This window comes from Nonomuraea sp. NPDC052129, assembly GCF_040680095.1.
Taxonomy (GTDB): domain Bacteria; phylum Actinomycetota; class Actinomycetes; order Streptosporangiales; family Streptosporangiaceae; genus Nonomuraea.
In genome coordinates, this window is record NZ_JBFAVX010000009.1 from 1 (window position 1) to 57,671 (window position 57,671).

Genomic DNA, 57,671 nt, shown 5'->3' on the forward strand with positions numbered 1-57,671 from the left:
GCCCTCCCCCGCGCGGCCGCGTCCGTCCGTCCCGAGCCCCCGCCACCCCCCGGGGGGGGGGGGCGCCGGGGGGGGGGGGGGGGGGCGCCCCCCCCCCCCCCCCCACCGCTCGGTGAATCCGCTGGTACTTCTGCTACCGAGCTGGATTACTCAGGCAGGAAGTAGGTGAACTGCCCGCCCGCGTGGTTACCGCCGCCGATCACGACATTGGTACGGAAGGCGGGGTCCGTTCCGGTGGCGTCGCCGGAATTGCCACCAGAGAACGGGTTGTCCCAGTGCGCATGGATCCTCTTGGTGTTGTTGCTCGAGGGATCGCAGTTCTCGGTGATGTAGTCGGCCTCTCCTTCGGTTCCGGTGCCGACCCCGTCCGACTCGGATTCCCAGCTGACGAGCCTGCCCGACTTGATCCGCTCCGGCGGCCGCCTGCTCCACTCGCCGTGGTCGAGCCGGGCCGTGACGATCTTCAGGTCGCAACCCGTGTTGTTGCTCAAGAAGACCTCGAAGCTGATGAACGCGCGAGCGGAGGCGGCGCTCGCACTCGCTCCGGCCGCGGACGCGATCAGGCCGGCCGACAACAGCCCCGTGGCGATGAGGGCACTGCCGAGCCTGCGCATCCCGCGCCTGGTGGTGACTTTACCGCGCATTTCTGTTCCCCTTTTTAGGGTGACGAGCTCCTGGCTCCTTAAAGTTAGGAGGGATTCGACCGAGCCCACATACCCAGGCTTAGGGATGGCCGCAAAATCACGCCTGACACTATGATTCCGGATGGCGCTGCATTGTGAGGCGTCGCGCAGAAGAGCAATGCAGTCATCAAGCGCTCTATGTCGCTGAAATCGCCCAAAGCCCTTTATCGGCCACCCGAACAATCCGGGACAGCGGCAGAAGCCTGGGGCATATCCTTGGATCGCCGCTTCGGCGAGGTTCGGCCGACAGAGCGATCAGTGGCCCGGGCTCATCGGGACGCGCACAACCTCCTCAGCGTGCCCTCTGAGCCGAGCGCCGACGCCCCGCCCGCCCGTCCGCTTTATAGCGTTAAAGGATGATATGTCAGTAAAGCGAGGGTTGACCGTAGATGACTGGTAGTAGATAACGGTATTCCGGCACGGGCACCAAACCCGGACCCTCGGAGACGCCGATGACGAGTGTCGCCAGTCCCGCGATGGTCGGACGCGAAGCGCCGTTGCGAGCTCTCCTCGGCGCGATCACCCGACCGCCCGCCGTGGCCTTGGTGGAGGGCGAGGCGGGGATCGGCAAGACTCGGCTGGCGCGGGCGGCCATCGACGTCCTGCGCGACGGCGGGCGCACCGTGCTGCTCGGCCACTGCCACCAGCTCAGGGAGCCCTTCCCGTACGGCCCGGTGTTCGACGCGCTGCGCCACGTCGCCGCCGCCCTGCCCGGGACCGAGGCGCTCAACCCGGTGACCGGGGCGCTGCGCGGCTACCTCCCCGAGCTGGCCGGGCACCTGCCGCCCTCGCTCCCGCCGGTCGACGACCCGCGAGCCGAGCGGCACCGCCTGTTCCGCGCGGTCCACGCGCTGCTGGACGCCGCGGCGCCGGTCGTCCTGGTGGTGGAGGACCTGCACTGGGCCGACGACGGCACCCGGGACCTGCTGCGGTTCCTCACCCAGCAACCGCCCGAGGGCCTGGCGCTGGTGGTGACCTTCCGGCGGGAGGACCTGCCCGTGACCGGACTGCCGCTGGGCCACGCCTACCGGCATCCGCCGGGCGCCAACAGCGTGGTGATCTCGCTCAAGCCGCTGGACGTCGAGGCCGTCAGGACCCTGACCAGCACGCTGCTCGGCCGCCCCCAGGTGACGGCCTGCTTCGCCGCCAGGCTGCGCGAACGGACCGCCGGCGTACCGTTCCTCATCGAGGAGGTCGTCCGCTCGCTGCTCGACGGCGACGGCCAGTTCCCCGGCGGTGTGGAGGAGCCGGAGGCGCTCGACCGCGTCGCGGTGCCGCTGCTGCTCCGCGAGGCGATGGCGGAGCGGCTCGCGGACCTGTCGCCGCCCGCGCTACGCGCGGTGCACGCCGCCGCCGTGCTCAAGCTCCCCGCCGACGAACAGCTGATAGCCGCCGTCTCAAGCACCGCCATCTCAAGCAGCGCTGTCTCAAGCAGCGCCGTCTCAAGCACCACCGACGAACCACTGATCGCCACCATCTCCGGCACCGCCGAAGAACCGACGATCGCCCCCGCCGGGGCCGCCCTGCGTGAGGCGCTCAAGGCCGGCGTCCTGCTGGAGCACCCCGACGGCCAGTACGGCTTCCGCCACGCGCTCGCCCAGCAGGCCGTCTACGACGCGATCCCCGGCCCCGACAGGCAGCTCACCCACAGACGGGCCATGGCGGCCCTCGCCGCCCTGGACCCGCCGCCGCTCGTACAGCTGGCCTACCACGCCAGGCGCGCGGGCGAGTACGAGGCGTGGCGCAGGCACGGCGTCGCCGCCGCGGACCAGGCGGCGGCGCTGGGCGACGTCCCGCTCGTGGTCGAGCTGCTGGAGGGCATGCTTGCCGACCCCAAGCTGCCGCGCGAGGCCCGCGGCCCGCTGGCCCTCCAGCTCAGCCGGCTCGCGACGATCGGGCTCTCCCATCGGCGCGCCGTGCGGATGCTCCGCCGCCTGCTGTCGGACGACTTTCTGACCGGGGACGTCCGCGGCGAGGCCAGGCTGAACCTGGGCGTACTGCTGGCCAATCAGGCGGGCGACATCGCGGCGGGACGCCAGGAGGTCCTCGCCGCGCTCCCTGACCTGACCGGCCGGCCCGGCATCGCCGCCAGAGGACTGGCCCTGCTGGCGATGCCCGCCTGGGGCGGCGAGCCGATCGCCACCCACAAGAAGTGGATGGACCAGGCCGAGAGCCTCCTCGTCGCCGTCGCCGACGAGGACCCCGAGCTGACGGCGACCGTGTACGTCAACAAGGTCACCTTCGCCATGCTCGTGGGCGCGCCCGACGCCTTCGCGCTGGCCGACACGCTGCCCGTGAGCGATCCGTCGGCGGCGATACGCAGGCAGGCCGCGCGCGGCTACTCCAACCTGTGCGACGCGGCGACCGCGCTCGGCCACTACGGCCCGGCCGGCCGGTTCGCGCGCGAGGGCAGGCGGATCGCCGGTGAGACCGGCGCCCTGTACCCCGCCTACCTGGTGGAGGTGTCGTCGATCAAGCTCGACTGGCTGACCGGGCGCTGGGACGGCCTGCGGGAGCGGGCGCTCGCGGCGGTCGAGATGACCCCCGAGACGCCGCTGCTCAGCGTGGACGCCCGGCTGGTCCTGGGCATGCTGGCGCTGGCCAGGGGCGAGTGGCAGGAGGCCGGAGAGCACCTGGAGGCGGCCGGCCCGCGCGAGCCGGACTCGGCCTTCCTCCCGGTCGCGGCGGCCGCCTCCGGCGGGCTGGTCGAGCTGCACCTGACCCGCGATTCGGTGGAGGACGCGCTGTCGGAGGCCGACAGCGCGGTGACCAGGCTGCGGCGCAAGGGCGTGTGGGTGTGGGGCGAGCAGGTGGTGCCGGCGACCGTCACCGCGCTGCTCAGGGCCGAACACTGCGCCCAGGCCGCCGACCTGGTGGCCGAGTTCGCGGCGGGCGTCGCGGGCACGACCGCGCCGGCGGCCGAGGCGGCGCTGGAGTCGGCGCGCGGCGCGCTGGCCGGAGCGGGCGGCCGGTTCGAGGAGGCCGCCCGCTACTACGGCCGGGCGCGGGCCGCCTACGAGGCGATGCCCAGGCCGTACGGGGCGGCTCGGGCGGCGGAGGCCGAGGCGGGCGCGCGGCTCGCGCTCGGCGACCGGGCGGCCGCCGCGGAGATCCTCACTCACGCGGACGAGCGCTACACCGCGCTCGGCGCCACCCACGACGCGGCACGCTGCCGCCATCTGCTGCGGGAGATCGGCGCGGGCGGCCGGCCGCGCCGGGGTCGGAAGCCGGCCGGCGGGGTGCTGTCACCCAGGGAGAGCGAGGTGGCAAGGCTGGTCGTGCTCGGCCGGACCAACAGGGAGATCGCCGAGGTGCTGTTCCTGTCACGTCGCACGGTCGACACCCATGTGGCGCGGGTGCTGCAGAAACTCGGCGTCCGCACTCGTAACGAAGTGGCTCTCCCTCCATGAGCCGAAGCCCTGGCCGGATGACCGGCCAGGGCTTTGGTGTCGTGTGTCAGAGGGTGATGCTCCAGGTGTCCAGGCGCCCGGTGTCAAGGAAGTAGTCGTCGGTGACTTCGAGCACCCAGGTGCCCGCCGCCTGCTGGCTCACCGGGACCGAGTACGTCCTGGTGCCGTACGAGGTGCAGCTGGTGCCGCCGGAGCTGTCGACCGAGTACCACGTACCGTTCGGCCCGCGGAGCCGGATGTCGAGATCCTCCGCGCAGGTGTGCGCGATGGTGACCGACAGCTTGACCGGCGAGACCGCCGTACCCGTCGCCGTGGAGGTGATCGGGCTCTGTATGGTGCTGAAGTCGTTGATGGTGTAGTCGGTGCCGTTGGTGAACGTCCTGCCGCCCGAGGTGCTCTGCACCGTGAGCGCGTAGGTCGTGGTGTGCGTCGCCGTCACGCCGGTGCCGGTCACGGTCACCGTGTACGAGCCGGCGGGCGTGGTCGGCGCGGTCGAGATCGTCAGGGTGGACGATCCGCCCGAGGTCACCGAGGCCGGGTTGAAGGCGGCGGTGGCACCCGTGGGCAGACCGCTGGTCGCGGCCAGGTTCACGGTCTGCGCGGTGCCGGCCGTCGTGGTGGTGCCGATGGTGGTGGTGGCCGCGGAGCCGGCCTGCACCGTGCCGGACGTCGGGTTGGCCGAGATCGAGAAGTCGCGGGTCGCGGTGCCGACCTGGAGGGTGTAGACGGCGGTGTGCGTGGCCGACCCCGCACCGGTGACGGTGATCGGGTAAGAGCCCTGGGCCACCGAGGAGCCGACGGACAGGGTCAGCGTCGAGGAGTTGCCGGAGGTGACCGACGACGGGCTGAAGCTCGCCGTGACACCGGTGGGCTGCCCGGACGCGGTCAGCGTGACCGTCTGGGCGCTGCCGGACGTGGTCTGGGTGTTGACCGTGGTGGTCACCTGCTGGCCGGGCTGCGCGCTACCGGTCGACGGGTTGAGCGAGAGCGAGAAGTCGTTGCCGGGGGTGCCGCAGGCGGGCTCGCCCGACGCCGCCGCCACGCTCACCGCGCTCCACGCCGCCTTGGTGGTGTTGCACTCGGCGCTGTTGGCGCCGAACAGCTCGATCGCGGCCGCGACGGAGGCCGCGCGGGCGTTGGTGTAGCGCCAGCTGGAGGTCTTGCGGTTCAGGGCGCCCAGGTAGATCTGACCGGCCTTCTGCACGCCGACGCCGGTCACCGACGACGGACCACCGGAGCAGATCGGGCTGGTCGGCTTGCCGCCGCCGGGGTTGTTGCCCTCGGCCAGCAGGTAGAACCAGTGGTTCAGCGGGCCGGCCGCCGCGTGCACCTCGGTGCTGGGGATCGAGGAGGAGTAGCAGTTCGGGTCGCCGAGCGCGCTCGGGTTGTACATGTTGCGGATCGGCCCGTCGCCGACGAGGTCCACCTCTTCGCCGACCAGGTAGTCCGGCGGGTCGTTGGGGTTGTTGGCGTAGTGCTCGGTCAGGGCGCCGAAGATGTCACCGGTGCCCTCGTTGATGCCGCCGTTCTCGTTTCCGGAACCGGCCCCGCCGGGCGTGGTCTGGAAGATGGCGTGCCCGAACTCGTGCGCCACCACGTCGATGTTGGTGGCCTGCCGGGCGTTGTCCTGGCTGTGGCCGAAGTTGGTGTAGCTGCCGTTCCAGTAGGCGTTGACGTCGGCCAGGCCGACGCGGGCGGGGAAGCCCCTGCCGCTGCCGTTGATGCCGTTGCGGCCGAGCCAGTCACGCAGCATGTCCCACTCGCGCTGGACGGAGTAGAGCGCGTCGACGCAGCCGGTCTCCAGGTTGGTGCCGCTGCCATTGCCCCACGCGTCGTCGGTGCCGGTGTAGGCGGTGCCGCCCTGCCCGCCGCACTGGATGCCGGGCCTGGTCGTGTCGGTCATCGAGTACGAGCTGCCGGAGCCGCTCGTGTTGATGGTGACCTGGCCGTAGTAGTAGCCGTTACCGCTGCCCTCACGTACGAGGTCGTAGGAGTCGGCGATCTTGCCGGTGCGGGCGTCCACGAACACGTGCTGGATGCTCGGCCGGCCCTTGACCAGGCCGCTGACGACGGCCTCCCAGCTCAACGTGGGCGTACCGCTCCAGGTGAGCACCACCAGGCGCGGGGCGGCGGAGTCGTCGACGCGCGAGAGCCGGGTCTTCGCCACCTCGGTGGCCCGCTCCGCGCTGATCGTGGCCGTGGTCCGCACATCCTGGGCGCTCGGCCCGGCCGCGACGGTGTCGCGGACGTGCCCCGCCGAGTCGGTGACGACGACCGCGTCCCCGCCGACCACCGGCAGCCCCTTGTAGGTGCGCTCGTAGCCGACGAAGTACATGTCGCTGGTGCCGCGGGTGACCGACACGCGGCTGTACGCCTCGTCCGGCCCCTTGGCCAGTTTGTCGAGCCCGCTGGAGACGGCCTTGTCGGCGACCGCCGCCGCGAGGGAGGCCGGGTCGGCCGCCGCTCGTGCCTGCGCGCCGGAGTCCTGCTTGCCGGCTCCGGGTGGGGCGGCGTACGCGGTGGGGACGGCGAGAGCCATCGACGCGGCAGTGGCGAGTCCCACAGCCGCGGCGGCTAAGGCAGTGCGTTTCACGCGTGGTGCTCCTTTCGGCGTTTCCCGGACGCCGCGGCGTGCGCGCGCACGCCGACCACGCCGCCTCAGGGATCGCCTGGGCCGCGGAACCGACCGGGAAAGGGGGGTGGGTGAGGGAGCGGTTTGAGCGCCGAACCGTTGACCTTGCTGCCGCCAGACGCTAAGCGCTGCGATCGGGTGTGCCAATACGTATGTTCATCGGTACCCATACCGATCTTTCGATCCGCCCTGGTCAGAGGTGCGGGAGCTTGCAGACTGAGGACGTCATCGAGACCTTCACGCCGATACAGCGGATCAGCACACCGAGGGGACAGGATGACCCCGTCCGTCCCGAGCGCGTCGGCACACCTGAAGATCGCGTGCCGCCGAATGCAAGCCTCCGCCCAGCTCCTATCGCAAAACCCGCCATCCGTGGCCGCTGTCCGCGCTATGAGCTCATGGGCGGCGATTAACCGCCCAGCAGCACCACCCCTGGACCCATTTCGCTATCTGACGGATCATGGTCGTCAAACGATCTTCATTGAACATGAGGAGGACCATGATGCCGAAGATCAGGTCGACGGGACGAGCCGTAGCGCTGGTAACAGCGAGCATGCTGGCCGGCGGCATGCTCACGGCCGGCGGAGCGGCCTTGGCCACCGCCATGAACGAGGAGCCGATCAACGCCTGAGCCACGACTGCGACCGGTGCCTTGCGCGTTGTACCACCGGGAACGGTGTGCGGCGAAGGCGAAACCTCGCTGGACTGGAACCGGCAGGGTCCCCCCGGACAACTCGGCGTATTCATGATCAAAGGACCGGGAACCAGGATCGAGCCTGGGCAGACGGCTCACCTGCGGGCCGATTGCGGAGACGGGAACTACGCGATCTCCGGTGGGTACTTAGGCGAGCGGCCAACGGCTCCGATAAGCGTGTTCGTCAACACGATCGACAGCAAGGACACCAGCACATGGCGAGTCGGCATTATGAACCATAGCGAGACGACCACCTACCTCTTCGTGACGTACGCGTCATGCGTGCCACTCCCAACTCCTCAATGAGAATGTCCACTACCAGCCGGTGAGCCCGCCCACCGACATGCGCAGAAGGCGGGCACGACGGTTGCGCCGTGGATGCTCATCGGGTGCCATTTCGCATGAGCCCATGGCAGGCGATGGCTGCGGCGGCCACCACATTCAGCGAGTCCACCCCCGCGGCCATCGCGGCCGCGCTCATCGGGATGCACACCGCCTCGTCGGCCTCCTTCAGCCACCGCGACGACAACCCGTCCCCCTCAGACCCCAGCAACAGCGCCACGCGATCCGACAGCTTGACCGTGTCGATCGGTACCGTCGCCTGATCCGGGGTCAGCGCAAGCGTCTGAAAGCCCGCCTCACGGATCTGATCGAGCCCCGTGAACCAGTTCTCCATCCGCGCATACGGAATCGAGAACACCGCCCCCATGGACACCTTCACAGCACGGCGGTACAGCGGATCAGCACACCGGGGCGACAGGATGATCCCGTCCACTCCCAACGCAGCAGCGCACCTGAAAATCGCACCAACGTTCGAGTGATCAACCAAATCCTCCAGGACCAGAATCCGCCGAGTGTGTTGTTCGGCGCGCTCGCCGTTCGAGTGGTCCACGAGGTCCTCCAGGACCACCGTGCGTGAGGTGCCCGCCAGCACTCGCTCCACCGACGGCAGCGGCACGCGCTCCATCGACGCCAGCGCTCCCCGGTGCACCTGGAACCCGGCGACGCCCAGCATGGTCTCATCGCTCACCACGTACACCGTCGCGTCCCCGAGCACGTCCGCCAGCGGTTCCAGCCAGCGCGCGGTCGTCAGGACAGATCTGATCGGGTAGCCGGCGCCGATCGCGCGTCTGATCACCTTCTCGCCCTCGGCCACGAACAGGCCGCGCTCCGCCTCCAGGCTCTTGCGCAGGTCCACGTCCCTGAGCCGGGTGTAGTCGGTCAGGCGTTGGTCGGCGGGGTCCGTTACGTAGTCAGGCACCTTCAGATACTGCCACGCGGCGCATGACCTGCCAGACCGCCGCATAGCAGCTGAGCACCAGGCAGAGGCCCACGAGCGTGCCCGCGCCCACCTTGGTGATGACGCTGGCCATGCCGAGCTGGGGGACGGGCTCGTCGACCAAGGGCCAGAGAAAGGCGCCCGCGACGGTGCCGGCCATGCACAGGGCCAGGACCGCCCGTCGTACCCCCGTGTGGAGCCGCAGCCGGTCGGGGACGGTCGCGGCGCCCATCCGGGTGAGGCCGCGCCAGGCCCACCACACGACGATGGCCAGGCCGACCACCGAGGAGGTGTACTGGAGCAGGCGGAACAGCCTGATCACCCCGAACACCGACACTCCCAGCCATGCGCCCCACTCGCCGGGACCGGTGGAGTGGGTGAAGGAGTCCCACAGGACGTGGGAGGCGGCGCCGATCAGGGCGCCGGCCAGGATGGCCGGCAGGTCGCGCAGGCGCGGCGGGAGCAGGGTCGCGGCGCGGCCCCCGAGGGCGGGTGGGAGCAGGGAGATCAGCGGCTCGCGGAAGAAGAGGTGGAACAGGGCCAGCAGGATGAGTACGGCGGCCAGGTCGATGGTGACGACGCCGCGCCAGGAGTGCCAGTCGGTGTAGTCGGGCAGGAACGGCAGGAAGATCGGCAGGTCGGGGACCATCGCGCCGATCGCCAGCGCCCACGGGTTGGCCAGCCTGCGGAACCGGGGCGACGACACCAGGGGAAGCACCGCCGCGATGTGACTGGGCGTGAACGGCACCGGCGCCAACCCCTCCCCCGTAGCTGATCTTCGAAGATTACCTCGCGAACCTTGAACAAGCTTTGCTCGTAGACCCTAAGGTCACCATTAGTAATGGGTAGCTTACTTATCGCTGTCGACGGCCGGAGTCGGGATTCGGGGGTTCAAGGTGCCTGAACAGCGAGTTCACGCTCATCCGGCCGCGTCAGCCGCCTGGCTGCGCGCTGCGCGCGTGGCTCGCTCCCTTTCGGTGCTCACCCTCGTGTGGCTGGCGGTGGAGAGCACGCTCGGGCTGGCCGCGGGCCTGGGGGCGCATTCGGTGGCGCTGATCGGCTGGGGGCTGTCGGCTCTCGTGGAGGCGGCGGCGAGCCTGATCGTGGTGTGGCGGTTCACCGGCTCGCGCACGCTGTCGCCGAGCGCGGAGCGCCGGGCGGGGCGGGCGGTCGCGGTGAGCTTCTGGTTGCTGGCGCCCTATCTGGTCATCCACGTCGTCCACGATCTCGACGCCGGCCATCGGGCCGTGCCGACCGTGCTCGGCATCGTGGTGACCGCGGTCAGCCTGGCCAGCATGCCGGTGCTGGGGTTGGTCAAGCGGCGGCTCGGCCGGCGGCTCGGGTCCCCCGCGACCTCGGGGGAAGGCACCCAGAACCTCATCTGCGCCGCGATGGCCGCGGGTGTTCTGACGGGATTGTGGCTGAACACGCTCGGCTGGTGGTGGGTCGATCCGGTGGCGGCGGTGGCTCTGGCGGCGGTCGCCACGAGGGAGGGAACTCGGGCCTGGCGCGGTCACTCATGCTGCCATTGACCGTCACACCAGGTAATCGTCGCACCAAACGGGCTGTTTTGCCACAGTAAGCGCACCGAGTATCGTTCCGGAAGTATTGCGGAGCATCTCCCGCTAGGGTCTCCGAAAGGTCCCGACACACCGAAGAGGACATCGTGGGGCGACACCGCACAGACGAGCTCGACGGCGGCTACCAAGCTCAGGAACCGACTCCCCGAAAGCGTGGGAACGGTGGTGGCCGCGGCAAGGTGTTCGTCCCACTCGCCGGGGCGGTCGCACTCGCTGTGCTGCTGGGCGTCGCGGCATTCGTCATCTTCAACCGCGACCACGACTGCTCGAACGGCAAGTTGCCGCTGCGTGTCGTCGCGAGCCCGGACATCCAGCCCGCGCTCAACAAGATCGCCGGCAACTACAACAAGGCCATGCACTCGATCGACAGCCGCTGCGTCGAGGTGACGGTGGCCAAGGAGGCCACGGCGCGGACCGCGAACGCGCTGGCCGCCGGCAAGATCAACGCCGATCTGTGGGTGGCCGACTCCAGCCTCGTCGTCTCCAGGCTCCGCGGCCAGGCCGCGGGCGCCGCCCTGCCGGAGTCCAGCGGCTCGGTCGCCACCTCGCCGGTCGTGCTGGTGGCCGCCAAGGCCGCGGCGGCCAAGCTGGCCAGCAGCCTCCAGCCGAGCTGGGCGGGCGTCATCGCGGCGGCGAACGTCGCCAATCCGGACGGACCCGGCAAGAAGGTCCGCGTGCTGGCCCTCGACCCGCAGAAGAACTCGGCCGGGATGGCCGCGCTGCTGGCCGCCGCCGGTTCGGCCCAGCAGGCCGGTCAGAGCAAGGCGCTGGTGGGCGCGCTCAAGGAGCTGTCGGGCCAGCTCGTCGCCGATCCCACCGCGCTGCTGGCCAGCCTGACCGTGAAGTCCGGGAGCAAGGTCCCGATCGGCGTCACGTCCGAGCAGACCATCTACCTCCACAACACGAAAAAGCCTGACACCCCGGTGGTGCCGCTCTACCCGGCCGAAGGCACGCTCAGCCTCGACTACCCGCTCGTGATCGTCACCAAGGACGCGGCGGCGCAGAAGGCGGCCGCGGCGTTCAAGCAGGAGCTCGGCACCGAGTCGGCCCACCGGACGCTGCGCGAGCAGGGCTTCCGTACGCCCGACGGCAAGGCCGGCGACGCGCTGTCCAAGGACAAGGGCTTCACCCCGGCCGCGCCCACAGCGCTGCCCGCCCCGGACGACAAGACCGTGGTGAGCATGGCGCAGACCTGGTCCCGGCTGAACCTCGGCACCCGCCTGCTCACCCTGCTCGACGTCTCGGGCACGATGGCGCTGCCCGTCCCCGGTACGAAGATGACCCGCATGCAGGCCATCGGCAAGATCGCCGTCGAGGGGCTCGGGCTGTTCCCCGCCGACGCGGAGATCGGGGTGTGGGCGTTCTCCACCCACCTCGACGGACAGGGCAAGGACTGGCGCGAGGTGGTCTCGGTCGGGCCGCTCAGCGAGAGCGTCAACGGCGTGCTCCGCAAGGACGCCTTGGGCCGGCAGCTGGGGACCGCCCAGGCCAAGGCCACGGGTGACACGGGGCTGAACGACACGCTCAAGGCCGCGTACGCGGAAATGACGAAGTCGTATCAGGAAGACAAGATCAACACGATCGTGATCCTCACCGACGGCGCCGGCAACGACGATCCGGACGGCGGGCTCAACAACAAGCAGATCCTGAACTACCTCAAGAAGACGTATAACCCCAAGCGCCCGGTCAGCATCCTCCTCATCGCCTTCGGCCCGGACGCTCCCAAGGGCAAGCAGCAGATGGACGCGCTCGCGCAGGCGACCGGTGGCGAGGCTTACATCGCCAAGAACGTGCTGCAGGTGCGCGACTTCTTCCTCCAGGGCATGCAGCGCCGCCTCTGCGCGCCGCGCTGCGATGGCTGACCCCATTAGTCACATCTGACACGGTTTTCCCAGCTCATGCCAGTTGGGCATGGACTGACACGCTGTGGTAACCCCGCTCGCGCGGGGAGGCGTCCTACCCGCCGTGAGGGCTTCCGCCCTCGACCAGCGGGGAGGAAACGTGTCTGGATGGCCGGCTGTTGACCGCGGTGACGATCAGCAGGTGGTCGACGCGCTTCGGATGGGTGCCGTCGAAGGCGCGGCCAAGCTCTATGACGCTTATGCCGAGCGGTTGCACGACTACGCGTGCTCTCTGACCGGGGAGCGCGACGCCGCGGCCGATTCCGTACATGACGCGCTCGTCACCGCGCACGGGTGCGTCTCGCGACTGCAGGAGACCGGCCGGCTGAGAGCCTGGTTGTACGCGCTGACCAGGTTCCAGGCTGTCGCCCGGCTGGCCCACAGAAGCGGCTCGGCCAAGACCGACAGCGTGCCGTTGCCGGTCTTCGACGAGCCGGAGGATCCCGAACTCGCCGCGCTGGTGCACGAGGCGCTCGGGGAGCTGAGCAGGAACGAGCGCGAAGTCCTGGAGCTGTCGCTGCGCCACGGGCTCACCCCGGCGGAGGTCGGCGCGGTGCTCGGGCTGACCTCTCGCCAGGCCACCGCCCGGCTCGGCCGGGCCCGCGATCATCTGGAGAACGCCGCCGCCGCCGTGATCCTGGCCAGAACCGGACGGGCGCACTGTCCTGACCTGTCGGCGATGCTGGACTCGTGGGAAGGGCCGCTCACCTCGTTGCTGCGGCGGCGGTTGTCGGGACACATCTCAGGGTGCGAGGTGTGTACGGAGGGGCGGCACCGGCAGGTGGCGGCCACCCGGCTGCTCGACATGGTGCCGGTGGCCTATCCCCCCATCTCGCTGCGCCGCAGGGTGGTCGACACCTGCGTCAACCCGGAGCGGGACCAGACCCGGACGCTGATCACCGACCGGGGCGACAACTTCGACCGCACGGGATTTCCGGTGGCGGTCGAGCGCCGCTCGCGCCGCCGCAGGCCGCGCCGCCTCGGGCCCGTGCTGCTGGCGGGCGCGGCGGTGCTCGCGGCGACCGGCGCCATGGTCGCGATGAACAGCGGCGACCCCACCAAGACCGCGCTGCGCGTGGCCCCCGCCCCCTCGGCCTCCCCCTCCGCACCTCCTGACGACCTGACCGGCTCTCCTGACGACCTGACCGGCACCACGCCGGAGCCCGAGTCGGAGGACGACAGCACGCCCACGCCCGATCCGTCCCCCACGTCGTCTCGCGGCGGCGTGCCGAGCACGAGACCCGCCACGACCACCAAGCCCGCGGCCGCCCCGACGGCCACCCGCCGGCAGACCGTGCGCGGCGCCCGGTTCGCCACCTCCTGCCCCGACGGTGTCGAGGACGCCGCGAAGATCGGGCTGACCGCGCGCAACGCCACCGTCGCCTGGCGCGCGAGCGCGTCCGCGGGGCTGCAGGTGTACCCCGCCAGCGGGTCGATCAAGGCGGGCGGCTCGATGGCGATCTGGGTCACGGTCGACGACCCCGCCACCGATGGCAGCGGCTCGGTGTCCTTCAGCTCCAACGGCGGCGGCGCCAAATGCTCGCTATCGTGGCACGGCGGCACGCAGCAGACCCCGGAGCCGCCCACGGACCAGCCGACGAGCGGTCCCGAGCCGAGCGAGACGCCAAACGGGCCGACACAGAGCACGTCCGTGGACAACTTCCAGGTGGACCCGCCCCACGACTCCTGATGATTACTCGGGATGACATTCCGCCTGATAAGGCAGGAAATTCTGACTCCCGGTCGTCAAATGGGCCTCCCCTCACGCCAGTGACCGCTGAGCCCGGAGTACACTTACGTGACAAGTGGGGATAAAACGGACCATAGCTCGAAGATCTTGCCGCAAGTAGGGCATCCTTGTGGTTTGGGGACCGCAACGGAGGCCGGAGTATGACCGTGTGTTCAAAAACACACGAAGAATATCTGCCTGCCGGTAAACCGGAGCGCGTCGCCAAGCGTCGGCATTGACGTGTCCACGGGTGCATTGGTCCCATGAAATGCGATCAATCGCGCCTTTACCCAGCTAGGCCCCAGGAGAGAAGACAAGTAGATGCTCAAGCACCGCAGAGCGCTGACGTGGCTCCTCGCGCTCGCCTGCATCGCGGGAGCGGTGATCGCGCTGTTCGACATCCAGACACCGCTGCGCCCGTTCCTCATCTCTCTTTTCCTTCTGGTGGTGCCAGGAGCCGCAGTCGTAGGACTGTTGCGTGATCGTGACCCGCTTGCCGCACTATCAGTAGGAGCTGCGGCAAGTCTCGTGCTTAACGTGCTTCTCGCCCAAGCCATGCTGCAGTTCAACGCATGGTCGCCTCGGGCCGGTGTGGCAACGGTCGCCGTGCTCGGAGGCTTCATGTACGTGCTTCGCGTGTTGTACCGGGGGAAGAACATGCAGACCGAACAGGGGGCCAGGCCAAGGTGAACATCACAGTGGTTCGCCCCGGAGACCTCGGCGAGTCCGAGCGGGCCAGGTGGCGGGCGCTTCAGAAGGCGGACCCGAGCCTGGACAATCCATTCCTCTCCGTCGAATTCGCCTTGGCGATGGACCGCCTGCGGGATCGGGTCCGGGTCGCGGTCATCCAGGACGAGACCGGCATCGCCGGCTTCTTCCCGTACGAGCGCCACAGCTTCGGCATCGGCAAGCCGCTCGGCGGCTTCCTCACCACCTGCCATGGCCTGATCTCCGAGCCGGACCTGAAGTTAGAGGCTCGCGCGCTGCTGAGGGCCTGCAAGCTCAGCGTCTTCGACTTCGACCACCTGGTCGCGGGGCAGCCGACATTCGCGCCTTACGAGAGCGACGTGCGCCCGGCGCCGGTCATGGACTTCACCCAGGGCTTCGACGCCTGGCTCCAGCAGGTGAAGACCAACTCCCCCAAGAACCTGAAGACCGTGCGCTACAAGGAGCGCAAGTTCGGCAGGGAGCACGGTGGGCTGCGCTTCGAATGGGCTTCGGCCGATCCGGAGGTGCTGCGCACCCTGCTCGCGTGGAAGTCCGACCAGTACAGACGGACGGGCCGGGTCGACCGGTTCGCCCAGCCCTGGATCGTCGAGCTGATCGACCTGATGTTCGCCGAGAAGTCGGCTGACTTCTCGGGTGTCCTTACCATGCTGTACGCGGGAGACGTGCCAGTCGCCGGCCATTTTGGACTGCGCACGGCCACCACGCTCGTCGGGTGGTTCCCCGCTTACGACACCGAGTTCGCCCGGTACTCACCGGGCATCGTGCACCATCTGCAAATGGCAGAGGCCGCCGCGGCGGCCGGGTTGCACATGGTGGACATGGGCAAGGGCGGCAAAGAATACAAGGACTGGCTCAAGAGTGGGGTGCTGTACGTCGCCGAGGGCCGGGTCTCCAGACCCTCCGCGTCGGCGGCGGTGCACTGGATGGGCAGAACTCCTTTCAACAAAGCCCGAACAATTGTCATGGACCGGCCGTCTCTCTATAGGGCAGCCGACAGAGTCCTGAAGGGTTTCGGTCGGGTGCGCAGCTCTTTGCAGCACCAGGAGTCATCCAACGCAGTCGTCAAGGAACCAACGGGAGCGCGCTAGCGCCCCCACCCGTACAGCCCTAGCAATCCCCGCGCAACCCTCGCTCCCAGTGGACCCTTCATGCACCGTTCGCAGCACCGCCATTCCTCCTGCACCCGGGAGTGGCTGCGTCCAACCAGCGTGCTGGGTCTCGGAAGGAATTCCCTCACCATGAGTCCCGACATCACCAAGCACAACGGCAAAGCGCAGATCGCGCCGCTGCGATCGATGCCACCTATTGAGCGTTTCACCCCGGTCACGCCTCACCTGGCCATCTCTCCCACGGTGAGCGTCGTGGTCCCGGCCATGAACGAGGCGGACAACCTGCCTCATGTCTTCGCCACGCTGCCCCAGTGGATCGATGAGATCATCCTGGTCGACGGCAACTCCGTCGACGACACCGTGGCGGTGGCCAGGCGCCTGCGGCCCAACCTGAAGGTGGTCACCCAGACCGGCAAGGGCAAGGGTGACGCCTTGGCCGCCGGCTTCGCCGCCGCCAGCGGCGACATCATCGTGATGATCGACGCCGACGGCTCCACCGACGGCCACGAGATCATCACGTTCGTCGGTGCGCTGGTGACCGGCGCCGACTTCGTCAAGGGCTCCCGCTACGCCGCCGGTGGCGGCAGCGACGACCTGACCGTCGGCCGCCGGTTGGGCAACAAAGTCCTCACCGGCATCGTCAATATGATGTACGGCACCCAGTACACCGACTTGTGCTACGGCTACAACGCCTTCTGGGCCCGCCACCTCGAGGTGCTCGACCTCGATTGCGACGGTTTCGAGGTGGAGACGCTGCTGAACGTCCGCGCCGCCAAGGCCGGACTGAAAGTGCACGAGGTGCCGAGCCACGAGCGCAACCGGATCCACGGCGAGAGCAACCTGCGCGTCGTGCGTGACGGCATGCGTGTGCTGAAGACCATCCTGCGAGAGTGGCGCCGCCAGCCCGCCCCTCCGCAGCCCAAGCCCGCCACTGCTCCGGCCGCGGACCGGGGTGTCGCGTAAGAAGGTCCGTTGTGAAGACGTCTGTTGTCATCTGCGTATACACCGACGAGCGGTGGGAGGACATCAGGCAAGCCGTCGAGTCGGTCGAGAATCAGCGGCGACGACCGTACGAGCTGATCCTGGTCGTCGACTACAACCCGGACCTGCACCTGAAACTCAAGCGTGCTTACCCACAGGCCATTGTGGTGGAGAACACGCACGAGAAAGGGCTGTCCGGCGGCAAGAACACCGGCGTGGCCATGGCCACCGGTGACATCGTCGCGTACCTCGACGACGACGCCGTCGCCGATCCCGGCTGGCTGGAGGCTTTGGAGGAGGGCTTCCAGGAACCGGGTGTCGTCGGCGTGGGCGGTCGCACCGAGCCGTTGTGGGCGTCCCAGCGCAGGCCGCGCTGGTTCCCCTACGAGTTCGACTGGACGGTCGGCTGCTCTTATCGCGGCATGCCCGCGGTAAGAGCGCCGATCCGCAACGTGATGGGCGGCAACGCCGCCTTCCTGCGCGAGGTCGTCTCCGAGGTGGGCGGTTTCCACAGCGGCATCGGGCGCAGCGTGCAGGGCCGCAAGAGCAGGCCGCTGGGCTGTGAGGAGACCGAGTTCTGCATCAGGCTGAGCCAGCGCAAGCCCGGCTCGGTCATGCTGTTCGAGCCGCGCGCGCTGATCGGGCACAAGGTGTCGCGCCAGCGCGAGCGGTTCGCCTACTTCAGATCCAGGTGCTACGCGGAGGGACTGTCCAAGGCCCTGGTCACGCAGGAGGTGGGCACCCAGGACGGACTGGCCAGCGAGCGGGCGCACGCGCTGAAGACGCTGCCGCTCGGCGCACTGCGGGGCGTCGGCGAGGCGTTCCGGGGCGACGTCGGCGGGCTCGGCCGGGCCGCCGCGATCGTGGTCGGCCTGGCCTGGACCACCTGGGGTTACCTGATCGGCTCGGCACGACTGAAGGCAGTGCGCTGATGATCCGCGTACCGATATTGATGTATCACTCCGTCGCCGACGACCCGAACGAGGAGACACTCCCTCACTCGGTACGGCCGTCGGACCTGGACGAACAGCTCGCCTACCTGTCGGAGAGCGGGTTCACCCCGCTCACGCTGGGCGATCTGGTGGCCTCACTGAACAAGAACAACGGCAGGTGCATGCCGGACAAACCCATCGTCCTGACCTTCGACGACGGCTACGCCGACTTCCACAGCCGCGCACTGCCGCTGCTCGACCGCTACAAGTTCCCGGCCACGGTCTTCCTGACCAGTGGCTGGGTGGCGGACGCCGGCGACGACGCCGCGGGCCGGCCGCTCGACGACATGCTGACCTGGGGCCAGGCCCGCGAGACCGCCCAGGCCGGCATGGAGATCGGCGGCCACAGCCACAGCCACCCGCAGCTCGACCAGCTCCACATCGACGAGCTGCGCCAGGAGCTGCGCAAGAACAAGGGCCTGCTGGAGGAGAAGATCGGCGCGCCGGTCGCCACCATGGCCTACCCCTACGGCTACTCCAGCGCCCGCGTGCGGCGCGAGGTGCGCAAGGCCGGCTACTTCGCCGCCTGCGCGGTCAACAACTCGATCGCCGCCGACCGTCACGACATGCTGGCCATCCCCCGGCTGACCGTGGCGCGGCACACCTCCATCAGCATGTTCAAGCGCGCCGTCGAGGGCACCGGTGTGCCCCTGATCTACCTGAAGGAGCGGGTCCTCACCAAGGGCTACGCGATCGTCAGGCGCACGAAGTACGGCCTGCAGCGGGTGCGTGGAAATGTCTAGCCTCTGGGGGAGGGTGCTGCGCGACCTTCGTAACCCCCTGTTCCGAAACGGCTACGCGCTGATGGCCAACACGGCGATCACCGCGACGCTCGGCATGGGTTACTGGCTGCTGGCCGCCCACTTCTACACGCCCGAGGAGTTCGGCCGGGGCCAGGCGATGATCACCGCGATGCGGCTGTTCGCGTCGCTGACCGCGCTGGGCCTGGTGGGCGCGCTCTCCCGCTTCCTCCCGCTGGCGGGCCGCCGCATCCCCGAGCTCATCCTGCGGGGGTACGGCCTGGCGGCGGCGACCGGCGGCGTGGCGGCACTCGGCTTCCTGCTGACCCTGCCGCTGTGGGGACGCACCTACTCGGTGCTCGGCGCGTTCGGGCCCGGCCTGTTCTTCCTCGGCTCGGTGCTGGTCTGGTCGGTGTTCACGTTGCAGGACGTGGTGCTGACCGGACTGCGCAACGCCACCTGGGTGCCGCTCAACAACCTGGTCTTCGGCCTGGCCAAGATGGGGTTGCTGATCGCGATGGCCGGCGCGCTGCCCGACGGCGGCATCTTCACCTCCTGGATGGTGCCGACGGCTCTCGCGCTGATCCCGGTCAACTGGCTGATCTTCGGCGTCATCGTGCCCCGGCACATGAAGCGGACCGAGACCGTCCAGGAGCCGCCGCGGCTGCGCCAGATCGGCCGGTTCCTGGCCGGCGACTTCCCCGGCACGCTGTCGATCCTGGCCATCGTCTACCTCGTGCCCACCGTCGTCGCGACCCGGGTGGACGAGGCCACGTTCGGACGCTTCTCGATGGCCCACACGCTGGCCAGCATGATCGAGCTGCTGGCCATGAACATGGCCGTGTCGCTGACCGTCGAGGGCTCCTTCGACCGGTCGCAACTGGCTGAGAACTGCCGCCGAGCGCTGCAGCGGGCCTTCATGATCATCGTCCCGATCATCGTCGTGGTGATCGCGGGAGCGCCGCTCATCCTGAGCGTCTTCGGCGAAGGCTTCGCGGCGGAGGGTACGACGCTGCTGCGGCTCATGGCGCTGGCCGTGCTGCCGCGGGTGCTGATCGAGGTCTATTTGAGCGTGCTGCGGGCGCGGAGTGACGCGCGGCAGCTGGCCATCGTGCAGATCGGGCTCGCGGTGCTCGTTCTCGTGTCGATCCTGGCGCTGTTCCCGTTCGCCGGGGTCAACGCCGTTGGGTACGGCTTGTTGCTCAGCGAGACTTTGATGGCACTTTTGATCTTCAAATCTCTTCGCAAAATACTCATTCTTGGCGATACTCGGCGGACTCCCGTCACTCAGGGGTCGTCCGGGGCCGCATGATGGTCAACGTGAGGCAACGCGACGGCGATGGCATGACAACGGGGATCACGGGCTCCTCCGAGCACGTGGGCGACTCCACGGACGGCACCGAGGCAGAGGGGGAAACGGGCGTACCCTTCGATCCGGACGCCACGGGCGTCATCCCCCGGCTGCCGGTCCTGGAGGGGCCGGCCGCCCCCGTGCCGGACGCCGCCGCGGACGTCGCCGACGGTGACGACGACGGCGATGACGAGGCGGAGACGGGCACCCTGCCCGCCATCCGCCTGCCCGCCACCCTCCACATCGGCACGCCACCAAAAGCCCCCGAGGACACCAAGGACCCGACGGAACTCAAGGCCACGCAAGAGCCCAAGGACCCGAAGGAGCCGAAGGGCACCAAGGACCCGGGCGCGGACAAGTCAGCGCCGACCGTGGATGACAGCGCCGCGGGGACCGTGCCGACGAAGGTGACGGCCGCCCCGGTCGCGAGTCTGGCCGTGGAAGCTCCCCCGGCTCCCGCGAAAGCGCCCGTCGAGCCCCCCGCCACAACCCCCGCCTCAACCGCCACCAAGACCCCGGCCAAGCCTCCGACCAAGGCACCCGCCACGGCCGAACCCGCCGCTAGCGAACCCGCCCCCGCCAAGGCGAAGGGCCTGGGCGAGCGGCTGCGGCAGTTGGGGCGCAGCGCGCCCATGTGGCTCCCCGCGCTGCTCACGGTCGAGGGCCTGATCATGTACGTCCTCGCCCTGCGCGTGGCCCCAGGCCCGCTGCGCGGCGTGAACCCGGCCGACATCAACGGTCTCGGCCTGATCGCCGCCCTCCCGGCCAGCGCGTTCGCCGCGATCCTGATCATGCTGGTGTCGTTCTTCGTCACCGTCGCCCAGAGCACCGACCGTAAGTTCCTCCTGTTGTTCCAGATCGCCGTCATCACCTTCGCCCTGCACGGCGCGGGTTCGCTGGTGGCGAGCGAGCCCCGGTTCCCCACGGCGTACATCCACGCGGGCTTCGTCGACTTCATCGGCCGGACCGGCGAGACCGCGATCAGCATCGACGCCCGCATGGGCTGGCCGGGCTACTTCGCGCTGTTCGCCTTCGTGACGAAGGCCGCCGGCATCAGCGACATGACCACGATCCTCCAGTGGACGCCCCTGCTGACGAACCTGCTCTATCTCCTGCCGTTCGTGCTGATCCTGCGCCAGGTGGTGGCCACCACGCGGGCGCGCTGGTACGCGGCGCTGCTGTTCGTGCTGGTGCAGTGGATCGGGCAGGACTACTTCTCGCCGCAGGGCTTTACCTTCGCGCTCTATCTGGCCTTTGTCGCGATCCTGTTGCGCTGGTTCGGGCGGGTGGAGCCGCGCACCAAGCCGATCGCACCGAAGGGGCTGCGCAAGCTGCTCGGCCGCCTCGACGCGATGACGCCGGGCGAGATCGCCAACACCGGTACGTTCCGGGCCGACCGGCTGCTGATGCTGCTGATGCTGCTCGCGCTGTTCTTCGCGGCGACGGCCTCGCACCAGATCACGCCGTTCATGATGCTCGGCGTGGTGACGGCCTTCCTCATCTTCAAGCGGACCAAGCTGACCTGGGCGTTGCCGTTCTTCCTCGGTCTGGCCGTGCTGGCCTGGATCAGCTACGAGACCGTGGGCTTCTGGGCGGGCCAGATCGACGCGATCTTCGGCGGCCTGGGCCGGATTCTGACGAACCTGCAGCGCAACACCGGCGACCGCATCGCGGGCAGCGACCCGGCGCACGCGCTGGTGCTGCAGGCGCGGCTGGGCATCCTGGTCGTGATCCTCGCCCTGGCGGCGACCGGCCTGTTCAGGCGGCTGCGGCGCGGGGTGGTCGACCGGGCGGCGCTGATCCTGCTCTGTGTGCCGGTGCTGGCGCTGGGGCTGCAGAGCTACGGCGGCGAGATCGGGCTGCGCATCTACATGTTCGCGCTGCCCGGCGCCTGCCTGCTGGCGGCGTACGCGTTCTTCCCGAACCTGCCCGCCGACAGCGCGGACGTGCGCGAAGAGACCGTGCCCATGCGCAAGCGGAACGTCCGCTTCAACCCCGAGCTGACCAGGAAGCTGTCGGTCGTGCTCGCGGCCTGCTTCGCGGTGGTGTTCGCGGGGGCGTTCCTGATCGCCCGCTACGGCAACGAGAAGTTCGAGCGGGTGACGACCGGCGAGGTCGCCGCGATGCACTACATCTACGCCCACGACAAGCCGAGCGCCAAGGTCCTCTACCTGACGGCCAAGGAGGGCCCCGAGGTCACGCCGACACTGCCGTGGGGCGAGAAGGACATCGAACTGGTCAACTTCAACGGCCAGGCGCTCGTCTACCAGGATCCGACGAACATCGCCAAGGCGGTCGCGACGCTCAAGGCCAGCCAGCGCAACACCTATCTCGCCGTCAGCACCGGTCAGATCGCCTACCTGCAGCTCAATGAGGGCTTCCCGGCAGACTGGGGTCCCAGGTTCAGGGCCGCGCTGGACGCCTCGCCGGATGTCAAGAGGGTCTACGCCAACAAAGACGCCGCTCTGTACACCTGGAAGAAGTTCGTCAAGGGCACCGAGATCCCGGAGCCCCGGTCATACTTGGGACCCGGGGACCCCACCTCGCCCTGGACGCCGGTCGGCCTCGCGGCACTGGCCCTGACCTGGGCAACTCTGTTCGGTTACGAGGTGATCCGGCTCAACGGGCCGAATCGGGCGGTCAAGGCGCGCCGGCGGTTGCTGTGGGTGGCCATCCCGGCATTCGCCGTGGCAGTAGGCGTGATCATCGAGCGATTTATCTATATCGCATCAAATACCTAGATTCACAGGAAACCCTCAGGTTTTGCGGAATGATGTTCGCTGATGAGGACACATCCCGCCATTTCACCTGGGCGATCCATGGCTACACGCATCACTTCGGTCGATGCCCTGCGCGGCTTCTCGCTGCTCGGCATCCTCGTCGTGAACATCGCCTTCTTGGCCTCCGGTTACCGGATGGCCGGGATGGCGGAGCCCGCGTTCACCTCACCGCTCGACTGGGCGGTGCGGTGGACCGTGACCCTGCTCATGGAGAACAAGTTCTACTTATTGTTCTCCTTCCTGTTCGGCTACAGCTTCACGCTGCAGGTCGACTCGGCCGTACGGCGGGGCAAGGCGTTCGTGCCGATGTTCCTGCGCCGCCTGGCCGGGCTGTTCCTGATCGGGCTGGCTCACGCGGTGCTGCTGTTCCCGGGTGACATCCTCACCACCTACGCCGCGGTCGGGCTGGCCCTGCTGCTGCTCCGCAAGATCTCGCCCAAGACCGCGGTCATGCTCGCGATCGCCTTGACCTCCATGCTCGCCCTGGGCTTCGTGCTGCTGGCCGTCCTCGCGATGGTGGGTCTGGACACGGCCGGGACGGTCTCGCACGGGGTGGCGGAGGCGGTGCACTCCGACACGGCGTTGCGCGGCTCGGGCTTCCAGATCATCGGCGAGCACCTGCGCAAGCTCTCCCTCATCGTCGTGCTGCGCGTACTCTTCCAGGGTCCGGCCGTACTGGCCGCCTGCCTGATCGGGCTGGCGGTCGGCAAGCTGGGCGTGCTGCGCGATGTGTCCGCGCACACGGCCACGCTCCGTCGGCTGCAGTGGCTCGGGTTCACCCTCGGGCTGGGCGGCGCGTTCGTCTACACGCTGTCGGCCTGGCACGGCAGCGTGAACAAGTTCCTCGGCGAGGCCGTGGACCTGGTCACGGCTCCCCTGCTCGCCGCCGCCTACGCGGCGACCTTCCTTCGACTGCTCCCGCACCTGCCGCGCATCGGACGAGCGCTGGCGGCGCCGGGCCGGATGGCGCTGTCCAACTATCTGGGGCAGTCGCTCATCTGCTCACTGATCTTCACGGGGTACGGCCTGGCGCTCGTGGACCGCGTCAGCCCACCGGTGGAGGTGGTGATCGCGCTGGTCGTCTTCGTCGGGCAGGTCTTCCTCAGCCATTGGTGGCTGCGTGGGCACCGGTACGGGCCGGTGGAATGGCTGCTGCGCGCCGTGACGTACTGGAGCCGGCCCGACCACCGGGGCGCTCATCAGAAGTCGGCGCGCGCCTGAGGCCCCCGATAGGGCAGCGTCCGGCTGTAGACCAGGTTGGTGGTGGTGCTGCCGAACTGGGCGAGCTCGTCCACGACCCGTTCGAGATGGGCCATGGAGGCCGCGGCCACCTTCAGCAGGTAGCAGTCGTCGCCGGTGGTGCGCAGGCATTCGAGGATCTCGGAGCGCTCACCGAGCAGCCGATGCAGCGGCTCGTGCCGACTGCCTGGATACTTGAGCCGCACCACGGCGAGCACGGCGTAGCCGACCTTCTCCAGATCGACCTCGGCCCGGTAGCCGGTGATGACGCCGGCCGCCTCCAGCCGCTTGACCCGCTCGGTCGTCGCGGAGGAGCTGAGGTTGACCCGCCGTCCCAGCTCGGTGAGCGCGACGCGCCCGTCTCTCTGGAGCTCGGCGATGATCGCCCAGTCCGTCGCGTCAAGGCTCTCGGTCATCGGCCCAAAATACCGGCAATTCCCCGGCCAATCGTCCCGTACGGAGGGAGAACTCCCTTCCTGCCACCATGGCCGATTGGCTAGCCTGCACGGGTGCGAATAGGCGTGAACGTCCCGAACTTCGGACCAGGCACCAACCCCGACGTGCTGCGCGGCTGGGCGCGGACGGTGGAGGGCCTCGGCTACGACCTGCTGATGCTGTCGGACCACGTGGTAGTGACGCCGGACGTGGCCGAGCAGTATCCGGCGCCGTTCTACGAGCCCTTCACCACGCTGGCCTGGCTGGCGGGCATCACCGAGCGGATCAGGCTCGGGACCACGGTGCTGATCATGCCGTACCGGCATCCGCTGCTCGTCGCCCGGATGGCCGCCAACCTCAACGACCTCAGCGGCGGGCGGCTGGTCCTCGGCGTGGGCGTGGGCTGGGCGCGGCAGGAGTTCGAGGCGCTCGGCATGCCGTTCCACCGGCGCGGGGCGCTGACCGACGAATACCTCGACGCGCTGCGCGCCGCCTGGGCGGACGGCGCGGACTACCGCGGCGGGCCGGTGCCGATCTGGATCGGCGGCAACAGCGACGCCGGCCTGCGCCGCGCGGTGCGCCTCGGCGAGACCTGGCATCCGCTGCGCAACACCCTGCCCTGGCTGCGCGAGGCCTTCGGCCGGCTCAAGTCCCTCGCAGACGAGCAGGGCCGCCCGATGCCCGCCCAGGCGCCCCGCATCATCCTCAGGCTCACCACGTCGCCGATCACCGATCCCGAGCGGCGCGCCGGCGAGGGCACGATCGAGCAGATCGTGGACGACCTCGAACAGCTACGCCTCCTCGGCGCGGACACCGTCGTCCTCGACCCCTTCGACGGCGACCCGCAGGAGACGTGCCACCCTGAGGTGGCCTGGCACGCCCTCGCAGCCGTAGCCGCCTCCTGGGACCTCCACACGAACCACCCACGAACGGAGCAGCCATGACACATGACGACGAGCAGTTCCTGCGCCGGGCCATCGGGCTGGCCGCCAAGGCACGGGCGGCGGGCAACCCGCCCTTCGGATCCCTCCTGGTGGCGCCGGACGGCAGCGTGCTCGCCGAGGACGTCAACACCTCCATCAGCGACGCCGACATCACCGCGCACCCTGAGCTGAAGCTGGCCCGCTGGGCGGCCCGTGAGCTCAGCCCCGAGGCCGCGGCGAGCACCGTCATGTACACCAGTTGCCAGCCCTGCGGCATGTGCTCGGCCGCCATCGAGCGGTCGGGGCTCGGGCGGGTGGTGTTCGCGCTGTCCACCGAGCAGCTCAGCGGGCTCAAGCCACCCGTCGAGAACGCCGGGGCGCGACTCGACGGACCGGCGCTGTACGACGAGGCGCGGGGGCCGGTCGAAGGCTATTACACCTAGTCCGACTCCGGCTTTTCTCCACAACATCCGTAAAACTCCGCAAACCGCACTGTCGGCCCGCCAGGATGATCGATGGGACACATCGACACATCAGGAAGGACCGATAGTGAGGTTAAGGTTATTCACCACGGCACTGGCCGGTGCCGCACTGGTGACCCAGCTCACCGGAGTGGCATCAGCCCAGTCGGCCCCGTCGACCGCGATCGACTGGGCGGAATGTGGCACCACGTACAAGGGCGAGTGCGCGACCATCAAGGTGCCGATGGACTACGCCAAGCCCAACGGCGCGACGATCGACCTGGCCATCGGCCGCTTGAAGGCTCTCGACCCGGCCAAGCGGCAGGGCGTGCTGTTCGTGCACCCGGGCGGTCCCGGTGGGTCCGGCCTCAACGCGTACATCATGGGCCGCGGCATCCCCGACGACAGCCCGCTGCGCCAGTACTTCGACATCGTCAGCGTGGACCCCCGCGGCGTCGGCAGCAGCACGCCCATTCTGTGCAGCGAGGACGTGGTCAACGAGACCCCGCTCACCTACCCGGCCAACGAGGCGGAGTATCAGAACTGGCTGGCCTTCAACGCCAAGCTGTCGAAGGACTGCCGCGAGCGCACGGGCCCGCTGTTCGACCACGTCGGCACCACCAACGTGGTGCGCGACGTGGACTCGATCCGCGCGGCGCTCGGCGAGCGCCAGATCAGCTTCTTCGCGATCTCCTACGGCACGCAGGTCGGCCAGCAGTACGCCGAGATGTTCCCGAAGAACCTGCGCGCGATGGCCATCGACTCCAACATGGACCACAGCATCACCTCGGCCTACCAGTACATGAAGACCGCCACCGAGGACCTCGAAGGCTCCTACCTGGCGTTCGCGAAGTGGTGCGGCGAGACGGCGGCCTGCGCGCTGCACGGCCAGGACGCCACGGCGGTCCTGGACGGCCTGCTGGCCAAGGCCAGGGCCGGCACCCTGAAGGACCCGGAGACCGGCGCCGTGATCTCGGACGAGGAGCTCCGGATCGAGGTGTTCAATCCGATGTACAAGCCGTCGACGGGCTTCTTCCCGCTGGCCGAGCGGCTGAAGGCGCTGGCGGCCGGCCAGGCGGACCAGCAGGTCGCGGACAAGCCGGTGGCATCGGACTCGGCGGAGGCGAAGTCGACGGCCAGGGCCGCGGCCGAGGCTTCGACGTCGACCGCCGAGGGCGTCAACAACGCCTACCCGGTCATCTGGTGCTCCGACTGGAAGTGGAACGTCAGCGGCTTCGCCGAGCTCGACGCCTACAAGCGCCGCCTCAAGGCCATCGCCCCGCACACGGAGCTCTCCCCGTTCTGGAGCGACGTCATGAGCTGCCTCAACTGGCAGGGCAAGACGTCCAACCCGCAGCATCGCCTCAAGATCAGCGGCACTCCGCCGATCCTGGTCATCAAGGCGAAGGATGACGTGGCCACCCCGGCGGCCTGGAACTACGCCGCCGCACGGCAGATCCCGCGCTCGGTCGTACTGGAGTACGACGGCGTCGGCCACGGCCAGTTCCGCAACAGCACCTGTGCGCGCGACTACATCGAGAAGTACCTGATCAACCGCACCATGCCCGCGCCGGGAACGCACTGCGCCACGCAGTTCCCGACGGAACCGCCCGCGACGACGCTGTCTCCGCAGGACTCCCCACGGTCCATCACGGGCCGCCCGGTCCACTGACGGCGAGCTGACCGGTGGTGTGCCCCCTGACGTGTCAGGGGGCACACCCCTTCGGCGGTTCTAGCCGGGTCCCCTGAGGTAGCCGGGCGTGAACTCGACCGGCAGGGTGGTCAGGGCGCGCAGCCGGAAGGACGGCCGCCAGACGAGCTGGTCGGCGGGCACCGACAGCCCCATGTCCGGAAGCCGGTCCAGCAGCACCTCGACGGCCGTGTAGGCGATGACCTCGGCGAGCTCCGGCGCCGGGTGCGGGCAGCCGTGCTCGCCGTGGCCGAAGGACATGTGCGCGTGGTTGCCGGCGGAGCCGCCGTAGGAGTCGGGCCGCACCTGCGGGTCGGCGTTCGCGGCGGCGAGACCGATGATGAGCGCGTCACCGGCCCGGATGCGCTGCCCGCCCAGCTGCGTGTCGTGCGCCGCCCAGCGGCCCAGGCTGTTCTGGGCGGGCGAGTCCTCCCACATGACCTCGTTCAGTGCCTGGCTGGCACTGCGGCGGCCGCCCGACAGGGTCACGGCGAACCGTTCGTCGGTCAGCATCAACCGCAGGGTGTTGCCGATCCAGTTGGCGGTCGGCTCCTGGCCCCCGCTCAACAGCACGACCAGGTCCTGGACGATCTCCTCATCACTGAGCCCCGCGGGATGGGCCAGCAGGCGTGAGGGCAGGTCCGGGCCGGGGCGCTCGCGTTTGGCGGCGATCAGCCGCTGCATCGCGTTCTGGACTCGCCCGTACGCCTCCGCGCTTTCCGGGCCGACGTTCAGCACCATGGTCACGTCGGCCACGATGCGGGGCGTCTCCGCCTCCGGCAACCCGAACATCGTGACCATGGACAGCAGCGGCATCGGCTGAGAGTACTGCGCGATCAGGTCGGCCCGGCCGTGACCGGTGAATGCGTCGATCAGGCTGTCGGCGACCTTCTCGCACTGCGATCTCAGCTCGAACTGGTCGACGGAGGCGAGGGCGTCGCTGAGGGCGCCGGCCCGCCGCTGATGCTCGGCGCCTTCGGTGAACAGAATGGACGGCTGGTAGCCGACGAACGCCATCAGCGGCCAGTCCGGCGGGATGCGATCCCAGGCGTTCCACCGGCGGGAGTCGCGGCCGAAGAGCTGCGGATTGCTCAGGACGTAGCGCAGCTCGCGGTAGCCGACCACCAGCCAGGCGGGGATATCGCCCTCCATCAGGACCGGGACGACGGGCCCGTGCAGCTTGCGCATGTCCCGGTACAGCTGCTCCGGATCCTCCTGGAACTGGGGCCCGTACATCCGGATGGGCTCGGGTGTGTAGTGAGTATCGGTCATCGGGTAACCCCCCGGGCGGAGGACATCGCGTGGAGGTGGTTGACGAGGGCGATCAGCACGGCCTTGCTCGAGTCACGTTGACGGGCGTCACAGTCGATCAGCGGAACCTCTTCGGACAGGTCCAGCGCCTCCCGGATCTTCTCCAAGGGATGCGTCGGCTCGTCGAAGTTGTTGCGCGCGACGATGAACGGCATTCCGTGGTGTTCGAGCCGGTCGATGGCGTACCACGAGTCGGCCAGGCGGCGGGCGTCCACCAGGACGACCGCTCCCAGCGTCCCGGAGAACAGCCGGTCCCACAGGAACCAGAACCGGTCCTGGCCGGGCGCCCCGAACAGGTAGAGCACCATCTGCTCGTTCAGGCTGATGCGGCCGAAGTCGAAGGCCACCGTGGTCGTGGTCTTGGTCTGTACGCCGCTCGCGTCGTCGATCCCCATTCCTGCCTGGGTCATCGTCTCTTCGGTGCTCAGCGGCCGGATCTCGCTGACCGAGCGGACCATGGTCGTCTTGCCCACGCCGAACCCGCCGACGACCACGATCTTGAGACCGGTGGTCATCGTGCTCCGTAGCGGTGTACGGCCGGGTGGGTCAGAGGTTCTGAAGTCCAACAAGCACCTGCTCCAGGATTTCGGGATCGGGCAGTTGCGCCTTGGCGGGAGCCTTGGGCGGATGGCGGGCGGTGATGCGTCCGGTGTCCAGCAGGTCGCACAGCAGGATCCGTACGACGCTGACGGGCAGTCTCAGCTCCGAGGAGATCTCCACGACCGCCATCGGCTGGCGGCACATCTGGAGGATCTTGACGTGCTCGGACTGCATGCCGGGGGTCGGATCGCATTCGCTCACGATCAGCGTGACCACGTCCATGGCACTCTCGTCCGCGCGACTGCGCCCCCCGGTGACCGTGTACAGCCGGTCCGGGTTCTCGCTGGCCACTCGCCGCGAGATCATAGCGAGCGGCTGCTCTGCTGAGGTTCGCGCGGCGGAGCGGTCAGATACTCCCCGATCTGCTCGACCAGTTCGTTCATGTTGTGGCCGATGATGCCGGGGTCGGCGTCGTCGCTCGCCACGACGGCGAGATGGGCGCCTTCTCCCGCTTCCACGATGAACAGCAGCCCGCCGTGGAACTCCGTCATGGACTGCCGCAGCCCGCCGGAACCGTCGCCGAACTCCATCGACGCCCCGTGGGCCAGGCTCTGGATGCCCGAGGCGATGGCGGCCAGTTGATCGGCCCGGTCCACCGACAGCCCGTGAGTGTGGGAGAGCTTGAGGCCGTCCTTCGACAGCACCAAGACGTGCCGGGTCTGCGGTGTCCTCTCCAGGAGGTTCTCCAGCAGCCAGGCGAGGTCGCGGTCTGAGGTTCTCATCGAGAGTCTGGGACGGTCATCCGGCGTCGCCGGACGAGCAGCCCTCCCTCCAATCTGTAAGTTGGTCACCGGGTGTCGTCTTTCGGGCCTTCTGCTGCCGGGCCCTCTGCTTGCGGGTGTTCCACTTCCTGGCCCGCCGCACCGGCGCCGGCGCCGGTCCCACGGCTGGCCTGGCGGAAAGCGCTGAATCTCGCTCCGGCCTCGGAGAGGGACGGCCTGGGCCGCGCCGGAGCCTGCTCGGGCACGGGGGCCGCGGACGTCGCCGCCGCGAGCGTCTGACCGCGCCGTCGCCTGGGCAGCTCGCCATCCGCGACGGGGTCGGCCTTCGCGGGGTCGGCCTGCGCGGGGACGGGGGCCGAGGCGGCTCGGCGGGCGGCCGGGACGCTCGGCTTACGCGGGGCCTCCACCTGGGGAGCCGGCGCGGGCTGGGTGACCAGTTTCTGCGGGATCATGACCACCACTCCGGTGCCCCCGCGTGAGGACGGCCTGAAGGAGACGGTCAGACCGTGCTTGCGAGCCAGGCAGCCCACGACCGCCAGGCCCAGTCGCGTACCGGACAGCGTCGTCAGGTCCAGGGGCTCGGACGAGACGGCCTGCCGGGCGCGGTTCAGCGCCACGGCGCTCATGACCAGACCGCAGTCCTCGATGGTGATCACGATGCCCGTGCTCACCTCTTCGACGTACACGTGCACCTCCTCGGACGGAGGCGAGAAGCTGGTGGCGTTGTCCATCAGCTCTGCGAGGGCGTGCATGACGCCCTCTGCGGCGTGCCCAGCGATCGCGACGGTGCTGGCCGAGTGCACCCGAACCCGCTGGTAGGCGCTGATCCGGCCCACCGCGCCGCGCATGATGCTCTCCATCACGATCGGCTTGGTCCAGCGCCGCCCGGAACGCGAACCGGTCAGCACGGCGATGCTGTCGGCCAGCCGGCCCGCCTGGGCGGTGCTGTGGTCCAGCCTCAGCAGGTCCCCGAGGACCTTCTCGTCATGCCGGTCCTCCATCTCCCGCAGATCGGCCAGCATGCTGGTCGCCAGTGCCTGCACCCGGCCGGCGGCGTTGGCGCAGGCCGACATCGCGGCCGCGCGCATCCGGTCTCCTCTGCCGACCTCCTGCGCCAGCGTCCACAGGATGCGCTGCTGAGCCAGGTCGGCGGGCCTGGGCACCTCGGCGAGCGCGGTGTCGACCGATGCCCCGTCACGCAACCTCTTCACCAGCGCGGGCAGGGTGTGGTCGGCCAGTTGGGCGAGGTCCGCCTCCCTCATGGCGAGCCGGTCACGCAGCAGGCTCGCCTGCTGCCGGCCGTACAAGCCATAGGTGATGGCGGCGCACAGCAGCAGGGCGGCTATGCCCAGGCACCAGGCCACGAGCGTCCGCCCCTCGACCGGCGCCTCGGCCACGGCCCATACGCACGCGACGCCGGCCACGACGGCGACGCCAAGCGGTACGAGCAGGGCCCGACGGTGAACAGGTATGTGAGTTGCTGACATCAAGTCCTCGTCGGAGGTCAGAAACATACGGCCTGGAAGTCTTGATCGGATTGTAGTGGAATCTTCGCTTTGCGTGGGCACTTGGTCACCAATTGCGGCCATTGTCGCCCGCCCTGCTCAATAGTCGAGCTCCTTGAGCATGGGCGCCGGATCTGACAACAGATCTTGCTGGGTGTGGAGTATGCCGGATCAGTAGGCTCTCGGCTACTGAGTGGCGGTGGCGAAAGGCCCCCTTCGACGTCGGCGGCGTTGTTGATCATGGCACAGTTGGCCGAGGCGGGGGTGGCGTTCACATGACAGGGCCTGGGCGGTTTCCCGCCCAGGCCGGTGAATTGTCAGGTCAGTACGCGCCATGCACCCCGAGGTCACTTCGTTTCGGCCGGAGCCGGATCCGATCCGAACGTCGTACCGGTTCCAGGTCGATCCGGCGCACCCCTTCCGGAACATGCCGCAGGTCATGGGTGATGAGCAGCGTCGTCCGCCCCTCCATCAACCGGCGCAACGGCACCATCACCCGCTCGGCCGTGACCACGTCCAGCCCGGTCATCGGCTCGTCCAGCACCAGCACCGGCGTGTCACGCAGGATCGCGCGGGCGATGGCGAGGCGCTGGCGCTGGCCGCCGGACATGAGGCGGCCCCGCTGACCGATGGGCGTGTCGTACTTCTGGGGCAATGTCTGGATGAAATCGTGTACGTCGGCCAGCTCGGCCGCCAGAATCACGGCGGCGTCGTCGGCGCCCGGAGAGCCGTAGGCGATGTTGTCGCGCACCGTACCGGAGAACAAGAGGTTCTCCTGGTGCAGGAGCGTGATGGTGTCGCGCAGCGACGATCGGGTCAGGTCGCGCAGGTCCACCCCGTCCAGGAGGATGCGGCCGGTGTTCGGGTCGTAGAAACGCAGGAGCAGCTTGGCGAGCGTGGACTTGCCCGCACCGCTGGCGCCGGTGCAGACGACGAGTTCCCCCGGTTCGATCACGAACGACAGCTCGCGCAGTGTCGCCCTGATCCGCTTGGGGTACGTGAAGCCGACTCGCGAGAATTCGATCCGCCCCTTGCTGCGTCCCACCACCGGTACGGCGGTGGGACGGTCGACGACGGTCGGACTTACGGAGAGGATCTCCATGACGCGGTCCGAACCGGCGGCGGCCTCCGAGACGGTAAGGGCGAGCTGGCCCAGACCCTGGACGGCGGGGTACAGATAGGCGAGGTAGGCGGCGAAGGCGAGCAGGCCACCGAGCGTGAGGCGGCCTTGGGTGATCTCCCAGGCGCCGAAGCCCAGGATGACGATCAGGCAGATGGTCTCCAGCACCTGTACGGCGGGGCCGTAGAGGCCGGAGAGCCACGCCTGGGACAGGTTCGCGCGTAGCCAGGTGCGACCTTCGCGGTGCAGGTGCCTGGCCTCGGTCTGCTCCTGGTTGTAGGCCTGGACGAGTGACTGGTTGGACAGGCTCTCCTCGATGACGCTGTTCATGGTGCCGTTGCTGGTCCGCTCGCGAGCCGCCGCGTTCCTGAACCGGGACGCGAAGACCTTGGAGACCACCAGGAACGCCGGGATCAGCGCGAACGTGACCAGCGCCAGGTCCCATCTGATGATGAACGCCGCGCCGGCGAAGAAGATCACGCTGGCCACGGTGGTGAACATCTTGACCAGGCCGGAGCCGACGAGCTCCTCGATGGCCTCGATGTCGTCGGTGAGCCGGGCCATCAGGTCGCCCGTGCGGCGGTTCTCGAAAAAGTCGGGTGTGAGGGTCTGGACGTGGCCGAAGACCCGGTCGCGGAGCTTGAGGAGGAAGCGTTCCGCGCCCGCGGCGGTGATGTACGCGCCGGCGAAGGAGACGAGACCGGCCAGAACCGCCAGGCCGAGCCAGGCGGCCGCGGGGGCCCAGAAGGCGCCCAGGTCCCGTTCGCTGAGGACCTTGTCGGTGATGTAGCCGAACAGGGCGATCGCGGCGACCTCACACAGAGCGGCCAGGATCGCAAACACGACCCCGGCCGCGAACAGCGCCCTGACGCCACGGGTGTCCGGCCAGAAGGCCCGGAAGGTGTTCCGGATGGACACCGTCGGCGCCAGGGGCTGAGCGGAGAGTGAGAGCCGCTGGGTAACCCGACGGCTCTCTGGTGGCACCTCCGCTACCACCACCACCGCCTGCGCCAGCCGCCACCGCAGCCGCCGCCGCATCCACCCCACCAGCGACGTCGACCACAACCTCCACCGCGACGGCCCCATCCCCACCAGTCGCTACGGTGAGCCGGGAAGAGCTTACCGAGAGTCATGATTCCCCCCTGTGCCAGTAGCACTATTTCGGCTTTCAAAATAGGACGCTAGCACCCAAATGGTGAAAAATCAGGGCTTGTGGGCGTTCTTTGATCTGATTTGACCGGTGCTCATGGAAAAGATCTGCGCATGTGTGATATGTAAATCAGCGATAAAGCGCTCGCAGTCCGCCCCATACCAGAACCCCGCTGGGGCCTGGGCAAACCCAAGCCGACGCCTCGATCACCACAGAAGTGGAAAAGCGGTTTGACGTTTCTCTGTCCGCCGCAAGTCGCCCCAGGCAATGGAATTCCGGGGGACGGCAATGATTGTTCCGAAGAATGGTGAGAGAAGGGCTCCGGCCGACCGTCCGAGCAGACGAACGGAGCCCTTGACCGAGGGTCAGGCCCCGCGTCCCGCCCACTGGATCTCGTACGGTTTCAAGGTCACCCGCTTGCCGTCCACGGTGGCGGTGACGCTCGTGTCGGCCGTGTTGACCATGACCATCTGCCGCTCCTGCCCCAGCGTCTTGATGCGCTGGTCGGAGGTGGTGACGGCATCCAGTTTCACCCCGGCGGGGAACCATTTCGCGAACCCGCTCAGCAGCCCCGCCATCGGCAGCTCCTGGCCCGTGCCGGACGACCAAAGGCAGCCGGGGCACTCCGTCCCGTCCTTCTGCTCCGGGTTCCAGTAGAGCGCCGTCGTCACGCCGCTCCTGGCGAACTCCATCAGCGTCGTGGCCTGTACGGCGGTGCGCTTGTCCTCGCTCCAGCCGGAGTTGGTGGGCTCGACGTACCACTCGGCCCACCACACCGGCATGTCGTTGCTCTTCTGCCTGAGCCAGGCGGTGACCGCGCTGAACTTGGCCTGGGCCGCGAAGTCGTCCGGGACGTTGGCCTTGTCGTTGGTCATCGAGGCGCCGTCGACCACGATGAAGTCGGCGCCCTTCTTGTGCTCGATCCAGTACTCGATCGCGTCGAGCGCGCGCTGGTCGACCGTGCCCCAGGGGCCGCTGAGCTCCGAGGGGCCGCTGCCGGAGTTGGTCTCGACCGGGATGTACGGGCCGCCGACCTGGATGTCGCCGTTCACCTTCTTCAGCGCCGCGTAGACCTTGTTGTAGAGCTCGGTATAGCCCTCGGCGTCCCAGCGGTTCGTGGACGGGTTCCAGAAGCCCTTGAACTCGTTCCACACCATGAAGTACTTCACCGTCGGATACTGCCTGGCGATCCGCACGGCGAGCTTGGCGTAATCGTCGAAATGCTCGCGCTTGGGGGCGACGGTGTGGTTCTTGGACCAGTCCGTACGCCCGGCCTGACCGCCCTTCATCCAGTCGGGCGCGCAGCACAGCGTGATGACCGGGACGGCCCGCGAGGAGGCCATGAGCTTCAGCCGCCGGTCGAGGTCCCGTAAGTTGTACTGGTCCGGGCTCGGCTCCGGGTTGCCCACGCCCCAGCCCATGATGTGCTGATTCTGCACCATGGGGACGCGGCCGAGGATGTTCTTGGCCTGCTCGGTGATCTCGCGGGGCACGTTGTCGGCGCTGTACTGGGTGTGGGTGACGCCCCAGCGCGGCCAGTCGTCCAGGGCCGGCGGCTGCTCCAGTGTGGGCGGCGGCTCACTCGGCTGGGTCTGGGCGATCTCGCCGCCCTTGTACTCGTCGCGGGGGCCGCTCCGCGTGCCCGCGTACACCATGATCGCCGCGACGAGCGCGACCGCGAGGATCCCGACGCCCAGCGCGATCGGCCATGGCGGCCGTCTGCGTGCGTGTTTGCCATCGGTGGGAATCACGGTGCCTCCACCCTCGCGCGTAGACAAGGGCCGGGACGCCTCTCCCAGCCCTTCCCACGGTATATATCAGTACTTGCAAGGGACTTGCGGTCGATCAAGGGGCTGGCGGGCGCTGCCCTCCAGCCGGTCCGGGGACTCCCGCATAACGGTACGGCACTGGCTGCCTCCCCGGTTGCACGATGAGGAGCGTGCCCGGTTCGTCGGCGTAGAAGGCGCTTTCGACGGCCGCGGCGACATCGGCGGCGCTCAGCAACGGGAACCCCGCATTGACGAACATCTCGCGCGCTCCCGCCACCAGCGGCGTGTCCGTGAACCCCGGGCAGACCGCGCCGATCCGGATCCGCTCCTTGGCCAGCGGCGCGGCCAGCGCCCTGACGAGCCCCACCACGGCGTGCTTGGTCATCGTGTACACGGGGTCACCGGCGAAGCCGACGAGCCCGGCCAGCGACGAGGTGACCACGATCGCGCCACCGCCCGAGCGCTTGAGCGACGGCAGGCAGGCGGCGACGCCGAAGACCACGCCGTCCACGTTCACCCCGACGACCCGGCGATAGCGCTCGACGTCGAACGCCGCGAGATCCACCCCGCCCGAGATCCCCGCGTTGAGGTGCACCAGGTCGAGCCGGCCGTAGGTCTCCTCGGCGAGCGCGACGGCCTGCCGCGAAGCCTCCTCGGTGCCGACGTCACCGGCCAGCCAGACGCCGCCGACCTCCTTCGCCAGGCGCTCGGCCCCTTCGGCGTCGAGGTCGAGGAGGACGCACTTGGCCCCGCCCGCCGACAGCCGCCGTGCCACCGCGGCGCCGATGCCGCTCGCCGCTCCGGTGATCAGTGCCACAGTGCTCATGTGCGCTCCTCATGGGCTCATGCTCGGGCGGTTCACGGGTCGGGCGGTTCAGGGGTTCACGGGCTGGTCCAGCATGCGGTGCGCGCGGGCGATGAGCGCGGGTACGGCGGAGCCGATGTTCTCGAAGCCCTCACCCACGGTCTTACCCTGCCGGAAACGGGCGTGGATACCTTCCACGATGACCGCGAGCTTGAAGTTCCCGAACGCCACGTAGAACGGAAGATCCGAGATGTCGCGGCCGGAGACCTTCGTGTAGTGGGCGGCGAACTCGGCGGCGTTGAGGAACCCGGGGGCGAGCGTCACATCTCCGGCCACCGGGATCCCCGCCCGCTCCTCGTCACCGGAGTCCTGCCAATAGGTGAGCGTGAGCCCCAGGTCGGCCAGCGGGTCGCCGAGGGTGGACATCTCCCAGTCGACCACGGCCAGGATCTCGGGCGGACCGGGCGCCAGCCGTACGAGCGTGTTGTCGAGGCGGTAGTCACCGTGCACGAGTGTGCTGGCCGAGTGGGCCGGCATGCACGCACGCAGCCGCGTGACCAGGCGGTCGTACTCCGGCAGGTCGGCCGTCTTCGAACGGTCCCACTGCTGGCACCACCGGCCGAGCTGCCTGGCCAGGTAGCCGTCGGGGCGGCCGAAGTCGCCGAGCCCGACCTGCTGGTAGTCGACGGCGTGGATGGCGGCCAGCACCTCGGCGAGCCGCTCCGCCAGCCGCCGCGTCTCGGCGGGCGCGGGCTCGCCGAGCTGCTCACGGGTCCTGGCGGCCAGGCCGTTCACGTACCCCATCAGGTAGAACGGCGCTCCGATGACCTCCTCGTCGGCGCAGAACGCGACCGGCTCCGGCACCGGGACCGGCGTCGCGGCGAGCGCGGAGATGACCCGCCACTCGCGCCGCATGTCGTGCGCGGTGGGCAGCACGTGACCGAGGGGCGGGCGGCGCAGCACCACCCGGCGTTCGCGGGTCTCGATGAGGTACGTGAGGTTCGACCTGCCGCCGGAGATCAGGGAGACGGACAGGGGTTCGCCCGCGTCGGGCACGTTCGCGCCCATCCAGCCGAACAGCCGGGGCCGGTCAATCCCAGGTACGGTCATGCACACACATTAGAACGTCACTCTGTCCTGAACGCTAGCTGAGAGTTGTGTAACGTTCCGGAGCTGCGGAGACGACCATCATGCGAGACCATTTACCCTGGGTGTACACAGCTACCTCCAAACTAACTGAAGGTATGCCGAACGTAGGAGCCCATGCGCGTCACACTTGCTCACCCTCGCGAGCTGGGAGCACCTGAGCTGAGCCGATGGCGGGCTCTCCAGGAGGGGCACGCGGCCTTCGACAATCCGTTCCTGTCTCCCGAGTTCACCATCACAGTCGGTGAGCTGCGCGACATGGTCCGTGTCGCCGTGCTCTACGACGGGCCCGACATCGTGGGGTTCTTCCCCTTCGAGCGCCATCCGATGGGCATCGGCAAGCCGGTGGCCGCCGGGCTCACCGACGCGCAGGGCCTGGTCCACGCCAAGGACCTGGAGATCGACCCACGCCGATTGATCAAGCAGTGCGGGCTGTCGGTCTACGAGTTCGACCACCTGGTCGCGGGCCAGCCGCTGATCGCCGGGCGGCACGAGCGCCACCCGTCGCCGATCATCGACCTGCGTGAGGGGCACGGCCCCTACACCGAGTTCCTGCGCCTGCACTCCGGCAAGACGTACAAGACGACCCTGGCCAAGTCGCGCAAGCTCCAGCGCGACGTCGGGCCGATCCGCCACGACTACGCGACCACCGACCCGGCGCCGCTGCACACGCTGCTCGGCTGGAAGACCGACCAATACCGGCGCACGGGGCGCACAGACCGGTTCGCGCAACAGTGGATTGTCGAGCTGGTCGAGCGGCTGCTGGCCACGCAGACCGAGGGCTTCGCCGGGGTGCTCGACATGATCTACGTGAACGACCTGCCGATGGCCGGGCATTTCGGGCTCCGCACGCGCACCACGCTCGCGGGCTGGTTCCCGGCCTACGACACCCACTACGCCAAATACTCCCCCGGCCTCATCCATCACCTGGCGATGGCCGAGCAGGCCGCCGGTTCCGGCATCCAGGTGATCGACATGGGCCGGGGCGAGAAGGAGTACAAAGAGAAGCTCAAGAACGGCGAGTTCCAGGTGGCCGAGGGGCGGGTCGCCACGGTCGGCGTCGCCTCGGCCGTCCACTGGCTGCTGCGGGTGCCCGTGCGCAAGACGCGGGCCACCGTGCTGGCCAACCCGCTGCTGCACAGGACGGCCGACCGGGCGCTGAAGACGTTCGGGCGACTGCGCACGGCCCTCCAGTCGTGAAGGGGATCGCTGAGCGCACAGGCCGTCACTGCCTGCTGCTCCCCTCGAACCGCCTCGGCCTCTACCTCGCGCTGCGTCACTGGTGCACGCCGGGCCAGCGGCTGCTCATGTCGCCGATCTCCGCCGACGAGATCCTCTTCCTGGTGCTGGCGGCGGGCCTGCGCCCGGTGATCGCGCCGCTGTCGCGCCGTGACGGCAACATCGACGCCACCCGCGTCAACCTCGGCCAGGTGGACGCCGTCCTGACCACCAACCTGTACGGCCTGCCGGACACCGTGTCCGCCTTCACGGGAAAAATCCTGATCGAGGATGTCGCCCACGCCATGGAGACCAGCGTGGCCGGCCGCCCCCTCGGCACGTTCGGCCAGGCCGGAGTCTTCAGCCTGTCCAAGCACCCGGGCGCGGGCTCGGGCGGGGTTCTCGCGGTGGAGAGCCTGGCGGACCTGCGCGCGCTCGAACGGGCCCGCGACGCGCTGCTGGAGCCGGGCGCCTTCCGCGCCGAACTGCTGGCGGTGGCCAGCTCGATGGCCCGCCAGGCCGCCCTCCGGCTCGACCTGGTCCGGCCCGCGCTCCGGCTCTCGCGCCTGCTGGGCATGGAGGAGTCGCGGGAGGGCTACCGCATCCCGCTGCGGCCCGACGAGCTCGCGGCGGCCATGAAGCAGGTGCCGTCGCTGCCGCCGTTCGATCCGTGGGTACGCGCCGATCTACACGACTACCGCGCCCGGAGAGGGGCGCTCGCCCGCTGGTACCAGTCGAGGCGGCTGGCCAAGGTGCCCGGGGAGCGGGCCCGCCGGTTGGCGGGGGTGCGCTCGCTGGCGGAGCTGCCGTCGGTGGCGGCGGGCGTACGGGATCAGGTCGACCAGCCGTTGTTCCGGGTGCCGCTGCTGGTGCGCGACCGGGATGCGGCGATCGCCACACTGGAGCGGCGCGGGGTGGTGACGGGCTACCTCTACGACCCGCCGTACGACGACTACGCGCCCGCCTTCACCGACCCTTCCCCCGATCCGGCCCCGGCCCGCTGGTGGGCCCGCCACGCCCTGCCCGTCGACCCGGTCTACGCCGCCCGCTCCCTGCCGATCCTGCGCAAGCTCGAGCCCGCCTGAGACGACTACGCGCCGGTGGCCGAGCGGATCAGCTCGGCCACCGTCCGGCAGCCGCGCCTGACCTCGGCCAGTGTGGCCGAGCCGTACCCGATCACCAGGCCGTGCAGGCGCTCGGTGCCGTAGTGGTGGCGGGCGGTGGAGTCGAGCAGCACGCCTTGCTCCCGCGCGGCCGCGACCAGCCCGGAGACCGTTTCGAGCGGCAGCTCCGCCACCAGGTGCAGGCCGGCCGTGTCGCCGCGCAGGCGGCACACCGGGCCCAGGATCTCGACGATCGCGCCGCGCCTGCGGGCGTACTCCAGGCGCATCCTGCGCAGGTGGCGGTCGAGATCGCCGCGCTCCAGGAGGGTCGCGACGGCCTGCTGGACCGGGCCGCTGGTGCGGTCGGACATCGAGACACGGATGGCGGCGATCCGATCGAGCAGCTCGGGCGAGCCCACCAGCCAGCCGACGCCGATGTCGGGGGCGAGCGTCTTCGAGAGCGTGCCGAGCAGGACGACGCGCGACGGGTCGAGGCCGTAGAGGGCGGGCAGCGGCGCGACGTCGTAGCGGAACTCGGCGTCGTAGTCGTCCTCCACGATGATCGCGCCGGTGCTCCTGGCCCAGGCGAGCAGCCGTTCCCTGCGCGGGATCGGCAGGCGCCCGCCGAGCGGGTACTGGTGGGCGGGCGTGGTGTAGAGGACGCGGAGGTCGTCGGGGAGCGCCTCGACGATCACGCCCTCCTCGTCGACGGGGCACGGCACGACCTTCGCGCCCCTGGCCCCGAACACCGTACGCGCCACGTGATAGCCGGGATCCTCGACGCCCGCCCGGCCGCCCTCACTCAGCAGCGCGAGCGCGCACAGGTCGAGGCCGTTGCCGGTGCCCCTGGTGACCAGGACGTTCTCGGGGCCGACCGTCACGGCCCTGGCCCGCCGCAGGTGGTCGGCGAGCAGTTCGCGCAGGTACGGCAGGCCGTACGGGTCCGGGTGGTCGCCAGGAGGCAGGTCGGCGGCCCTGCGCCAGGCCCGCTTCCAGGCCGCGTGGTCGTAGTCGCGCACCCAGGGAGTGCCGGGGGTCAGGTCGATCGCCCGCTCGGCCGATGGACGCGGCGGCGGCTCGGGCGCGGCCGGCGGCTCGACGGCCAGGTGTGACGTCTCCAGCGCGGCCACGAACGTGCCGGAGCCGTGCCGCCCCTCCAGCCACCCCTCCGCGTACAGCTGCTGGTACGCCTCCGTGACCACGGTCCTGCTCACGCCGAGCTGCTCCGCGAGCCCGCGCGAGGACGGCAGGCGCTCCCCCGGCGCGAGCGTCCCGGCGAGCATGGCTTGGCGCAGCCAGCCGGTGAGCTGTGCCGAGAGCGGGACACCCGACCCCCTGGCCAGGGATACGGGCAGGTCGACGAGGGTGCGCACGAAAGTGGTCTCCGGGAAGTGGACATTAGTGGCCCTACAGGCTATGTCCACTTTCTCATTACCGTGGCCTCATGCTCTCCACCACACCCCGCACCACGCTCGGCCGCTCGAAGGACCGGGGCAGCAGCGACAGGAACGACCTGTACGAGGTGCTCGACGCCGGGCTGATCTGCCACCTGGGTGTGGTGGTCGACGGCCACCCCATGGTGCTGCCCACCGGATACGGGCGCCTGGGCGAGACCCTCTACCTGCACGGCTCCACCGGGGCTCGGTCGCTGCGCGCGAGCGAGGGCACGGACGTGTGCGTCACCGTCACCCACCTTGACGGCATCGTGCTGGCCCGGTCGATCTTTCATCACTCCGTCAACTACCGCTCCGCGATCATCTACGGCCGCGCCCGGCTGCTGACGGACCCGGAAGAGCGGCTGGCCGGGCTCCGCGCCGTGTCCGAGCAGCTCGCGCCCGGCCAGTGGGACTACGTCAGGGAGCCGTCGCCCAAGGAACTGGCCGCGACGGCCGTGCTGGCCCTGTCGCTCGAAGAGGCGTCGGTGAAGATGCGGCGCGGCGGTCCCCTGGACGAGGAGGAGGACTATGAGCTGCCCATCTGGGCCGGAGTTCTGCCGCTCGTGACGTCCTGGGGAGAGCCTCTGCCGGACACGGCACTCCCAGAAGGTATCGATGTACCTGTTCACATCCGCGGCCGGAGGTAGTTCCATAAATCAGGAACCACCTGGCAAACTTCTCTCCTTGATCACACGTCTCATCAGGTGGGCCCAACTCCTGATGGGGGATGGCGATGGAGTGGAACGCTCCTGGTTATACGGAGATCAAGCAGCTCGGGGCGGGCGGCAGCGGCCGAGTCGTGCTCGCGGTGCACGATGAGACCGGCGTCAAGGTCGCGATCAAATACCTCTCGCAGCGGTTACTCGGCGACCCTGTGGCCCTGGCCAGGTTCCAGTCGGAGGCGCGGCTGCTGACCACGCTGCGCGACCAGAACATCGCCACGCTGTGGGAGTACATCCAGGACGGCTACGGCGCGGCCATCGTGATGGAGCTGGTCAACGGCGTGTCCTTGCGGGCGCTGCTGCGCGAGCACGGGACGACGGGGCCGGAGGCGGCCCTGGCCGTGCTCAAGGGCTCGCTGCTCGGCCTGGCCCGAGCCCACTCGCACGGACTGGTGCACAAGGACTACAAGCCCGAGAACGTGATCGTCCGCGACGACGGGGCCAGCAAGCTGGTCGACTTCGGCATCGCGGTACAGCAGGGGACCGCCTCGCGGGCCGAGGGCACGCCCCCGTACATGGCGCCCGAGCTGTGGGAGAACATGCCCGCCTCGCCCGCCACCGACGTGTACGCGGCGACGGCGGTGTTCTTCGAGTGCCTGACCGGGCACCGGCCGTACCGGTCGACCGAGCCGAGCGTGCTCGGCTACCAGCACATGCACGCGCCGATCCCGGTCCACGACGCGCCCGAGCCGGTGCGCGAGCTGATCACCCGCGGAATGGCCAAGGACCCGGCAGCGCGGCCCGTCAGCGCCGCCGCGTTCGTCATCGAGCTGGAGGCGGCGGCGCGGGCCGCGTACGGCGAGGACTGGGAGGAGCGCGGCAGGCGTCGGCTGGCCGGGCTGGTGGCCCTGCTCGCCCTGCTCCTGCCCGTGCCCCAGACGCCTCCCGCCGAGGTCACGACCTCGCTGGCGCAGACCGTCTTCCGTACGACGCTGCGTACGGCCAAGCACAACGCGGCCCGGCTGGCCATGGGCGTGGGAGTGGTCGCGGTCGCGACCATCGCCGTGATCGTCGTGCTGTCGAGCCGCGACCAGGCCGTGGAAGTGGCGCTGGCGAGGCCCTCGCAGTCGCAGGGAGCGGCCGAGGAGGGCTCACCGCCGGCCACGCCGGTCACGTTGAGCCAGCCGCCCGAGGAGTCCCCGGTCGGCCTCCCCCGCGACCAGCCGACGGCTCTGGCCGTAGTGTCTCCCAGCCCCAAGCCGAACACCGCCGAGCCCGTGGTGGCCACATCGCCACCGACCACCAAGCCCGCGCCCACTCCCAAGGTCACTGTCACCAAGCCTGTTAAACCCACACCCACAGTCACCAAACCCGGCAAGCCTACGCCCACGCCTGGTAAGCCCACGCCGACCAAGACGCCTAAGCCGCCCAAGACCATCACGCCGACGCCGGTCGTCACCGTGACCACGCCGACTGTGACGCCGACGCCGGTTCCGGTGACCTCGGTCGCGGGGCTCACGCTCGGCGGGCTGACGATCAACGACGACAACGTGGCCGGCTCCTCTCTGTCCATCCGCACCACCGGCACGGGACCGGTCACGGCGACCGCCGCCTGGTCCGTGGGCGGCGTCGGCGTCCGCAGCCAGACCCTGCGGCTGAGCGGCGACCGGTCCTATGACCGCGCGCTCAGCTACACCGCGGACGAGCGCCCGTGCGGCAAGACCGTCACGCTGACCGTCACCACCTTCCCCGTCGCTCCCGGCGGGGCGCGGACGGCCACGATGAACGTACCGCCGTGTCCCACGCGGGTAACGGGCCTGCGGGTCTCGCTCGATCTGGCCGCCTCGCCGGGCCGTACGGCTCAGGCCCGGGTCAGGGTGACCACCAGCGGCACCGCCGAGGTGCCCGTCGAGGCCGCGTTCGCGCTGAACGGCGACCAGGTCGCCACCCGCTCGGCCACCCTGTCCGGCCGGACGGCCTACTCGCGGACGTTCACCTACGCCTTCAGGTCCCGCCCGTGCGACACCACCGTCTCCGTCGTGGTTCGCGCGGGCGACCGGACGACCACCGCCCGGACCAGGGTGACCTGCCCGCCGAGCGTGCGGAAGGTGTCGATCGTGCGGGCCTCGCTCAGCCCGCGCGGCCCGGCCACCGCGGTCGTCGCCGTCACCACCGACAACGACCAGCCGGTACGACTCAGCATCGCCTTCTCCCTGGGCGGCCGGATCGCGCACACCGAGACCCTGACCCTGTCCGGCGACACCTCCTACACCAGGACCGTGAGCTACACCTTCGACAAGGTGCCGTGCGGCACGTCCTGGCTCGTGACGGCCGCCACCCGGCCCACGGCGGACAACGGCGGTGACAGCTCGGGCGGCAAGACCGCGGCCTGCCAGGAGGACCCGCCCACGGATGACGACCCACCCAAGGACGATCCGCCGAAGGACGACCCCACGAAGGACGGACCGAAGACCCCGGCCCCCGACACCCCTTCGGCTGACGATTCGGGCACCATTGGTTGAGCTCCGGATTCATACTGTGTCCGGACATTAACTGTGGGAAAGCGGTCGCCTCTGGTTAAGCTACGGTCCGTCTGATGAGGGTGGGGGCCCAGAGGACCGCAGAGGGAGACCGCATGTACGACGACCATGGTCAGTGGGGGGTCCCGGGCTACACCGAGATTCGCGAACTCGGCGCGGGATCCGCCGGGCGGGTCGTGCTGGCCCGAAGGGACCACGACGGCGTGGAGGTGGCCGTCAAGTACCTGTCCGACGAGCTCCGGTCCGACGTCGGCTTCGTGGCCCGGTTCCGGCACGAGGCCCGGCTGTTGGGCACCATGCGCAGCCCGCACAACGCCCGCCTGATCGACTATGTCGAGGCCGGCGGGGGCGCGGCCATCGTCATGGAGCTCGTCAACGGGGTCTCCTTACGGGAGCTGCTCAGGTCGGAGGGTCCCACGGGCCCGGAGGCCGCGCTGCTGGTGCTCAAGGGCTCGTTACAGGGCCTGGCCGCGGCCCACGCGATCGGCGTCGTGCACCGCGACTTCAAGCCCGAGAACGTCATGGTCCAGGGCGACGGCTCCAGCAAGCTCGTCGACTTCGGCATCGCGGTCAGGACCGGCGAGGACGCGAGCGCCGCCGGCACCCCGCCGTACATGGCGCCCGAGCAGTGGTCGGGCGCCTCCGCCGCACCGGCCACCGACGTGTACGCCGCCACCATCGTGTTCTTCGAGTGCCTGACCGGCACCCGCCCCTTTCGCTCGCCCAACCTCGCGGCGCTGGCTCGCCAGCACCAGAGCTCGCCACCGCCCATCGAGGAGGTGCCCGGCCCGCTGCGGAACCTGGTCGAGCGCGGTCTGGCCAAGAACGCCCTCGACCGCCCGCCGTCCGCCGAGGCGTTCCTGACGGAGCTCGAAGCGGTCGCGGCCAGGGCGTACGGGTCCGACTGGGAGGAGCGCGGCAGGCGCCGCCTGGCCCGGCTGACCGGCCTGCTGCTCATGCTGTTCCCCAGCCCGCCCGAGGTTACCGCCGAGGTGCAGACCTCGCTCGCCGAGACCCGTTTCACCGAGCCGCGCGGGCTGCTGAGCAGGCTCTCCACGAAGATCGTGGTCGGCGCCGTCTGCACGGGCCTGCTGATCGGCGTGGCGATCGTCCTGGTGAAGACGATGTCCGCCGAGCCCGCCCTGCAGGCGCAGACCTCGCAGGTGACGCCCACCACGACGGCGCCGGAACCCTCCGCCGCGGCCGAGGAGGAAGAGGAGCCTTCCGAGGAGCCCACGCCGACGGCGAAGGAGACGACGCCGGAGCCGACGACCCCGGCGAGCACCGCGCCACCGCCCGTCATCAGCGCGACGCCGAAGCGGACGCCGACGCCCACGCCGACTCGCAAGCCCATCAGGACCGTGAAGCCCCGGCCGTCGAAGACCGTCATCAAGACTCCGCCTCCGGTCGAGTCGGCCGAGCCCGAGTTCACCGGCACGGTCGACAACCCGCCGTCGGGAGCCACGGCCGCCGCCACGAAGGCGCCCCCAACAGCGCCCCCGACCGTCCGTCCGACGCGTACCCTCAGCAGCCCGGCCCCCTCCTCCGACCCGCCGAGCAGCCCCGGCAGCGGGGAAGGCAGCGGCAGCGGGGAAGGATCCACGCGGACTCCGTCGCCGCAGGACGGCGCCCTCCTGGGGCTCGTGCTGGTGACGTCTGGCGCGCTTCCGGTCACACTTGCGGTTAAGCGCCGTATGGCGGGACGACATCGGAGAAAGCGTTAGAAAGGCTTCGGGGGGCTACGGCGATGGACAACCCGAGAAACGGTATCGCCGGCTTCCGGCTCACCGAGCACACCTGGAACACCGAACTGGGCAACTGGATCGACGCGATCTCGCCCGACGGACGCCGGGCCGGGGCCCTGCTGTTCGACCCGAAGATCATCGGGCTGCCCGGGGTGCGCGAGCGCGTCGTGGCGACGGTTCTGACCGACCAGCGGCTGGTCCTGGGCGGGCTGGCCGGGCTGATCCCCGTCGCCGACGTCGTCGCGGCGGGCGAGCAGGTCTGGCTGCTCACCGCGCAGGCCGTGAGCCCGACGCTGTCGGACCTACTGGCCTCGGGGGCGATCGACGCGAGCGGCGCGGCGGCCATACTGGCGGAGACGGCCCAGACCCTCCTCGCGCTGCACGCGGCCGGGGTCACCCACGGTTCGGTGCATCCCGGCTCGGTGGTCATCACCGCCGAAGGCGCGGCGCTGCTGTCGGAACGCGGCTTATCCGACGCCATCCGCGGCCAGGTCTCCCCACCGGAACGGGACGTGGCGGCGTGGGCGTCCCTGGCGCGGGCACTGGCCGCCTCGGTCACGCGGAGCGCCCCGCGCGCGGCGGCCCTGTTCGAGCGGGCCGCGGTCACCACGACGACGCACGGCCTGGGCACCGCCAGGTCCGTCGTGCTCTCCGAGCCCACGGCGTTGCCGGGCGGGGCGATCAGGAACGATCAGCTGGCCCAGGCGGCCCGCGGCAGGTCGGCGTTCGCGCATCCTCCCGTGGAGGCGCAGCCGCCGCTCGACGAGGGCGACATCGTCACGCTGCTCGCCGTTCCCAGCCCGCATCAGACGCCGGTGCACTTCGGGCCCGGCGTGAGCTCTGGAGTGAGTACGGAATCGGCCCAGGCCGGCACCACGGCCGAACGGATCTGGCGTGAGGGCCGGGAACAGGTCGGAACGGTCCAGCGCGGCGGCAAGCCGAGTAAGGCGGCACGGGCGAGGCGGCGCCGGACCATCCTCTCGGCGATACTGTTCGCGGTCATCATGGGCGGCGCGATCCTGGCCTGGCTCAAGCTGAGCGGCGCGCCGGAGCTGGCGATCAAGTCGATCGACGTCGTGGCCCCGAAGAAGACGCAGGGCTGCGACACCGCCGTCGTCGTCACGGGCAAGATCGTCACGAATGGGGAGGCGGGCGAGATCAGCTACGAGTGGCGCAAGAACCTGGACAAGGAGGTCGTCAAGCAGACGCTCCGGACGACCGCCGACCAGACCTCCTACACCGTGCCGCTCCGGTGGACGCTCAAGGGCAAGAGCACCGTCAAGGCCACGGCCACGCTGCGGGTGCTGTCTCCCGGCCCGCTCAGGACGGACAAGGCGAGCTTCACGTACAAGTGCTGACGCCGAGCGCCGATCCCTGAGCGCTGATCTCTGAGCGTTGATCTTGAGCGTTGGTGCCGAGCCAGCAATGCATATCAAAGCTGTTGTTACTACGCTGACGAACATGACCACGCAGACCCCCGCGGGCTGGTACCCCGACCCGTACGGATCGCCCCAACTCCGTTGGTGGGACGGCGGCCAGTGGACGGACGCCACCCACCCGCTGGAGCAGGGGGCGTCACCGCAACAGCAACCGCAGTCCGGACCGCAGCCGCAGTCGAGCCCCGACTGGTCCGCCACGCCGGCGAACCCGACGCGGCAGTTCGGGCAGCCGACATACGGACAGGCCGCGTACGGGCAACCGACGCAGGAACAGCCCGCGTACGGGCAATCCACCCAGGGCCAGCCCTCTTATAGCCAGCCCCCGCAGGGCTCTTATGGGCAGCCTGGTCAGGGCTCGGCCCCCTACGGGCAGGGTCAGTGGGGTGACACGCCGCTGCCCGGCCCCGGCTACGGTACGCCGCCTAAGGAGAGCAATCCGCTGCCGTGGGTGTTCGGCGGCCTGGCGGCGCTGGTGGTGGTCGGCCTGATCGTGGTGGCCGGGATCTTCTTCGTCAACCGCAACACCGACGGCACCCTTGCCTCGTCGCCGACGCCCAGCGAGACGGAGCAGCTGCCGCAGCAGCAGGAGACCACCGAGCCGCCACCGAGCATCACAGAGCTGCCACAGCCCCAGGACGGCCGCATCACCGACCCGCAGGCCAACCTGTCGTACCAGGTGCCCGAGGGCTGGAAGGTGCCGGCCGCCAGTTCCCTGAACGGCAGCGACCCGTCCCAGCAGGCCTGGTCGAGTGGCGTGGGGGCGACCTCGCAGGAGAAGTACAACGGCAAGGACGACTGGAGCGGCAACGTCTACACGGGGCTGCTCAACAAGCAATACCCCTACACGGGGACGGACGGGCTGGGTGACACGGCCAAGACAGTGTTCGTGGACTTCGCCGAGTACTACCCGGTTGCCCACACCAACAAGATCATTCAGGACAAAGCACTCAAAATCGGCGATAAGTCCGCCTGGGTGCTCCAGTTCCAGCTCGACTTCTCGAAGGAGTCGAAGGCCAAAGGTTACAAGTGGAACAAGGAAAACGGCGCGATCGTGGTGATGGATCGCGGCGCGGGCCAGAGCCCAGCCCTCGTATACGTGTCAGTTCCGGACAATTTGGGCACCGACGTGGTCGAGAAGGTTCTCAGCTCGCTCAAGCCCGCGTAACCGGTGGCACTAGGCTGGTGGGGTATTCAGGCGGGCGGATGACTCCGAGCCGCTTGGGCGAGGAGATCGAATGAGTGACTTGCTGGTCTGGATCGACTGCGAGATGACCGGGCTCGACCTGGGTCGCGATGCGCTCGTCGAGGTGGCGTGCATCATCACCGACAGCGAGCTCAACCAGCTGGACGAAGGCGTCGACGTGGTCATCAAGCCGCCGCCCGAGTCGCTGGAGCAGATGTCGCAGGTGGTCCGCGAGATGCACACCGCTTCGGGGCTGCTGCCCGAGATGGCGGGCGGGGTGACGCTGGCGGAGGCGGAGTCGCTCGTGCTCGACTACATCCGCCGCCACATCCCCGAGCCGAAGAAGGCGCCGCTCTGCGGCAACTCCATCGGCACCGACCGCACGTTCATCGCGCGCGACATGCCCGTGGTCGATGGCTACTTGCACTACCGGATGATCGACGTGTCGTCGATCAAGGAGCTGGCCCGCCGCTGGTACCCCCGGGTCTACTTCGCGGCCCCGGAAAAGCAGGGCGGACACCGCGCTTTGGCCGACATCACGGAGAGCATCAGGGAGCTCCGCTACTACCGGGCGGCCATCTTCGTCGGCCAGCCCGGCCCCGATTCGGCCACCGCCAGAGCGGTCGCCGAGCGTGTCAGCGGCTAATCGAGTGGCGTAAAGACTCCCGAAGAACGCTACACTTTTCCTGTGCCGCCACGTCGGCGGCCAATGGTGGGTGTAGCTCAGCTGGTAGAGCGCCAGGTTGTGGTCCTGGATGTCGAGGGTTCAAGTCCCTTCACTCACCCCATGCACGCGGCCGGTCCTTCGGGACCGGCCGTTGTCGTTTTTCTACGGCAACGTCCCCAAAACATGACATTGCGAGTTATGCTCGCTGTCTACCGCTTACGCCGGATGCGCGGGGGCCTCGGCGATCTGACCGTCTGCGCGCGCCCCCGGAGGCCGGATGAGAGTCGAAGACGCAGCGTTCGATAGCGTGTTCACGTCCCTGAGCAAGCGCGAAACCGAGGTCATGGACCTGATCGCCACTGGGCAGTCGAATGGGCAGATCGCGCAGCGACTGTTTCTCAGCGAGAAAACGGTCAAGAACCATGTCAACCGCATCTACGCCAAGCTCGGCGTGGACTCGCGCGTCACCGCGATCGGCCTCTGGCAGTCCCGCCCCCTGCCCTGACCCGGCGATCTCGCGCGTTTCGCCGTGACGGGCTGTCTCAGGTGGCGGGCCCTCTCGTGTGCGGGCTGTCTCGTGTGACGCGCCATCCCACACGACGGCCACCCCCTGTGGCGGCCCTTCTCAGGTGGCGGGCCACCTCACGTGGACAGATCCCCGCGCGTGCCGAATCTCCGCGCGGGCGTTGCGGGGCCTTTGTCTTACGGCCCGCATGTCCTTATACGGCCGGCATGGGGCACCCCCACCCGCCACACGTGGCTGAGCTCTGTCCAGGGGGACGCTCCTCCGGTGGAGGTGGTCGGCCGCCGCTACGAGACGGTGAGACCGTCTGAGGGCCATTTGTGAGCCGGAGCCGACCCCCAGATGATTCCCTGCGGGGAATCGTGCTTCATCACCCGCGTGGGCTAGAAAGGGAGGCGTGGAACGATTCGCGAGCGAGCTGCGGCGATGGCGGAGCAGTCGGCGGGTGAGCCAGTTGGAGCTCGCCAACCGGGCCGGCACCACCCAGCGTCACCTCAGCTTCATCGAGCAAGGCCGTTCCCGCCCCGGGCGGGCCATCGTCGTGCGCCTGGCCGAGTCACTCGAGCTGTCGCTGCGCGAACGCAACGGCCTGCTGCTGGCGGCCGGCTACGCTCCCGTGTTCCCCGAGTCGGGTCTGGACGACGCCATGCTGCGCCCCGTACGCGAGGCTCTGGACAGCATCCTCGACGGGCACCTGCCGTATCCGGCGGTCGTCGTTCGGCCCTACGGCGAGCTGCTGGCGGCCAACGCGGCCTTCGACGTGCTCACCGAGGGGGCGGCGCCCGAGCTGCTGGAGCCGCCGGTCAACGTGCTGCGGCTCGCCCTGCATCCCAAGGGCATGGGCCCTCGGGTGGTCAACCTCGCGGACTGGGGCCGGCACATCGTCGAGAGCCTGCGGGCCGAGCTCCTCCGCAGCCCGGATCCGCGGCTCGACGCGTTCATCGCCGAGCTGGAGTCCTACGTGCCCGACGCGGTGCCGGGGAGCGATCATCTCGGGTTCGCGGTGCCGCTGCGGTTGCGTACCGGCGATGCCGAGCTGCGGCTGCTGACCACGCTCACGTCCTTCGCCACCGCGGTGGACGTCACACTGGCCGAGCTCAAGCTGGAGGCGTTCCTGCCCGCCGACGCTGCCACAGCGGCCTTCCTGCAGTCCCGCCACCGCGACTGACCCCAGGTCGGCACGCCCGCCCATCCACCGCCGCTGACCCCGGCTCGGCCCGCCCATCCATGGCCACTGACCCGGACTCGACCTGCCCGCTCGCCTCCCACTCACTCCGGCTCGGCTCGCCCGCTCACCCCGACCACAGACCCCTCCTGACCTCCACGCAAGCAGGGGTCGCAGCGGGGCTGAGGTCACAGTGCGGCAGCCCTCGCGAGTGGGCAGACCTCGCAGCCGGGCAGGAGCCGCAGCCGGGCAGGCGTCACAGCCGAGCAGGAGCCGTAGCCAGGCAGGAGCCGTAGCCGGGCAGGAGCACAGTGCCGGTGGAAGCTTCGGTCAGGTGGCGGCGACGTCGTGTGGACGTCGCCGCGTGTCAGAGGGTCGGCGGCCCAAGCCCGGTGCCATCTGCGGGAGGGCCGCCGAGATGGCCGTGAGCCCGTGTTCCAGGTCGGATTCGCGGCCTATGCCCGTACCATCTGCGGAAGAGCCGCCGAGATGGCCGTGAGGCCGTGTTCCAGGTCGGATTCGGGGATGTTGAGCGCGGGCCTCAGCCGTACCGAACGCGGCCCGCAGGCCAGGAGCAGTACGCCCGCCTCGTCCCGCAGTCGCGTGACCAGCGCGTCGCGCGTGGCCCCGTCGGGCAGGTCGAACGCGCACATCAGGCCGCGCCCCCGGGCGTTGGAGACCAGGTCCGGGTGTTCGGCCTGCAGCTTGACGAGGCGTTCGACGAGGACGGTGCCGAGGGTGGCGGCGCGCGGGATGAGGTTGTCGCGTTCGACGATCTCCAGGAGGCCGCGCGAGCGGACCATGTCCACCAGCCCGCCGCCCCAGGTCGAGTTGATCCGGCCGCTGACCTGGAAGACGTTGTCGGGGACCAGGTCCACGCGGCGGCCCGCCATGATGCCGCCCACCTGGACCTTCTTCGCGAAGGCCACGATGTCCGGCGCCAGGCCGAGCTGCTGGTAGGCCCAGGGGGTGCCCGTGGTGCCGCCGCCCGTCTGCACCTCGTCCAGGATGAACAGCGCGTCGTACTCGTGACACAGCTGCTGCATCGCCTGCAGGAACTGCGGGCGCATGTGGTTGTCGCCGCCCTCGCCCTGGATGGGCTCGGCGATGAAGCAGGCGATGTCGTGCGGGTGCGCCTCGAAGGCGGCGCGCGCCTGGGCGAGCGCGTGCTCCTCAGCGGCCTCGACGCCTCCGAGGTGTACGGCGGGTACGTCGATGCGCGGCCAGCGGAACTGGGGAAAACGGTCGGTCTTGCCTGGTTCGGTATTGGTCAGGCTCAAGGTGTAGCCGCTGCGGCCGTGAAACGCCTTCGTCAGGTGCATGACCTGGGTGCCGAGGTCGCGGGAGCGGCCCGCCGCCTCGTTGCGGCGGCTCTTCCAGTCGAAGGCGGTCTTCAGGGCGTTCTCGACGGCCAGCGCACCGCCTTCGACGAAGAACAGGTGGGGCAGTTCGGGGTCGCCGAGGACACGGGAGAAGGTCTCGACGAAGTCCGCCAGGTGGGCGGTGTACATGTCGGAGTTGGCGGGCTTGTTACGGGCCACCTCGCCGAGAAGCCGGACGAACTCCGGGTCGAAGGGCGGGTTCACGCCGAGCGGCGCGCTGGCGAAAAACGTGTAGAAGTCAAGGTATCGGCGGCCGTTGCCGGCGTCGACGAGCCAGGAGCCTTGGCTGTGCTCCAGATCGAGCACGAGCCGGTAACCGTCGACGAGCAGATGGCGGGCAAGGCGGTCGTGTACGTCCATGTCACCTCCACGTTGAAACCAGACATGGCGTACATTTCCCAGGTAAACCTAGGTCTATGCGGAAAATTTCCGGAATTCAGGCGGCATGGGCGAATTTCTTTACCTCGAACGACAGCACGATCATCGCGATGCCGTACAGGATGGCGAAGATCCCGACCAGCCAGACCAACGTCAGCAGTCCCGCGCCGGGCCAGATGAGCAGCAGGACGCCGAAGACGATGGACAGGATTCCGCCGATGATGAGCATCCACTCGTTCTCGATCACCTTACGCATCTGCACGCCCGCGACGATCTCCGATGCTCCGCTGAGGATCGCCCAGAACGCGATCACGAAGAGCAGGACCAGCGCGGTCTTGCCCGGCCAGACGAAAGCTATGATCCCCGCCAGGATCCCGAGAATTCCGGAGATGATGAGCCAGACGCGGGAGTCCGTTCCATGCCGGAAGGCGGAGAACACCGAGACGAGCCCGCTGACGATGGCGTACGAGCCGAAGAAGATCACGAGCACGAGCAGCGTGATCGCGGGCCAGATCAGCGCCAGGATGCCGAAGATCACCGCCAAAATGCCGCGGATCAGGACGAGCCACCAGTTGCGTGCGATTTGCTCCATACTGGTGTGATCTCCCGATCGATCACGCAAGCAGCCCACGGCGCGGTCAAAACTCGGTAACCCGTCGCCGCCGTCGGGGCGAAACAACCTGACCGAGCAGGCCTAGACGTGGGAGTAGACCACGATCGACACCGCGATGTACTGGACCAGGTAGGCGGCGATCGTGAACGCGTGGAACACCTCGTGGTAGCCGAACCAGCCGGGCGCCGGGTCCGGGCGGCGCAGACCGTACACGATGGCTCCGGCGCTGTAGAAGACGCCGCCGACGGCGACCAGCACGACGGCGGCCACGCCCGCGCCCGCGAGCAACTGCGGCAGCACGAAGATCGCAGTCCAGCCGAGCGCCAGGTAGAGGACCGTGTACAGCCAGCGCGGCGCGCTCATCCAGAACACCCGGAAGAGCACCCCGGACAACGCGCCGCCCCAGATGACCGCCAGGACGGCCACGCGGGCGGCCCCGTCCAGCGCGAGGAGCGCGAAGGGCGTGTAGGTGCCCGCGATGATCAGGTAGATGTTGGCGTGGTCGAAGCGCCGCAGCGCCTCCGCCAGGCGGGGGCCCAGCGTGCCCCGGTGGTAGGTGGCCGAGATGCCGAAGAGCAGACCCGAGGTGATCGCGTAGATCGCGGACGCGATACGGGCCTGGAGAGTGGGGCCGAGCGCCACGAGCGCGAACCCGGCGACCAGCGTCACGGGCAACGCTCCAGCGTGCAACCAGCCTCGTAGCCTCGGCTTCGCGGTGATGGTCGTCATATAACCTACGGTACCGTAGGTTATGGCCACGTTGAGGGTGCTGACCCTCGACGAGACGAAGGTCATGTCCCAAAAGGTCATGTCCCAAAAGGTCATGTCCCAATAGGTCATATCCCGTTGAGGAAGCGGGCCGCGACCGGCAGCGCGGCGCTCCGGCCCGAGCCGCCGTTGCGCACGAAGACGCTGAAGGCCAGGTCGTCGCGGTAGCCGATGAACCAGCCGTGCTCCCGCCCGCCGGCGGCCTCGGCCGTACCCGTCTTGCCGGACACGCCCGCGGGCAATCCGGCGGCGGCGGCCGTACCGTGGTCGACGACGGCGGCCATCATCTCCCGCAGCGCCGCGACCGCCCCCTCGTCGAGGTCGACCGGCTTGGCGGCCGGGCCGTCGATCCGTTCGGCGGCGGCCTTGGACAGGATGCGCGGCACGCGCAGGGTGCCGCTCTCGACCGCCGCCGCGACCATCGCCATGCACAGCGGGGTCGCCTCCACCGAGCCCTGGCCGAAGGAGTCGACCGCCAGCTCGTTCGTGCCGTCCGGCGGGTCCATCCGCCCGCAGTTGCCGCCGAGGCCCGTGGCCAGCTTGGCGCCGCCGAACCCCCACTTCGCGGCGGTCTCGACAAGATCGTCACCCGATAATCGGCTGACGGCCTCGCGCACGAACGTGGTGTTGCAGGAGTACGCGAACGCGTCGGCGAACGTCACGCGGCCGTGCGCCTGCTCGCCCGCGTTCTTGATCGGCCTGAAGTTCGGGACGGTGTACGTGGCCGGGCAGTCCACCTCCGCCGCCGGATCCAGGCCCGACTCCAGCAGCGCCGCCGCCGTGATCGTCTTGAACGTGGACCCGGGCGGGAAGAAGTCGCGGAACGCGCTGTAGTTGCCCTCCAGCCGGTCGGCCACCGCGAGCACCTCGCCGGTGCTGGGCCGGATCGCGATGATCGACGCGTCCCGCACCCCGTCGAGCGCCCGCGCGGCCGCCGCCTGCACCGAGCGCGACAGCGTCGTACGCTCCAGGCTCACCTTGGGCTCGACGGTCATGAGCCGCCGCGCCTGCTGTCCCGGCAGCGCCGACTCCAGCGCCCATCCCTGGCTCACCTCGTCGAACTCGGGCTTGAGCTCGGCGAGATAGGACTCGGCGTAGCTGTCGTTGGGGATCTTGTCACCCTCGCTGGTCACCAGTTCGACCGCGGGCCCGTCGAACTCGGCCAGCCGCACCGTGCCCCCGTCCTTGAGCCGGGGGTCCAGCGTCTCCGGCGCCCAGAGCACCTTCCAGGTCCGGTCGCGCACGGCCAGCCGCAACGTACCGCTGAACGGCCACGCCCCGAACTCGCTCAGCGTCCTGCTCCCGGTGAACGGCACCTCGGCCGAGGTCTCCCCCGTGCTCTTCACGGCCCCGGGCCGCAACTGGATGTCCTGAACGTGCAGGTCGTCGGAGAACGACCGGTGCCGGGTGACGAAGTCAGCGGGCGGCTGATAGACCAGGGTGGCCATGGTCCGCAGGTCCCCCCGCTGCCATGCCGTGAAGTAGGCGGCCGAGGTCTGCGCGGCGCTGCCCTTGACCCGCTTGGACACCACTGTCGCGAAGACACCTGCACCAACTACCGCAACAACGGCGATAACCAGCACAATCAGCCTTCGTCGTCGCATACGGTTACTCCCAGGAGGGGATCATCGTGGCACGAGGACAGCGGGAGCCGATGCCCGGCCTTTACCCGGTGACGTTCGGCGAGATCGAACTACTCCGGGACCTGGATAGGCAGGACGGCTGGGTACTGTCCAAGGATGGCGTACCTCAGTCGTACGTTGACTTACAAGACCCTACATATCTGGAATTCGAGTACGTACGGCTTATGGCGGACGTGATCGACCTTCTTCCGGAAGGCGCGCTCGCCTGCGTCCACGTGGGCGGCGGGGCGTGCACGATCCCGCGCTATGTCGCGGCCACTCGGCCAGGGTCCCGGCACATCGTCCTCGAACCTGACGGGCTCCTGGTCAACCTGATCCGCGAGCAGCTCGACCTGCGGTCCGTGCCACGGCTGAAGGTGATCGTGCATGGTGGGCGCGAGGGCACCGCCAAGGTCTGGGACGACTCGGCCGACCTGCTGGTCCTCGACGCCTTCTCCGGCGCCACCATGCCGGTCGAGCTGGCCACGACGGAGTACATGGGCGACATCTCCAGAGTGCTGCGCCCGTCGGGCACGCTGCTGATCAACATGGCCGACGGCAAGGGCCTGGCCTTCGCCAGGCGGCTCGTGGCGACGGTCCAGGGGACGTTCCGGCATGTCGCGCTGCTGGCGGAGCCGGGCGTCATGCGCGGGCGCCGCTTCGGCAACCTCATCGTCGCCGCCTCGCGGGCGGAGCTGCCGATCGACCTGCTGACCCGCCGCGCGGCCGGCGGCCTCACCCAGGCCAGGTGCGTGTACGGGGATGCGCTGACGAACTTCGTCGCGGGCGCCCACCCGATCAAGGACGGCGACGCGGTGCTGGCCCCGGTGCCACCCCCGGCCGTCTTCGGCTGAGGCCCGCGCTCAGGACCAAGTGGCCGGGTCCTGGGGCCCGCGCTCAGGACTCGGGCGGGCCCTCAGGTCCCGGTCCCGGCCCCTTGTTCAGGCCCCAGGTAGGCCAGGACCGCGGCGACCCGGCGGTGGACGTCGCCACTGTTCTCCAGGCCGAGCTTGGCGAAGATGGAGTTGACGTTCTTCTCCACCGACGAGACCGACAGGTGCAGCGCCCTGGCGATGGCGCCGTTGGACCGGCCATGTGCCATCTCACGCAGCACATCGCGCTCACGCGACGTCAGCGCCTCCTGCTCGCCCCGCACGTCACGCCTGGCCAGCAGCCCTTCGACCACCTTGGGGTCGATGACCGAGCCACCAGAGGCAACGGCCTTGATGGCGCCGAGCAGCTCGTCGAGGTCACCCACCCTGTCCTTGAGCAGGTAGGCGAACCCCTCGGTGCCGTGCTTGAACAGCTCGAAGGCGAACAGCGCGTCGGAGAACTGCGACAGCACCACGACCCCGACGCCCGGATGATCGGCGTGGACGCGGTGGGCGGCGTCGATCCCCTCGAACCCCTGGCGCCAGTCCCCTCCCGGCATCCGGATGTCGGTGATCACCACGTCGGGGCCGAGCCTGCGCGTGGCGTCGACCAGTTCGTCGGCGTTGCCCACCGCGCCGACGACCAGGACCTCTCCCGAGGTCTCCAGCAGCCGCCGGGTGCCCTCACGTACCAGGTAGTGGTCGTCGGCCACGATCGTGCGGATCCGCTCAGGCATCGACCGGCACCCAGGCGTTCATCCGTGTCCCCTCTCCTTGCCCGCTGTCGAGGTCAAGTCCGCCGCCGAGCGCGTCGAGCCGGTCGGCGAGCGTGGCCAGCCCCCGGCGGCCTGCGGCCGACGGATCGAAGCCCCGCCCGTCGTCCATGACG

At 69.3% G+C, this 57,671-nt stretch carries 48 protein-coding genes, 1 tRNA gene and 1 pseudogene (1 of these 50 running past the window's edge); 28 read left to right on the forward strand and 22 right to left on the reverse strand.

Features of this window, described 5'->3' with window-relative positions:
* Nucleotides 1-146 precede the first annotated feature (146 nt).
* Nucleotides 147-644 carry a hypothetical protein gene (locus AB0L53_RS21305; protein WP_363996274.1) on the reverse strand — a complete coding sequence of 166 codons (498 nt, stop codon included), beginning with the start codon at nucleotides 642-644 and terminating at the stop codon, nucleotides 147-149.
* 491 nt (nucleotides 645-1,135) lie between these two features.
* Between AB0L53_RS21305 and AB0L53_RS21310 the strand changes: the two genes are divergently transcribed.
* On the forward strand, nucleotides 1,136-4,093 hold the full coding sequence (locus AB0L53_RS21310) for an AAA family ATPase (protein WP_363996277.1): 2,958 nt from the start codon (nucleotides 1,136-1,138) through the stop codon (nucleotides 4,091-4,093).
* Between the two features lie 46 nt (nucleotides 4,094-4,139).
* On the opposite strand, the gene AB0L53_RS21315 is transcribed toward AB0L53_RS21310, so the two are convergent.
* Complete coding sequence (locus tag AB0L53_RS21315; protein WP_363996280.1) at nucleotides 4,140-6,686, reverse strand: M4 family metallopeptidase; 2,547 nt, start codon at nucleotides 6,684-6,686, stop codon at nucleotides 4,140-4,142.
* A 278-nt stretch (nucleotides 6,687-6,964) separates the two neighbouring features.
* Nucleotides 6,965-7,045, reverse strand: a pseudogene (locus AB0L53_RS21320) (rRNA methyltransferase); the annotation flags it as partial.
* Between the two features lie 179 nt (nucleotides 7,046-7,224).
* On the opposite strand from AB0L53_RS21320, the gene AB0L53_RS21325 reads away from it, so the two are divergent.
* A complete protein-coding gene (locus AB0L53_RS21325) occupies nucleotides 7,225-7,356 on the forward strand; it encodes a hypothetical protein (protein ID WP_363996283.1) in 132 nt (43 codons plus the stop codon).
* A gap of 445 nt (nucleotides 7,357-7,801) precedes the next feature.
* On the opposite strand, the gene AB0L53_RS21330 is transcribed toward AB0L53_RS21325, so the two are convergent.
* Both AB0L53_RS21330 and AB0L53_RS21335 read right to left on the reverse strand, forming a co-directional pair.
* Nucleotides 7,802-8,725 (reverse strand): RNA methyltransferase, encoded by a 924-nt coding sequence (locus AB0L53_RS21330; protein WP_363996286.1) that lies wholly within the window; start codon nucleotides 8,723-8,725, stop codon nucleotides 7,802-7,804.
* The gene (locus AB0L53_RS21335) at nucleotides 8,673-9,446 is read right to left on the reverse strand and encodes a DUF4184 family protein (RefSeq protein ID WP_363996289.1); all 774 of its coding nucleotides are present in this window, start codon (nucleotides 9,444-9,446) and stop codon (nucleotides 8,673-8,675) included. Before AB0L53_RS21335 ends, AB0L53_RS21330 begins: the two co-directional genes overlap by 53 nt.
* 211 nt (nucleotides 9,447-9,657) lie before the next feature.
* On the opposite strand from AB0L53_RS21335, the gene AB0L53_RS21340 reads away from it, so the two are divergent.
* From AB0L53_RS21340 to AB0L53_RS21390, 11 genes are all read left to right on the forward strand, one after another.
* A complete protein-coding gene (locus AB0L53_RS21340; RefSeq protein ID WP_363996292.1) occupies nucleotides 9,658-10,230 on the forward strand; it encodes a cation transporter in 573 nt (190 codons plus the stop codon).
* 134 nt (nucleotides 10,231-10,364) lie between these two features.
* Nucleotides 10,365-12,140 (forward strand): substrate-binding domain-containing protein, encoded by a 1,776-nt coding sequence (locus AB0L53_RS21345; protein ID WP_363996295.1) that lies wholly within the window; start codon nucleotides 10,365-10,367, stop codon nucleotides 12,138-12,140.
* Between the two features lie 181 nt (nucleotides 12,141-12,321).
* Nucleotides 12,322-13,869, forward strand: a complete 1,548-nt coding sequence (locus AB0L53_RS21350) for a sigma-70 family RNA polymerase sigma factor (RefSeq protein WP_363996298.1) — start codon at nucleotides 12,322-12,324, stop codon at nucleotides 13,867-13,869.
* A gap of 360 nt (nucleotides 13,870-14,229) precedes the next feature.
* The gene (locus AB0L53_RS21355) at nucleotides 14,230-14,598 is read left to right on the forward strand and encodes a hypothetical protein (RefSeq protein WP_363996301.1); all 369 of its coding nucleotides are present in this window, start codon (nucleotides 14,230-14,232) and stop codon (nucleotides 14,596-14,598) included.
* A gap of 8 nt (nucleotides 14,599-14,606) precedes the next feature.
* Nucleotides 14,607-15,725 (forward strand): GNAT family N-acetyltransferase, encoded by a 1,119-nt coding sequence (locus AB0L53_RS21360; protein ID WP_363996304.1) that lies wholly within the window; start codon nucleotides 14,607-14,609, stop codon nucleotides 15,723-15,725.
* A gap of 150 nt (nucleotides 15,726-15,875) precedes the next feature.
* On the forward strand, nucleotides 15,876-16,709 hold the full coding sequence (locus AB0L53_RS21365) for a glycosyltransferase family 2 protein (protein WP_363996307.1): 834 nt from the start codon (nucleotides 15,876-15,878) through the stop codon (nucleotides 16,707-16,709).
* Nucleotides 16,710-16,720: 11 nt separating this feature from the next.
* Nucleotides 16,721-17,659, forward strand: a complete 939-nt coding sequence (locus AB0L53_RS21370; protein ID WP_363996310.1) for a glycosyltransferase family 2 protein — start codon at nucleotides 16,721-16,723, stop codon at nucleotides 17,657-17,659.
* Nucleotides 17,659-18,462, forward strand: a complete 804-nt coding sequence (locus AB0L53_RS21375; RefSeq protein ID WP_357644162.1) for a polysaccharide deacetylase family protein — start codon at nucleotides 17,659-17,661, stop codon at nucleotides 18,460-18,462. Before AB0L53_RS21370 ends, AB0L53_RS21375 begins: the two co-directional genes overlap by 1 nt.
* Nucleotides 18,463-18,475: 13 nt before the next feature.
* On the forward strand, nucleotides 18,476-19,771 hold the full coding sequence (locus AB0L53_RS21380; protein ID WP_363996313.1) for a hypothetical protein: 1,296 nt from the start codon (nucleotides 18,476-18,478) through the stop codon (nucleotides 19,769-19,771).
* A gap of 8 nt (nucleotides 19,772-19,779) precedes the next feature.
* The gene (locus AB0L53_RS21385; protein ID WP_363996315.1) at nucleotides 19,780-22,551 is read left to right on the forward strand and encodes a hypothetical protein; all 2,772 of its coding nucleotides are present in this window, start codon (nucleotides 19,780-19,782) and stop codon (nucleotides 22,549-22,551) included.
* A 78-nt stretch (nucleotides 22,552-22,629) separates the two neighbouring features.
* The gene (locus AB0L53_RS21390) at nucleotides 22,630-23,811 is read left to right on the forward strand and encodes a DUF418 domain-containing protein (RefSeq protein ID WP_363996317.1); all 1,182 of its coding nucleotides are present in this window, start codon (nucleotides 22,630-22,632) and stop codon (nucleotides 23,809-23,811) included.
* On the opposite strand, the gene AB0L53_RS21395 is transcribed toward AB0L53_RS21390, so the two are convergent.
* Entirely contained in the window at nucleotides 23,790-24,245 is a 456-nt protein-coding gene (locus tag AB0L53_RS21395; RefSeq protein ID WP_363996319.1) for an Lrp/AsnC family transcriptional regulator, read from the reverse strand. The genes AB0L53_RS21390 and AB0L53_RS21395 overlap by 22 nt on opposite strands.
* Nucleotides 24,246-24,338: 93 nt before the next feature.
* Here AB0L53_RS21395 and AB0L53_RS21400 point away from each other — a divergent pair, with 93 nt between their 5' ends.
* The 3 genes from AB0L53_RS21400 to AB0L53_RS21410 all read left to right on the forward strand — a co-directional run bounded on the left by AB0L53_RS21400 (nucleotide 24,339) and on the right by AB0L53_RS21410 (nucleotide 27,320).
* Nucleotides 24,339-25,208: an LLM class flavin-dependent oxidoreductase gene (locus AB0L53_RS21400; RefSeq protein WP_363996321.1), complete on the forward strand. Its 870-nt coding sequence runs from the start codon at nucleotides 24,339-24,341 to the stop codon at nucleotides 25,206-25,208.
* The gene (locus AB0L53_RS21405; RefSeq protein WP_363996323.1) at nucleotides 25,205-25,630 is read left to right on the forward strand and encodes a nucleoside deaminase; all 426 of its coding nucleotides are present in this window, start codon (nucleotides 25,205-25,207) and stop codon (nucleotides 25,628-25,630) included. The genes AB0L53_RS21400 and AB0L53_RS21405 overlap by 4 nt, the downstream gene beginning before the upstream one ends.
* A gap of 106 nt (nucleotides 25,631-25,736) precedes the next feature.
* Nucleotides 25,737-27,320 carry an alpha/beta hydrolase gene (locus AB0L53_RS21410; RefSeq protein WP_363996326.1) on the forward strand — a complete coding sequence of 528 codons (1,584 nt, stop codon included), beginning with the start codon at nucleotides 25,737-25,739 and terminating at the stop codon, nucleotides 27,318-27,320.
* 60 nt (nucleotides 27,321-27,380) lie between these two features.
* On the opposite strand, the gene AB0L53_RS21415 is transcribed toward AB0L53_RS21410, so the two are convergent.
* The 9 genes from AB0L53_RS21415 to AB0L53_RS21455 form a co-directional block, all read right to left on the reverse strand.
* Nucleotides 27,381-28,610, reverse strand: a complete 1,230-nt coding sequence (locus AB0L53_RS21415; protein WP_363996329.1) for a cytochrome P450 — start codon at nucleotides 28,608-28,610, stop codon at nucleotides 27,381-27,383.
* Nucleotides 28,607-29,164, reverse strand: coding sequence for an ATP/GTP-binding protein (locus AB0L53_RS21420; RefSeq protein ID WP_358540278.1), 558 nt, complete (start codon nucleotides 29,162-29,164; stop codon nucleotides 28,607-28,609). Before AB0L53_RS21420 ends, AB0L53_RS21415 begins: the two co-directional genes overlap by 4 nt.
* A gap of 31 nt (nucleotides 29,165-29,195) precedes the next feature.
* Complete coding sequence (locus tag AB0L53_RS21425) at nucleotides 29,196-29,555, reverse strand: DUF742 domain-containing protein (RefSeq protein ID WP_357956041.1); 360 nt, start codon at nucleotides 29,553-29,555, stop codon at nucleotides 29,196-29,198.
* Complete coding sequence (locus AB0L53_RS21430) at nucleotides 29,552-29,971, reverse strand: roadblock/LC7 domain-containing protein (RefSeq protein WP_225292333.1); 420 nt, start codon at nucleotides 29,969-29,971, stop codon at nucleotides 29,552-29,554. The genes AB0L53_RS21425 and AB0L53_RS21430 overlap by 4 nt, the downstream gene beginning before the upstream one ends.
* Before the next feature lie 65 nt (nucleotides 29,972-30,036).
* Complete coding sequence (locus AB0L53_RS21435; protein ID WP_363996333.1) at nucleotides 30,037-31,395, reverse strand: ATP-binding protein; 1,359 nt, start codon at nucleotides 31,393-31,395, stop codon at nucleotides 30,037-30,039.
* Between the two features lie 403 nt (nucleotides 31,396-31,798).
* Nucleotides 31,799-33,634, reverse strand: coding sequence for an ABC transporter ATP-binding protein (locus AB0L53_RS21440; RefSeq protein ID WP_363996336.1), 1,836 nt, complete (start codon nucleotides 33,632-33,634; stop codon nucleotides 31,799-31,801).
* 477 nt (nucleotides 33,635-34,111) lie between these two features.
* Nucleotides 34,112-35,497 (reverse strand): xylan 1,4-beta-xylosidase, encoded by a 1,386-nt coding sequence (locus AB0L53_RS21445; protein WP_363996338.1) that lies wholly within the window; start codon nucleotides 35,495-35,497, stop codon nucleotides 34,112-34,114.
* Nucleotides 35,498-35,591: 94 nt separating this feature from the next.
* Nucleotides 35,592-36,341: an SDR family NAD(P)-dependent oxidoreductase gene (locus AB0L53_RS21450; RefSeq protein ID WP_363996341.1), complete on the reverse strand. Its 750-nt coding sequence runs from the start codon at nucleotides 36,339-36,341 to the stop codon at nucleotides 35,592-35,594.
* Between the two features lie 48 nt (nucleotides 36,342-36,389).
* Nucleotides 36,390-37,430, reverse strand: coding sequence for a phosphotransferase family protein (locus AB0L53_RS21455; RefSeq protein ID WP_363996344.1), 1,041 nt, complete (start codon nucleotides 37,428-37,430; stop codon nucleotides 36,390-36,392).
* A 153-nt stretch (nucleotides 37,431-37,583) separates the two neighbouring features.
* Between AB0L53_RS21455 and AB0L53_RS21460 the strand changes: the two genes are divergently transcribed.
* Both AB0L53_RS21460 and AB0L53_RS21465 read left to right on the forward strand, forming a co-directional pair.
* Nucleotides 37,584-38,666: a GNAT family N-acetyltransferase gene (locus AB0L53_RS21460; RefSeq protein ID WP_363996347.1), complete on the forward strand. Its 1,083-nt coding sequence runs from the start codon at nucleotides 37,584-37,586 to the stop codon at nucleotides 38,664-38,666.
* Nucleotides 38,663-39,769 (forward strand): DegT/DnrJ/EryC1/StrS family aminotransferase, encoded by a 1,107-nt coding sequence (locus AB0L53_RS21465; RefSeq protein ID WP_363996350.1) that lies wholly within the window; start codon nucleotides 38,663-38,665, stop codon nucleotides 39,767-39,769. Before AB0L53_RS21460 ends, AB0L53_RS21465 begins: the two co-directional genes overlap by 4 nt.
* Before the next feature lie 5 nt (nucleotides 39,770-39,774).
* Here the strand turns inward: AB0L53_RS21465 and AB0L53_RS21470 are convergent, their stop codons facing one another.
* Nucleotides 39,775-41,160 (reverse strand): PLP-dependent aminotransferase family protein, encoded by a 1,386-nt coding sequence (locus AB0L53_RS21470; protein ID WP_363996353.1) that lies wholly within the window; start codon nucleotides 41,158-41,160, stop codon nucleotides 39,775-39,777.
* 71 nt (nucleotides 41,161-41,231) lie between these two features.
* Between AB0L53_RS21470 and AB0L53_RS21475 the strand changes: the two genes are divergently transcribed.
* From AB0L53_RS21475 to AB0L53_RS21515, 9 genes are all read left to right on the forward strand, one after another.
* Complete coding sequence (locus tag AB0L53_RS21475; protein WP_363996356.1) at nucleotides 41,232-41,870, forward strand: pyridoxamine 5'-phosphate oxidase family protein; 639 nt, start codon at nucleotides 41,232-41,234, stop codon at nucleotides 41,868-41,870.
* An 86-nt stretch (nucleotides 41,871-41,956) separates the two neighbouring features.
* Nucleotides 41,957-44,407 (forward strand): protein kinase, encoded by a 2,451-nt coding sequence (locus tag AB0L53_RS21480; protein WP_363996359.1) that lies wholly within the window; start codon nucleotides 41,957-41,959, stop codon nucleotides 44,405-44,407.
* 113 nt (nucleotides 44,408-44,520) lie between these two features.
* Nucleotides 44,521-46,149 carry a serine/threonine-protein kinase gene (locus AB0L53_RS21485; RefSeq protein ID WP_363996362.1) on the forward strand — a complete coding sequence of 543 codons (1,629 nt, stop codon included), beginning with the start codon at nucleotides 44,521-44,523 and terminating at the stop codon, nucleotides 46,147-46,149.
* Between the two features lie 23 nt (nucleotides 46,150-46,172).
* Nucleotides 46,173-47,528 carry a hypothetical protein gene (locus AB0L53_RS21490; protein ID WP_363996365.1) on the forward strand — a complete coding sequence of 452 codons (1,356 nt, stop codon included), beginning with the start codon at nucleotides 46,173-46,175 and terminating at the stop codon, nucleotides 47,526-47,528.
* A gap of 103 nt (nucleotides 47,529-47,631) precedes the next feature.
* The gene (locus tag AB0L53_RS21495; RefSeq protein WP_363996368.1) at nucleotides 47,632-48,774 is read left to right on the forward strand and encodes a DUF2510 domain-containing protein; all 1,143 of its coding nucleotides are present in this window, start codon (nucleotides 47,632-47,634) and stop codon (nucleotides 48,772-48,774) included.
* A gap of 70 nt (nucleotides 48,775-48,844) precedes the next feature.
* Nucleotides 48,845-49,438 (forward strand): oligoribonuclease, encoded by a 594-nt coding sequence (gene orn, locus AB0L53_RS21500; protein WP_363996371.1) that lies wholly within the window; start codon nucleotides 48,845-48,847, stop codon nucleotides 49,436-49,438.
* A gap of 66 nt (nucleotides 49,439-49,504) precedes the next feature.
* Nucleotides 49,505-49,580: transfer RNA gene (locus AB0L53_RS21505), tRNA-His, on the forward strand.
* A 156-nt stretch (nucleotides 49,581-49,736) separates the two neighbouring features.
* The gene (locus AB0L53_RS21510; RefSeq protein ID WP_357956073.1) at nucleotides 49,737-49,964 is read left to right on the forward strand and encodes a response regulator transcription factor; all 228 of its coding nucleotides are present in this window, start codon (nucleotides 49,737-49,739) and stop codon (nucleotides 49,962-49,964) included.
* A 415-nt stretch (nucleotides 49,965-50,379) separates the two neighbouring features.
* On the forward strand, nucleotides 50,380-51,150 hold the full coding sequence (locus tag AB0L53_RS21515; RefSeq protein WP_363996375.1) for a helix-turn-helix transcriptional regulator: 771 nt from the start codon (nucleotides 50,380-50,382) through the stop codon (nucleotides 51,148-51,150).
* Between the two features lie 452 nt (nucleotides 51,151-51,602).
* Here AB0L53_RS21515 and lat read toward each other — a convergent pair whose 3' ends face one another.
* From lat to AB0L53_RS21535, 4 genes are all read right to left on the reverse strand, one after another.
* A complete protein-coding gene (lat, locus tag AB0L53_RS21520) occupies nucleotides 51,603-52,889 on the reverse strand; it encodes an L-lysine 6-transaminase (protein ID WP_363996378.1) in 1,287 nt (428 codons plus the stop codon).
* 76 nt (nucleotides 52,890-52,965) lie between these two features.
* Nucleotides 52,966-53,499 carry an HdeD family acid-resistance protein gene (locus tag AB0L53_RS21525; protein ID WP_357956083.1) on the reverse strand — a complete coding sequence of 178 codons (534 nt, stop codon included), beginning with the start codon at nucleotides 53,497-53,499 and terminating at the stop codon, nucleotides 52,966-52,968.
* A 102-nt stretch (nucleotides 53,500-53,601) separates the two neighbouring features.
* A complete protein-coding gene (locus AB0L53_RS21530; protein ID WP_363996382.1) occupies nucleotides 53,602-54,249 on the reverse strand; it encodes a hemolysin III family protein in 648 nt (215 codons plus the stop codon).
* Between the two features lie 107 nt (nucleotides 54,250-54,356).
* Nucleotides 54,357-55,817 carry a penicillin-binding transpeptidase domain-containing protein gene (locus AB0L53_RS21535; protein WP_363996385.1) on the reverse strand — a complete coding sequence of 487 codons (1,461 nt, stop codon included), beginning with the start codon at nucleotides 55,815-55,817 and terminating at the stop codon, nucleotides 54,357-54,359.
* Between the two features lie 101 nt (nucleotides 55,818-55,918).
* On the opposite strand from AB0L53_RS21535, the gene AB0L53_RS21540 reads away from it, so the two are divergent.
* Nucleotides 55,919-56,764 (forward strand): fused MFS/spermidine synthase, encoded by an 846-nt coding sequence (locus AB0L53_RS21540; RefSeq protein ID WP_363996388.1) that lies wholly within the window; start codon nucleotides 55,919-55,921, stop codon nucleotides 56,762-56,764.
* A gap of 62 nt (nucleotides 56,765-56,826) precedes the next feature.
* On the opposite strand, the gene AB0L53_RS21545 is transcribed toward AB0L53_RS21540, so the two are convergent.
* Both AB0L53_RS21545 and AB0L53_RS21550 read right to left on the reverse strand, forming a co-directional pair.
* A complete protein-coding gene (locus tag AB0L53_RS21545) occupies nucleotides 56,827-57,519 on the reverse strand; it encodes a response regulator transcription factor (protein ID WP_363996391.1) in 693 nt (230 codons plus the stop codon).
* A protein-coding gene (locus tag AB0L53_RS21550) for a histidine kinase (RefSeq protein WP_363996394.1) crosses the window boundary here: on the reverse strand, nucleotides 57,512-57,671 show its final stretch. Its footprint extends 1,583 nt past the window's final position; only the last 160 of its 1,743 coding nucleotides appear in the window; the start codon falls outside the window, past its right edge; it ends in the stop codon at nucleotides 57,512-57,514. The genes AB0L53_RS21545 and AB0L53_RS21550 overlap by 8 nt, the downstream gene beginning before the upstream one ends.

Bases quoted from the DNA above. Each gene is read 5' to 3' on its own strand.
- AB0L53_RS21305 (WP_363996274.1), bottom strand. From the start codon at position 644: ATGCGCGGTAAAGTCACCACCAGGCGCGGGATGCGCAGGCTCGGCAGT.
- AB0L53_RS21310 (WP_363996277.1), top strand. From the start codon at position 1,136: ATGACGAGTGTCGCCAGTCCCGCGATGGTCGGACGCGAAGCGCCGTTG.
- AB0L53_RS21325 (WP_363996283.1), top strand. From the start codon at position 7,225: ATGATGCCGAAGATCAGGTCGACGGGACGAGCCGTAGCGCTGGTAACA.
- AB0L53_RS21330 (WP_363996286.1), bottom strand. From the start codon at position 8,725: ATGCGGCGGTCTGGCAGGTCATGCGCCGCGTGGCAGTATCTGAAGGTG.
- AB0L53_RS21355 (WP_363996301.1), top strand. From the start codon at position 14,230: ATGCTCAAGCACCGCAGAGCGCTGACGTGGCTCCTCGCGCTCGCCTGC.
- AB0L53_RS21365 (WP_363996307.1), top strand. From the start codon at position 15,876: ATGAGTCCCGACATCACCAAGCACAACGGCAAAGCGCAGATCGCGCCG.
- AB0L53_RS21375 (WP_357644162.1), top strand. From the start codon at position 17,659: ATGATCCGCGTACCGATATTGATGTATCACTCCGTCGCCGACGACCCG.
- AB0L53_RS21390 (WP_363996317.1), top strand. From the start codon at position 22,630: ATGGCTACACGCATCACTTCGGTCGATGCCCTGCGCGGCTTCTCGCTG.
- AB0L53_RS21395 (WP_363996319.1), bottom strand. From the start codon at position 24,245: ATGACCGAGAGCCTTGACGCGACGGACTGGGCGATCATCGCCGAGCTC.
- AB0L53_RS21405 (WP_363996323.1), top strand. From the start codon at position 25,205: ATGACACATGACGACGAGCAGTTCCTGCGCCGGGCCATCGGGCTGGCC.
- AB0L53_RS21415 (WP_363996329.1), bottom strand. From the start codon at position 28,610: ATGACCGATACTCACTACACACCCGAGCCCATCCGGATGTACGGGCCC.
- AB0L53_RS21420 (WP_358540278.1), bottom strand. From the start codon at position 29,164: ATGACCACCGGTCTCAAGATCGTGGTCGTCGGCGGGTTCGGCGTGGGC.
- AB0L53_RS21425 (WP_357956041.1), bottom strand. From the start codon at position 29,555: ATGATCTCGCGGCGAGTGGCCAGCGAGAACCCGGACCGGCTGTACACG.
- AB0L53_RS21430 (WP_225292333.1), bottom strand. From the start codon at position 29,971: ATGAGAACCTCAGACCGCGACCTCGCCTGGCTGCTGGAGAACCTCCTG.
- AB0L53_RS21440 (WP_363996336.1), bottom strand. From the start codon at position 33,634: ATGCGGCGGCGGCTGCGGTGGCGGCTGGCGCAGGCGGTGGTGGTGGTA.
- AB0L53_RS21450 (WP_363996341.1), bottom strand. From the start codon at position 36,341: ATGAGCACTGTGGCACTGATCACCGGAGCGGCGAGCGGCATCGGCGCC.
- AB0L53_RS21455 (WP_363996344.1), bottom strand. From the start codon at position 37,430: ATGACCGTACCTGGGATTGACCGGCCCCGGCTGTTCGGCTGGATGGGC.
- AB0L53_RS21460 (WP_363996347.1), top strand. From the start codon at position 37,584: ATGCGCGTCACACTTGCTCACCCTCGCGAGCTGGGAGCACCTGAGCTG.
- AB0L53_RS21475 (WP_363996356.1), top strand. From the start codon at position 41,232: ATGCTCTCCACCACACCCCGCACCACGCTCGGCCGCTCGAAGGACCGG.
- AB0L53_RS21480 (WP_363996359.1), top strand. From the start codon at position 41,957: ATGGAGTGGAACGCTCCTGGTTATACGGAGATCAAGCAGCTCGGGGCG.
- AB0L53_RS21485 (WP_363996362.1), top strand. From the start codon at position 44,521: ATGTACGACGACCATGGTCAGTGGGGGGTCCCGGGCTACACCGAGATT.
- AB0L53_RS21490 (WP_363996365.1), top strand. From the start codon at position 46,173: ATGGACAACCCGAGAAACGGTATCGCCGGCTTCCGGCTCACCGAGCAC.
- AB0L53_RS21495 (WP_363996368.1), top strand. From the start codon at position 47,632: ATGACCACGCAGACCCCCGCGGGCTGGTACCCCGACCCGTACGGATCG.
- orn (WP_363996371.1), top strand. From the start codon at position 48,845: ATGAGTGACTTGCTGGTCTGGATCGACTGCGAGATGACCGGGCTCGAC.
- AB0L53_RS21510 (WP_357956073.1), top strand. From the start codon at position 49,737: ATGAGAGTCGAAGACGCAGCGTTCGATAGCGTGTTCACGTCCCTGAGC.
- lat (WP_363996378.1), bottom strand. From the start codon at position 52,889: ATGGACGTACACGACCGCCTTGCCCGCCATCTGCTCGTCGACGGTTAC.
- AB0L53_RS21525 (WP_357956083.1), bottom strand. From the start codon at position 53,499: ATGGAGCAAATCGCACGCAACTGGTGGCTCGTCCTGATCCGCGGCATT.
- AB0L53_RS21530 (WP_363996382.1), bottom strand. From the start codon at position 54,249: ATGACGACCATCACCGCGAAGCCGAGGCTACGAGGCTGGTTGCACGCT.
- AB0L53_RS21545 (WP_363996391.1), bottom strand. From the start codon at position 57,519: ATGCCTGAGCGGATCCGCACGATCGTGGCCGACGACCACTACCTGGTA.